Source organism: Pseudocitrobacter vendiensis (genome assembly GCF_943590815.1).
Lineage (GTDB): Bacteria > Pseudomonadota > Gammaproteobacteria > Enterobacterales > Enterobacteriaceae > Pseudocitrobacter > Pseudocitrobacter vendiensis.
Genome location: NZ_CALSBS010000022.1, coordinates 1 through 57,671, shown reverse-complemented (window position 1 = coordinate 57,671; position 57,671 = coordinate 1). Strand labels below are relative to the sequence as shown.

Below are 57,671 nucleotides of genomic sequence, written 5' to 3'. Positions count from 1 at the left end.
CCAGTTTTCGCCACAGCCAGCGTGTAGCCAGGTCGATATGCTCGCGCAGGCCGCCGTTATCAACATTCAACAGATGCGGATATTCATCTCGCAGCGTAAACGTGCAGGTTGAGGACGTCGCGATAACGGGCAGCGATTTATCCTCAATGGCCTCGCGCAGTGACGCGACGTTGCTTTGCGCCTGCTTGCGCGCCTTATCGGTGAAACCGTTCGCAATCAACGGTACGCCGCAACATTTCTCTTTACTCAACAACTGAACGCCCGTTCCCAGCGCATTCAGCACCTTAATTAAATCTTTGCCCAATTGCGGATGGTTGTAGTTGACGTAGCAGCCGTGGAAAAAGGCTACCTGCTCGGCAAACTGCGCCTGCTGTTTTGCGACGCTGCGATACCAGCGGCGGAAGGTGCCGAAGGAGTATTTCGGCAGCGTGCGGCGATGATCAATTTTTAGCGCCGCATCAAGCAGATGACGCACGGGTTTCAGCCCCGTCGCCGCATTCACCAGCGGTGCAAACGGCGTGGACATCTGCCCCATCAGGTCCGTATGGCTGAGTATGCGGTTACGCAGCGATGGGGTGGTGACGTCATAGCGCGCTCGGGCGCGCTGGATGATATCGCCAATTTTGACATCAGACGGGCACGCCACTTCGCAGCGTTTGCAGTTGATACAATATTTCAGCGCCTCATCATACAGTGCGCCGTCTTTCAGGCGGAGCCGTTCGCCGTCCGGGCCCGCTTGTTTCGGCCCAGGATAGCGAGGATTCACCCGACTGATTGGGCAAGCTGTCGTACAGGCGGTACATTTGATGCAATTCTCGAACTGGCCGCTACTCATGCTTCACCTCCTGTCAACAGGGTGATTTGCTGCGCGGCATGAAGCGCCGTCACTGCACACACACCGCCGCCGCAGCCCTGAGCGATGGCATCGCAGCCGCCCAGTACTGAACCAATCACAAACACATTTTCCAGTTGCTGGCCGGCAATAGCCGGGCGCAGCATCGCATCGGTCGCGACGCCAAACTGTTGCCATGGCTGAGAGTCAAAGACATCAGGGCGATACCATAATGCGCGGGTGGCCATCTGCATCACGTCAAGATTAAGCACCGGTTCGCGAATCGTATCTCGACTTGCGACTAACCCATTACTGAAGAAACTGCCACTCGCCAGCACCACGTAGCGTGCACGTAGGGGAATGTCGGCGTGGTTGCGCGTCCAGACGGTGGTAGCGTGTTGATTCTCCAGCGTTACCTTTTGCACTTCGTCGCCTGGCATCCAGACGCCGCCTGCGCGGATAAACTGCCGTTGAAGCTGTGCCTGCAAACGCATGCCGGGCACGGAGGGTGGCAGCGTAGGCAACAGATGTAGCGCACAGCTGAGCTTTGCGCAGAGCCAGTCGTACAGCTGGCTATCACTGGCGCCGAAACAGGCCGGAAGCCACAGGGCATCGTAACCCTCCGCCAGCGGAGCGAGCGCATCGTACAACGGTTGCCACTGTTCCGGCTGGTCCAGCAGGCGAGCGATGTTTGCCGCGCGGAATTCGCTGGCGTTTTCGCGCAGCACATCCAGCTGTGGCAGGTCGATTTCAGTCGTGTCGACCTCCAGGCCCTTTTTACGTAATGACTCAGCGGCAAGCGGAGCCTGAAAATCGAGAAACCCGGTTATTCCCACAACGCGGACTTTACTGGCTGCTGGCGGGAAGAGTGGTGTCTCGCGAGGACTGAGCCAGGCGCTGCGCAATAAACCCAGCGGGGTCACACGTTGATGTGTTTGCCCTGCGTCGCCCTGAAAGTCGATACCGCAATCGTTGAAAAGCGCTTGCGCCTGACGGGCGTACGACAGGACGTTTTCGCAACCCACTTTGTTGTAAGGATGCTCAGGGGCTAGCCGTGTTAATGCCTGCAAGCCGAGATGAATATCCTCGACCGGCTGCCCGTCGGGCAACATGCTAAGGAGATCCAGCGAACCCGAGGCGAAGTTCAGCGCACTTTGCCCGCGGCTGACAATGGCACAGCGCAAACCTTGTGACTGCAGCGTTAACCCGCACAGTAACCCGGCCAGACCGCCGCCGATGATAACCGTATCAAATTTCATCCTGATGCTCCTTTTGCAGCCCACACAGTCCCTGATAGACCCAGCGAGTCAGTTCGCTTTCGCGCAGCGCATCACCCCAGGCGATAGGCTGCACGCCTTTCCAGCGCTCATTGAGGAAATCTGAGAGCTGTTTTAGCGACTGGCTGGCATTGGTGGCGTGAAAACGGGGCAGCAGCCCCGCCGCGCGGCAGGCGCACAGTTCGCCCTGACAGGTACCCATGCCGACGCGGGTTCGGCGACGCAGATCGAGCAAATTGCGGACATTCAGGTTTTCTACTGCGTACTGTACTTCGCCTGCCGTCACGGCTTCGCATTCGCATACCAGGCTGCGATGCAGACGGTTGTCGCCGATCCAGCCTGGCGTGCGGTCACCGTGGCGATAAATCACGGAACCGCGCAGCGGCGCAGGCAACGAGATGATGCGCTGGAGTGTTTTCTCCTGGCTTTCACGCGAGCCGGGGAGTGGGGTAGTGGCGGTGGTACACGATGTCGTGTTGCCCACTTTGCGACATACCGCATCGGTGGCCCATTCGGCCATCAGGCGATAGGTCATCAGTTTGCCGCCGGTGATGGTTATGAAACCTTCCATGCCGTCGCGCTGCGCGTGATCGAACAAGACTATGCCACGGCTGACGTTGCGCCCGGTCGGGTCATCATCGCAGGCAACTAACGGGCGTACGCCCGAGTATGCGCGCAGAATACGTGTGCTGCCCATGCGCGGCGCCAGTTTTTCGCCTTCGCGAATCAATGTATCGACTTCCTGCGCGGTAACGCGGTTGTTGTCAATTTCGTCGTAATCGATGTGCATGGAGGTGGTGCCAATCAGCGAAATGGTATCGCCTGGTACCAGAATGTCGGCATCCGCAGGCTTGCGGCAGCGGTTAATTACGTGCTGGTTGATGCGGTGATCGAGAATGAGCAGCGACCCTTTGGCCGGGAACATACGGATGCTCAGATCGGCATATTCGGCGATGCGTTGCCCCCAGATCCCGGCTGCGTTGACCACCACCTGGGCGTGGAGCTCACGCGTCTCCTGCGTTTGACGATTGTGCAACCGCACGCCGCGCACGTTCGCGCCATCGCGAATAAGCCCGATGACTTCATGCCCGGTGAGAATGTCCGCACCGTGTTCGCGCGCATCCAGCATATTGGCTGCGGTAAGCCGGAAGGGATCAACGGTACCATCCGGGACTTTTACCGCGCCTGTCAGCGCCGGGTTAACGCCCGGTTCGATGCGTCGCGCTTCCTGCGGGTCAATCGCCTGCGCGTCAATACCGGCGATGGCGCAGGCTTGTAAAAAGGTGGACTGAAAGTCGAGGTTGTCTTCCGGCAGGGTGATAAACAGCCCGCCGGTGGGTTCGATACAGTGGCGGGCAATATGTTTCAGGATGCGGTTTTCGCTGATGCATTCCCGGGCCGATTCGCTATCGGTGACGGCATAGCGTGCGCCGCTGTGCAGCAGACCGTGGTTACGCCCGGTTGCGCCGGTGGCGATGTCATGACGTTCAACCAGCACGACCCTGAGACCACGTAGCGCGCAGTCGCGGGCAATTCCCGCGCCGGTTGCGCCACCGCCGATGATGATCGCATCGTACTCCCCTGATTGCTGCATTCTCCTGCCCCTACATAACAATATCCTTGTCTTCAGTAAGCCATAATTGACAGAGAATTTGTTTGACGCTGCGCACATTCGAACTTATTGCTTTCGTTTTCGCGCATTTCGCCTGTGAAAATGAGATGAACGGATAAACGCTAAGAGCTTTGACAAAGCTATTATATGATTAACTTTTGGTAATCTTTAAGCGTTAGCGGGCGAGGCAAGTAATGGCTGTATCAAATGGACTGGATGAATTTAATCAGTGGTGGGCAACAGAAGGCGACTGGGTTGAGGAGCCAAACTACCGCCGCAACGGGATGAGCGGCGTCCAGTGTGTTGAGCGTGATGGTAAAAAACTGTACGTGAAGCGCATGACGCAGCATCTGTTCCGTTCGGTTCGCTATCCGTTTGGTCGCCCAACCATTGTGCGTGAAATCGCGGTGATTAAAGATCTGGAAAAAGCGGGCGTTATCGTGCCGAAGATCGTTTACGGCAAAGCGATGAAAATTGATGGTGAGTGGCGCGCGTTGTTGGTCACCGAGGATATGAAAGGCTTTATCAGCATTGGTGACTGGTATCACCAGCATGCCGTTACGCCCTTCCCGGACGACGTGCGCGAAGCCATGCTGAAAGCCGTTGCCGTGGCCTTCAAAAAGATGCACAGCGTGAATCGTCAGCACGGTTGCTGCTATGTGCGTCATATCTATGTGAAAACCGAAGGGACGGTGGAAGCGGGTTTCCTCGACCTGGAGAAAAGCCGTCGTCGTCTGAGCCGCGAAAAAGCGATTAAACACGACTTTTCACAACTGGAAAAATATCTCGACCCGATTCCGAAAGCGGACTGGGAAAAGGTGAAAGCGTACTATTACGCGCTGTAATAAAATGGCCGCCCAGCGGGCGGCCATTTACATTTCAATCTCAATATCACCCTTCGCCCGGCAACAGCAGGGCAAAATTTCCCCTGGCTGGATGAACGCCAGCGGTTCCGTTAGCCAGTCGACCTGGCCGGCAACCAGACGCGTGCGGCATGAACCGCAGTAGCCTTCACGGCACTGATACTCAACTTCAACGTTATGGGATTCCAGCGCGGCCAGCAGGGAAGGGTGTTCATCCTGGCACAGCAACTGTGTGCCAGAGATGCGAAGGATAACGCGGCTCATCAGAGCTGGAAATCACTCAGGTCGTCGGTGTTGACTTCAGAATCTATCTGACCGACCAGGTAAGAACTGACTTCCACTTCCTGCGGTGCAACCTGTACGTTATCGGATACCAGCCAGGTGTTGATCCACGGGATTGGGTTAGAGCGCGTCTGGAATGGCAAATCTAAACCTACCGCCTGCATGCGGATGTTGGTGATGTATTCCACGTACTGGCAAAGAATGTCTTTGTTCAGGCCAATCATCGAACCGTCGCGGAACAGGTAATCTGCCCACTCTTTTTCCTGAAGGGCTGCTTGTACGAACAGGTCATAGCACTCCTGTTTGCACTCTTCGGCGATTTCAGCCATTTCCGGATCATCGACGCCGCTGCGCAGCAAATTCAGCATATGCTGAGTGCCGGTCAGGTGCAGCGCTTCATCGCGGGCGATCAGGCGAATGATTTTGGCGTTGCCTTCCATTAGCTCACGTTCTGCGAACGCGAAGGAGCAGGCGAAGCTGACGTAGAAGCGAATGGCTTCCAGCGCGTTAACGCTCATCAGGCACAGGTAGAGCTTTTTCTTCAGTTCGCGCAGGCTGACGGTGACGGTTTTACCGTTCACGGAATGCGTGCCTTCGCCCAGTAGATGCCAGTAGCTGGTCATCTCGATCAGTTCGTCGTAATAGCTGGAAATGCCTTCCGCGCGTTTCTGAATCTGCTCGTTGGTCACAATATCATCAAACACAATCGCCGGGTCGTTGACGATATTACGGATGATATGAGTGTAAGAGCGGGAGTGGATGGTTTCAGAAAACGCCCAGGTTTCTACCCAGGTTTCCAGTTCCGGAATGGAAATCAGCGGCAGCAGGGCAACGTTCGGGCTACGGCCCTGAATGGAGTCGAGCAGGGTCTGATATTTCAGGTTACTGATGAAGATGTGTTTTTCGTGTTCCGGCAGCGCCTGGTAATCGATACGGTCGCGAGAAACGTCAACTTCTTCCGGACGCCAGAAGAAGGAGAGCTGCTTTTCAATCAGCTTTTCGAAGATGTCGTATTTTTGCTGATCGTAGCGGGCCACGTTGACCGGTTGGCCGAAGAACATCGGCTCTTTGAGTTGGTCATTTTTCGTCTGTGAAAAGGTGGTATATGCCATGAATGTGTCCTGTGGTTTTAATGCCCCCTCACCCTAACCCTCTCCCGGGGGGAGAGGGAATGGCTCGGTGCGCTTTTCACCCTCTCCCTCAGGGAGAGGGCCGGGGTGAGGGGAATATCATTATCAGATCTTGCACGCGCCGCTTTCGCAGCCATCGTCCTGAATAGACGGCACCAGGTCATCCTGTGCATCTTCAGCCCCGTCGCGGGTGTTCTGATAGTACAGGGTTTTCACGCCAAATTTATAGGCGGTGAGCAGGTCTTTCAGTAACTGCTGCATCGGCACTTTTCCTGACGGGAAGCGTGACGGGTCGTAGTTGGTGTTGGCAGAAATCGACTGATCGATAAATTTCTGCATGATGCCCACCAGTTGCAGATAGCCGTCGTTGTTCGGCATATCCCACAGCAGTTCATACGCGTCGTGCAGGTGTTCGTAGTCCGGCACAACCTGACGCAGGATACCGTCTTTCGACGCTTTAATGCTGACGTAGCCACGCGGCGGCTCGATACCGTTGGTCGCGTTGGAGATCTGCGACGATGTCTCGGATGGCATCAGGGCCGATAGCGTAGAGTTACGCAGGCCATGCGTCTTAATCGACTCACGAAGCGCTTCCCAGTTCAGGTGCAGCGGCTCGCTGGTGATTGCATCCAGGTCTTTCTTATAGGTATCGATCGGCAGAATACCTTTGGCGTAAGTGGTTTCGTTGAACCACGGGCACGCGCCCTGTTCGATAGCCAGCTCATTAGAGGCTTTCAACAGGTAGTACTGAATGGCTTCGAAGGTTTCGTGCGTCAGGTTATTGGCGCTGCCGTCGGAGTAACGTTTACCGTTTTTCGCCAGCCAGTATGCAAAGTTGATGACGCCAATACCCAGCGTACGACGTCCCATCGCGCCGCGTTTGGCAGCCAGAATCGGGTAGTCCTGATAATCAAGCAGCGCATCCAGCGCACGCACCGCCAGTACGGCAAGTTCTTCCAGCTCGCTCAGATCCTTAATCGCACCCAGGTTGAATGCAGAAAGCGTACAGAGAGCGATTTCACCGTTTTCGTCGTTAACGTCGTTCAGCGGTTTGGTCGGCAGCGCGATTTCCAGGCACAGGTTAGACTGGCGCACCGGTGCAATCGCCGGGTCAAACGGGCTGTGGGTGTTGCAGTGGTCAACGTTCTGAATATAGATACGGCCGGTAGAAGCACGTTCCTGCATCATCAGCGAGAACAGCTCAACCGCTTTCACGCGTTGTTTGCGGATGCTGTCGTCGTTTTCATACTGCACGTACAGGCGCTCGAACTCGTCCTGATCGGCGAAGAACGCATCATAGAGGCCTGGGACGTCAGACGGGCTGAACAGCGTGATATCGCCGCCTTTCAGCAGACGGGTGTACATCAGTTTGTTGATCTGTACGCCGTAGTCCATATGACGCACGCGGTTGCCTTCGACGCCACGGTTGTTTTTCAACACCAGCAGGCTTTCAACTTCCAGATGCCACATCGGGTAGAACAGCGTCGCCGCACCGCCGCGCACGCCGCCCTGAGAGCAGGATTTTACTGCGGTCTGGAAATGTTTGTAGAACGGGATACAGCCAGTGTGGAAGGCCTCGCCGCCGCGAATCGGGCTACCCAGCGCACGGATACGACCGGCGTTGATACCGATACCGGCACGTTGGGAAACGTATTTCACAATCGCGCTGGAGGTGGCGTTGATGGAATCCAGGCTGTCGCCGCACTCGATCAGTACGCAGGAGCTGAACTGGCGAGTCGGGGTACGCACGCCGGACATAATCGGTGTCGGCAGCGAGATTTTGAACGTGGAGACCGCATCATAGAAGCGTTTCACATAGCTCAAGCGGGTGTCGCGCGGATAGTTTGAGAACAGGCACGCGGCAACCAGAATATAAAGGAACTGCGCACTCTCGTAGATTTCGCCGGTAACGCGGTTCTGTACCAGGTATTTGCCTTCCAGCTGTTTGACGGCAGCGTAAGAGAAGGTCATGTCACGGTCGTGAACAATGAACGAGTCCATCTGCTTGAACTCTTCTTCCGTATAGTCTTCCAGCAGATGATTGTCGTATTTACCCAGTTCAACCATTTTCAGTACGTGGTCGAACAGCTTCGGCGGCTCAAACTGGCCGTAGGCTTTTTTACGCAGGTGGAAAATGGCCAGACGCGCGGCCAGGTACTGGTAATCCGGTGCGTCGCGGGAGATCAGATCGGCTGCGGCTTTAATGATGGTTTCATGGATGTCGGAGGTTTTGATCCCGTCATAGAACTGGATGTGAGAACGCAGTTCAACCTGAGAGATAGAGACGTTTTCCAGACCTTCAGCCGCCCAGTCCAACACTCGATGGATTTTATCGAGATTGATGCGTTCAGTGCGGCCGTCACGCTTAGTCACCAGCAGACTCTGATTCATGTGCTTTTTACCTGTCCGTGAAAAGGAAATATCCCCCCACTTATCCACAAACGTTGCTTGTGGCTAAGTCTGTGGATAAATACTATATATGGGGGGTCTTTAATAAGTGAAACGCTATATGGTGAGTATTCTAGTCTGCTTTCTTTCTCATACAAGAGTTGATTTTGAGGTTAAATTGAGGTTTAGAAAGCGTAAAAAAGGCTAAGTCCGCATGCAGTAAGGGCTGTAAGGGATGTCAACAATTTGCAAAAAAAAATGAAAATTTGATCGAGTGCCGATTTCTTCATCGACCGGGTTGATTGCGCTGCTTGATGCAGCGCAAATCTATATAAGAATATCTTCTGACGTTAGCGATTTTTGGCTGTCGTGTGCAACATATAATTCACATCTACGCCCGGAGCCAGCTTAAAGGTGTTGGTCAGCGGGTTGTAATGCAGACCAATCATATGCTGCTCGCGCAGAGTGGTTTCGTCGACCCAGCTCAGCAGTTCGGCAGGCTTGATAAACTTCTTAATGTCGTGCGTGCCTTTCGGCACCATTTTCAGAATGTATTCCGCGCCGATCACCGCCATCAGCCAGGATTTGCTGTTGCGGTTCAGGGTGGAGAAGAAAACATGTCCGCCCGGCTTCACCAGTTGCGCACAGGCTTTTACGACCGACTGCGGGTCCGGCACGTGTTCCAGCATTTCCATACAGGTGACGACGTCATACTGCTGTGCATGTTTCGCCGCGTGTTCTTCTACGGTCTCCTGCACGTAATCGACGTGAATCCCTGACTCCAGCGAGTGCAAACGCGCCACTTGTAACGGTTCGAAGCCCATATCCAGCCCGGTGACTTCCGCGCCTTCTCGCGCCATGCTCTCTGCGAGTATGCCGCCACCGCAGCCGACATCAAGCACTTTCTTGCCGAAAAGGCCGTCAGCGCGTTCGGCGATATAGCCCAGACGCAGCGGGTTGATCCGATGCAGCGGTTTAAACTCGCCTTCCAGATCCCACCAGCGCGAAGCCACGGCTTCAAATTTGGCGATCTCGTCATGGTCAACGTTGGGCGCTAACGTGTTTTTTTCGGCATTCATGGGCACTCCTGGTCCTTATTTCATTATTACCGCGAGTATATCAGCACAACGACGCGAATAAAGCTCTGGCAGAACGCTATAGGTTTACCTGTCTTTACGCGGTTGTGTTATAATTTGCGACCTTTGAATCCGGGATACAGTAGAGGGATAGCGGTTAGATGAGCGACCTTGCGAGAGAAATTACACCGGTCAACATTGAGGAAGAGCTGAAGAGCTCCTATCTGGATTACGCGATGTCGGTCATTGTTGGCCGTGCGCTGCCGGATGTCCGAGATGGCCTGAAGCCGGTACACCGTCGCGTACTTTACGCCATGAACGTATTGGGCAATGACTGGAACAAAGCCTACAAAAAATCTGCCCGTGTCGTTGGTGACGTAATCGGTAAATACCATCCCCATGGTGATTCCGCGGTGTATGACACCATCGTCCGTATGGCGCAGCCATTTTCACTGCGTTACATGCTGGTTGACGGTCAGGGTAACTTCGGTTCTATCGACGGTGACTCCGCGGCGGCAATGCGTTATACGGAAATCCGTCTGGCGAAAATTGCCCATGAGCTGATGGCCGATCTCGAAAAAGAGACGGTAGACTTCGTGGATAACTATGACGGCACGGAAAAAATTCCGGACGTCATGCCAACTAAAATCCCTAACCTGCTGGTGAACGGTTCTTCCGGTATCGCAGTCGGTATGGCGACGAACATTCCGCCGCACAACCTGACGGAAGTGATCAACGGCTGTCTGGCCTATATCGATGATGAAGACATCAGCATTGAAGGGCTGATGGAACACATCCCGGGGCCGGACTTCCCTACAGCGGCCATCATTAATGGTCGCCGTGGTATTGAAGAAGCCTATCGTACCGGTCGTGGCAAAATTTACATTCGCGCCCGCGCGGAAGTTGAAACGGACGCGAAGTCTGGCCGCGAAACCATCATCGTGCATGAAATTCCGTATCAGGTGAACAAAGCGCGCCTGATCGAGAAAATCGCCGAGCTGGTGAAAGATAAACGCGTGGAAGGCATCAGCGCGCTGCGTGACGAGTCTGATAAAGACGGCATGCGCATCGTGATTGAAGTGAAACGCGATGCGGTGGGCGAAGTGGTTCTCAACAACCTCTACTCCCAGACCCAGCTACAGGTTTCCTTCGGTATCAACATGGTGGCACTGCACCATGGCCAGCCGAAGATCATGAACCTGAAAGATATTCTTTCCGCGTTCGTACGTCACCGTCGTGAAGTCGTGACCCGTCGTACCATTTTTGAACTGCGTAAAGCGCGTGACCGTGCGCACATCCTCGAAGCGCTGGCTGTTGCGCTGGCGAACATCGACCCGATCATTGAACTGATCCGTCGTGCGCCGACGCCTGCTGAAGCAAAAGCAGGCCTGGTCGCACAGCCGTGGGCTCTGGGCAACGTTGCCGCCATGCTGGAACGTGCGGGTGATGACGCGGCGCGTCCTGAGTGGCTGGAGCCGGAATTCGGTGTTCGTGACGGTAAATACTACCTGACCGAACAGCAGGCGCAGGCTATTCTGGATCTGCGTCTGCAGAAACTGACCGGCCTGGAGCATGAAAAACTGCTCGACGAATACAAAGAGTTGCTGGAACAGATCGCCGAACTGCTGCACATTTTGGGCAGCGCCGACCGTTTGATGGAAGTGATCCGCGAAGAGCTGGAGCTGGTGCGTGAGCAGTTTGGCGACAACCGCCGTACTGAAATCACCGCTAACACCGCAGACATCAACATCGAAGATCTGATCAGCCAGGAAGATGTTGTCGTCACCCTGTCTCACCAGGGTTACGTAAAATATCAGCCACTTACCGATTACGAAGCGCAGCGTCGTGGCGGTAAAGGCAAATCAGCAGCCCGTATTAAAGAAGAAGACTTTATCGACCGCCTGCTGGTGGCCAACACCCATGACACGATCCTCTGCTTCTCCAGCCGTGGTCGTCTGTACTGGATGAAGGTTTATCAGCTACCGGAAGCCAGCCGTGGCGCGCGTGGCCGTCCGATCGTCAACCTGCTGCCGCTGGAAGCCGACGAACGTATCACCGCCATTCTGCCGGTACGCGAGTACGAAGAGGGCGTAAACGTCTTTATGGCGACCGCCAGCGGTACCGTGAAGAAAACGGCGCTGACCGAATTCAGCCGTCCGCGTTCTGCCGGTATCATCGCCGTGAACCTGAACGAAGGCGATGAGCTGATTGGCGTTGACCTGACGTCCGGTTCTGATGAAGTTATGTTGTTCTCCGCTGCTGGTAAAGTGGTGCGCTTCAAAGAAGACGCCGTTCGCGCCATGGGTCGTACGGCGACTGGTGTACGCGGTATTAAACTGGCAGGTGAGGACAAAGTTGTTTCCCTGATCATTCCACGTGGCGAAGGCGCAATCCTGACCGTCACCCAGAACGGTTACGGTAAACGTACTGCGGCGGAAGAGTATCCGACTAAGTCACGTGCGACACAGGGCGTTATCTCGATCAAAGTGACCGAGCGTAATGGTTCCGTTGTGGGCGCGGTGCAGGTTGACGATTGCGATCAGATCATGATGATCACCGATGCCGGTACGCTGGTGCGTACGCGTGTTTCCGAAGTGAGCATCGTCGGTCGTAACACTCAGGGCGTTATCCTCATCCGTACCGCGGAGGATGAAAACGTTGTGGGTCTGCAACGTGTGGCTGAACCGGTTGATGACGAAGAACTCGACGCCATCGACGGCAGCGCTGCAGAAGGTGACGATGAAATCGCACCGGAAACGGACACCGATGACGACGTAGCGGATGACGCTGACGAGTAAATCGTGAGACGTAACAATAAAGGCCGGTTATAAACCGGCCTTTTTTCTGCGTTGCGGCAAATGGGTTTTCCCGTTACCTTAACCACATCCTGTTAGCCTTTGATGGCGGAGTTTCGCCCCTTTGAAATATCTTGTCTCCTTTCGCACGACGCTTAAAGTCTCACGCTACCTGTTCCGGGCCCTGGCGCTGCTACTCTGGTTGCTGATTGCCCTCGCGTCGGTTTTCTATATCGTGAATGCCTTGCATCAGAAAGAGTCAGAGATACGTCAGGAATTTAACCTGAGTTCCGATCAGGCGCAGCGCTATATCCAGCGTACGTCGGATGTCATCAAAGAGCTGAAGTACATTGCCGAGAACCGTCTTACGGCAACGAACGGCGTGCTGCCTCCCGCGTCGATAAAAGAGAATACTGAAGTCCCGGACTTCGAGCCTCTGTTTGCCGATTCCGATTGTTCCGCGCTGGACGATGCGTGGCGCGGCTCGCTGGAGTCGCTTGCCTGGTTCCTGCGTTACTGGCGTGACAATTTCTCCGCTGCCTACGACCTCAACCGCGTCTTTTTAATTGGCAGTGAAAACCTGTGCATGGCGAACTTTGGCCTTCGGGATATGCCGATTGAACGTAATCAGGCGCTGAAAACCCTGCACGATCGCATCGTGAAGTATCGTAGTGCGCCGCAGGATGAGAGCGGCAGCAACCTGTTCTGGATAAGCCAGGGCCCGCGGCCGGGCGTCGGCTATTTCTATGCCTTAACGCCGGTGTATCTGGCAAACCGTTTGCAGGCGCTGCTGGGCGTTGAACAAACCATCCGCATGGAAAACTTCTTCACGCCGGGAAGTTTACCGATTGGCGTGACTATTCTTGATGAAAACGGCGATTCGCTGATTTCGCTCACCGGGCCGGACAGCAAACTGCGCATCGATCAGCGCTGGATGCAGGAGCGCGCGTGGTTTGGTTACAGCAGCGGCTTTCGCGAGCTGGTGCTGAAAAAGAATCTGCCACCATCGTCGCTCAGCATTGTTTATTCCGTACCGGTTGATTTAGTGCTTGAGCGCATCCGCATGCTGATCCTCAACGCCGTACTGCTCAACATCCTGACCGGGGTAGGGCTGTTCACGATGGCGAGAATGTACGAGCGGCGGATATTTATTCCTGCCGAGTCAGACGCCCAGCGTCTGGAAGAGCATGAGCAGTTCAACCGTAAAATCGTCGCCTCTGCGCCGGTCGGGATTTGTATTCTGCGTACTCAGGATGGCACTAATATTCTGAGTAACGAACTGGCGCATAACTATTTGAATATGCTGACGCACGAAGACCGGCAGCGCTTAACACAGATTATCTGCGGTCAGCAGGTTAACTTTGTCGATGTGCTCACCAGTAACAATACCAACCTGCAAATCAGTTTTGTGCATTCGCGATATCGCAATGAAAACGTGGCGATTTGTGTGCTGGTAGATGTCAGCTCGCGCGTTAAAATGGAAGAGTCATTACAGGAAATGGCGCAGGCGGCAGAACAGGCCAGCCAGTCGAAATCGATGTTCCTCGCCACCGTCAGCCACGAACTGCGCACGCCGCTGTACGGCATCATCGGTAACCTTGATTTGTTGCAAACCAAAGAGTTGCCGAAAGGCGTCGGGCGTCTGGTGACGGCGATGAACAACTCCTCTGGCCTGTTGCTGAAAATCATCAGCGACATTCTCGACTTCTCGAAAATTGAATCTGAACAGCTGAAAATCGAGCCGCGCGAGTTCTCGCCGAAAGAGGTGATGAATCACATTACCGCCAACTATCTGCCGCTGGTCGTGCGTAAACGGGTCGGAATGTACTGCTTTATCGAGCCCAACGTGCCGCCGCAGATGCTGGGCGATCCGATGCGCTTGCAGCAGGTTATCTCCAATATCCTGAGCAATGCTATTAAGTTCACCGATATTGGCTGCATTATTTTGCATCTTAAGCGAGAAGGCGATTACCTGAGTATCAGTATCCGTGATACCGGCGTGGGTATTCCGGCGAAAGAGGTGGTACGCCTGTTCGACCCGTTCTTCCAGGTAGGCACTGGCGTGCAGCGCAACTTCCAGGGCACCGGGCTGGGGCTGGCGATTTGTGAGAAGCTCATCAACATGATGGACGGTGATATTGCCGTTGATACTGAACCGGGCATGGGGAGTCAGTTTACGGTACGTATACCGTTGTATGGCGCGCAGGCTGCCACGCCGCTGGTGATTGACGCGCTGGCGCAAAAACGCTGTTGGCTGGCGATTCGCAACGAATCTCTGTATCAGTTTATTGAAACGCTGCTGACCTGGCACGGCGTGGACGTTCAGCGCTACGAGGGCGAGGAACCGACGCCGGATGATTTGCTGATAACAGACGATGACCTGGAAAAACCGTGGACGGGCAGGGCGGTAGTAATCTTCTGCCGTCGCCATATCGGTATTCCTCTCGAACGAGCACCGGGTGAATGGGTGCACAGCATTGTTTCGCCGCACGAGTTAATGACCCTGCTGGGGCGTATTTATCGCATTAAAGTGGGTAATGCGGATCACGCAGAGTTGTCATCGGCGCATGATGTGCCTGCCGACAGTAACGACGATATGATGATCCTCGTGGTGGACGATCACCCGATCAACCGTCGTCTGTTGGCGGATCAACTGGGTACGCTGGGTTATCAGTGTATGACAGCGAATGACGGTGTTGATGCGCTCAATGTGCTGAGCAAAAATCATATTGATATTGTGCTGAGCGACGTCAACATGCCAAATATGGATGGCTATCGTTTAACGCAGCGTATCCGTCAGCTTGGGCTGACGCTACCGGTTGTCGGCGTGACTGCCAACGCGCTGGCGGAAGAGAAGCAGCGCTGTCTGGAGTCAGGGATGGATAGCTGCCTGTCAAAACCGGTGACGCTGGATGTGCTGAAGCAAACACTGGCGGTCTATGCGGCGCGGGTGAGAAAAACGCGGGAATCATAAGATAAAAAAATCCCCCGGCGGGCCGGGGGATTCATTCTTAGAGCATTACTCTTTATCTGTCGGGGAAAGCGTGACAGAAGAGAGATAGTTCAACAGCGCAATATCGTTTTCCACACCCAGTTTCATCATCGCTGATTTCTTCTGGCTACTGATGGTTTTGATACTGCGGTTCAGTTTCTTGGCAATCTCGGTTACCAGGAAGCCTTCTGCAAACAGGCGCAATACTTCGCTCTCTTTGGGTGACAAACGTTTGTCGCCATAACCGCCCGCACTGATTTTCTCCAGCAGGCGAGAGACGCTTTCCGGGGTGAATTTCTTCCCTTTTTGCAACGCGGCCAGCGCTTTTGGCAGGTCGGTCGGCGCACCCTGTTTCAGGACAATACCTTCGATATCCAGATCCAGCACGGCGCTCAGAATCGCCGGGTTGTTATTCATGGTCAGGACGATAATGGAAATACCCGGGAAATGACGCTTAATGTATTTGATAAGCGTGATCCCATCGCCATATTTGTCGCCCGGCATGGAAAGGTCGGTGATCAGGACGTGTGCATCCAGTTTCGGTAAATTGTTAATCAGCGCGGTGGAGTCTTCAAATTCGCCGACAACATTGACCCATTCGATTTGTTCCAGTGATTTACGAATACCAAACAGAACTATCGGATGATCATCGGCAATAATTACGTTCATATTGTTCATAATAAAGGCTACCTTGCTACAGCAAGCTCTTGACGTAGGCGTCAATGTCGCTGACATATTTTTCTATGGCCGGAGCATCTTTCTCACGAATTAAATGCTCAAGCGTTTCACACAACTGCTTGCCAGGAACCAGGTTAAGCATAGCAAACACCCCCTTCAGGCGGTGGGCTGTCTGTGCCAACGCGGCAAAATCACGCGCGTCGCATTCAGTATACAGCCTGCTAACATCTTCCGGTACCGTATCAACAAACAGCGCATAATAGCCGCTGGCCTGAAGCTCGGCGTTTTCATCGCCGCCAAGAGGTGATTCCGTGACCTCTTCCTGTGCCAGTTGCTCTTCAATAAGCTGAAGGACCGCGTCCTGCATAGCATTACTGATATTGAAGTTAACACGCAATTGGCCGGGGCCAATTTTGCGTATCCCAGCCTCATCATCGCTTAAAAGCAAGCCCGAAGCAGTAAGATTAGACGGATTATCTGTTAAAAAGATATCAAATTCTTGACTCGTCGCCCTTTCGTCCGGCGTGATGCACGTCGCCCCCCAGCTCTCTAACTGGCGAGTCACAATGGAACGAATCTCGTTAGAGGTGATATCCACCATCGCAACGACATCATCCAGCAGACGCTCTTCCTGTTCGCCGTCCTCCTCCCGCGCGGCCATTTTAACGTGCAGCGAGTAACGGGTACCTAACGATTCGCGCGCTTTTATATTCAAATGCCCGCCCAGCTTGCGTGCCAGTTGGTCACACAGCCAGAAGGTGAGAGCGTTCGCTTTACCGTAACGGTCGGACTGGGTGTCGTTCAGGTAAGGGAAATGCAGATTATCGATTTCACCGTGCGACACGCCGTTGCCAGTGTCCAGAATGCGGAAGGTCAGACGCTCGCCCGCAGACTCATCGGCATTCACTTCCAGCGTGATTTTGCCAATCTGAGTCGTAGTTACCGCGTACTGAATCAGCAGCAACAGAATACGGCGCAAGGCATCGCGATCGCCATGGCGCTGCTCTTTGGCTGGAAGCTGGTTGTTGATCAACAGTTGCAGGCCTTTACGCTTGATGGCGGGCAGGACTTCAGGCACCACTTCATCAATCAAATCCTGTAGCGAGAAGAGTGTGGATGCGCCTTTCCAGCTGTCATTTTCCAGCATATTGGCAAGCTGAATTTCATCAACCAGACGCACCAGCAGATCGGCGTTGTTCGCCAGCTTCTGGCTTTCAGTGGTATCTATCGCGGCGGCCTCGGCGGCCAGCGTCTTGATCGGCTGCTTTAAGGTATCGCTGATATTTTGCATAAAGGCCGCGCGGCCCTGCTGGTTCTTCTCATACAGACGCTGCGCTTGCTTAAGTTTCTTATTCACCAGTACTTCGCGGTCTTGATCGCGAATGATAAAGATCTGCATCCGTGGCGAAACCTGGCTGCGGAACTGGCGAATTTCGTACAGCTCATTATTAATGGTGGCCTGAATCACGCCCTGATGCTGATCCGCCATGCTGGTGATGTTTTGCAGGTTCAGGTGCGGCAAGAGGTGATCGGCGATTTTGTTGCTAATTAAGGTACGATTTGATTCCTGATCGTGCACCAGCAGCCCCAGTGGCAGCAGCGAGACTATCTCTTCATTGATTGCGCGCAGTAAACGCAATTCGTTGTTGGCACCCGACACCGGCGCGGTAGCGGCGCTTTTGCGGCCCGTCTGATGACGGAACGTGGAGTAACCGAACAGCGCCAGCGCCAGCAGGCTAATATTCAGCAGCAGCGGTAGCATGATGTTCTGGAAGGTATCCAGCAACAGCGTGCCAAACGGGACCTGCCACACCAGACGCATGCCGGTTGAATTTAGCGATGAAGAGATCTCTATACGCGAGCTGTTGAAGTTAATTGCGACGCTATCACTGGGCTCTTTATCCTGACTGCGCAGGGCGTTCTGCGACGGGTCCTGTTCGAGGCGGAAACTGTCCAGAGACATCGCCGGCGGCACCAGATCGTTAATCGGCAGGTCGAACGCTACTACCGTCGCAAGATGCCCCGGCTGGTTAAAAGTGGTGCGTAAAGTGAAGTAATGACCGTTTTGCCAGGCCAGACGCCGCAAAGAGGAGAAGGTTTCACGTTCGTCCAGCGTATTCGCTTGCTGGAGCATCTCGGCGCGACGCGAATCGACAATGCTCCCGACCGTAGATTCTTTGAATCCGGAGGAGAGATCTTTTAACGGCAGCGTAGAAATCAGGATCAGGCTGTTATCCTGACCGTTCAGGTAATACATCGACCACGGGATGGTTTCTGCGCCCCACAGCGTATCAAGATAGGTGGACATGCGCTGGGTAATTTCCAGCGTCGAGCTGTCGTGGGAGCCGAAAATTAGCGCCTCGGTTTTACGTCGCGGCTTTTCCAGATAGTAGACGTCCTGTTTAAGACGCGTTTCCTGTAACCCTTCGCTGGACGTTGCTGTAGAGGGGGCGGCGGCAATGTTGTCGTAGATCTGCCAGGTTGCATAACGCCAGGTATCAATGCGCTTATGCACGGCATGGGTCATGTCGACTATCTGATAGCTCTTGTCCTTCAGCCACGCGTTAACCGCGCTCTGAATCATCACGCCCATCGTTACCAGCAACACGATGATCATTAACAGGAAGAAGCGGGTGATGCTGCCCGGCAGCAGGGAAAATTTACCGGACGTTTTCTTGTCAGACTGACTCATTGGCGTGTGTAACCCATCATAACGGCATCTGAATGAGAATATGCTCAGACATAGGTGAGCGTGGGACGTCTTAACCTGTTTTGCGTGGCGAACCCACGTCAAATTCTCTGTAACAGGTGACAGTACAGCAGGCAGTATAAAGGGAACTGTGCCAATTGCCACACTTCAGCGGTTTTCAGCCCCTGAAAGGGGGGAGAAATAGGGGAAATAAAGAGGTGATGGAGAGGCAACATCGCGTTTGCGCCAGGTAATGCCAGCAGGAATTAACCCGAAATTATTACGTGAAAATTATGTTATTAATTTGTTATTGATTTTGTTGGTGATTAATTAATGACCGTTATAATTCCCGAGGGTTAGCATACAGGGATTAAAGTTACGTAAAGAAAGGTAAAAAAAACCGGATGCGATGCATCCGGTGGAAATAGGGGTAAACAGACATTCAGAACTGAATGACGGTAATAAATAAAGTTAATGATGATAGCGATATCTATTTTAGTTGCGGGTGAAACTTTTGTTTTACCATTCAGTGCTAAACCCGTAACCAATTTTAATGCATTGATTATCAACAACTATTTCAAAATTCTTTGTTTATCTGTGCTATTTATCTTACCCATTTGTGCGAAAAAAAGTTCCGCGATTTTTACATTTTGAAACATCTATGTGAATAAATGAAACACCTTTAAGGTTTTAGTATCATTTTGGTGTTGGATTATTCTGCATTTTGCAGCACAATGGGTTTGCCGACTGGTTAATGAGGGTTGACCAGTAAGCAGTGGCATATAAAAAGGCATATAACAGAGGGTTATTAACATGAAAGTTAAAGTACTGTCCCTCCTGGTACCAGCACTGCTGGTAGCGGGCGCAGCAAATGCGGCTGAAATTTATAACAAAGACGGCAACAAATTAGATCTGTACGGTAAAATCGTTGGTCTGCACTACTTCTCCGATGATAACAGCGCTGACGGCGACCAGACCTACATGCGTGTTGGCATTAAAGGTGAGACTCAAATCCAGGACCAACTGACCGGTTACGGCCAGTGGGAATACAACGTTCAGGCGAACAACACTGAAGACTCCGGCAATCAGGCATGGACTCGTCTGGCATTCGCCGGTCTGCGCTTCGGTGATGCAGGTTCCTTCGACTACGGTCGTAACTACGGCGTTGTTTACGACATCACTTCCTGGACCGACGTTCTGCCGGAATTCGGCGGCGACACCTACGGTTCTGACAACTTCCTGCAGCAGCGTGCTAACGGCGTTGCTACCTACCGTAACTCTGACTTCTTCGGTCTGGTTGATGGCCTGAACTTTGCTCTGCAGTATCAGGGTAAAAACGGCAGCCAATCTGGCGAAGGTCAGACCAACAACGGTCGTAAAGAACTGAAACAGAACGGTGACGGCTTCGGTGGCTCCCTGTCTTATGACATCGGCGAAGGCTTCAGCGTCGGTGGTGCGATTGCCAGCTCTAAACGTACTGACGATCAAAACACCAACCTGGCATTTGGCCGTGGCGACAAAGCGACGACCTACACCGGTGGTCTGAAATATGATGCGAACAACATCTACCTGGCCGCACAGTACACCCAGACTTACAACGCGACTCGTTTCGGTGACGTTAACTTCGGTGGCTACGCTGATAAAGCGCAGAACTTCGAAGTTGTTGCACAGTACCAGTTCGACTTCGGTCTGCGTCCGTCCGTTGCTTACCTGCAGTCTAAAGGCAAAGACCTCGTAACTGCTGGTGGTCGTGACTTCGGCGACCAGGATCTGGTTAAATATGTTGATGTTGGCGCGACCTACTACTTCAACAAAAACATGTCTACCTATGTTGATTACAAAATCAACCTGCTGGATGACAACACCTTCACCCGCGCTGCTGGCATCTCTACCGATGACATCGTAGCACTGGGTCTGGTTTACCAGTTCTAATCGACTGTTAACCTGTAGAAAAGGAGCCGAAAGGCTCCTTTTTTTATGCCTTGTTTAAGTTAATTGGTGTACTCTTGCGCGCATTGCAGGAGAAATAATACCGGATGGAAATGAATATCTTACGTGCGGCTCTGGTGAGCGCCGCGTTACTGCTTGCTGGCTGCGATAACGCCAGTACCACCGCGCCGTTAAACGAAACCGCAACGGTGCTCGAAGGCAAGACCATGGGCACCTTCTGGCGTGTGAGCGTGGTGGATATCGATAAAAAACGCGCTGATGAACTGCGTGAAAAAATCCAGACGCAGCTTGATGGTGATGACCAGCTACTCTCGACATGGAAAAACGACTCCGCGCTGATGCGCTTTAACATCTCCTCCAGCACCGTGCCGTGGCCGGTCACTGAAGCCATGGCGGATATCGTCACCGAATCTCTGCGCATCGGGCAAAAAACCCGGGGCGCGATGGACATTACTGTAGGCCCACTGGTGAATCTGTGGGGCTTTGGTCCGGATAAACAGCCGGTCAGCACGCCAACACAGGAACAAATCGATACGGCAAAAGCCAAAACCGGCTTGCAGCATCTGACGGTGATTAACACCGCAGGTCGCCAGTATCTGCAAAAAGATCTCCCGGAACTCTATGTTGATCTTTCGACCGTTGGCGAAGGGTATGCAGCGGATCATCTTGCGCGCCTGATGGGCATGGAGGGGATCTCGCGTTACCTGGTCTCCGTTGGCGGCGCGCTGTCGAGTCGGGGCATGAACGCGGAAGGTCGCCCGTGGCGCGTGGCGATTCAAAAACCGACGGATAAAGAGAACGCCGTACAGGCTATTGTCGATATCAACGGTCACGGGATCAGCACATCCGGCAGCTACCGTAACTATTATGAGCTGGACGGGCAGCGAATCTCTCATGTCATCGATCCTCAAACCGGCCGACCCATTACCCACAAACTGGTTTCTGTGACGGTGATTGCACCGACGGCGCTGGAAGCCGATGCCTGGGACACCGGCCTGATGGTTCTCGGCCCGGAAAAAGCCAAAGAAGTGGTGCGCGAGCAGGGGCTGGCGGTGTATATGATCATGAAAGAGGGTGATAACTTCACCACCTGGATGTCGCCGCAGTTCAAAGCATTTTTGGTAAACGGTAAAAATTAAAAAGCAAGATTGCTGGTTTTTTTGCTGTCTCCTCCAGGGCAAAGTCGTCGTACACTTACTGGAGGAGCCTGATATGACATCTCACACTTTCCATACTGATGAGCGCCGCTGGCAGGCGGTGCTTGAGCGCGATGCCTGTGCCGACGGGCAGTTTGTCTTTGCGGTCCGCACCACCGGTATTTTTTGTCGTCCCTCCTGCAAAGCGCGCCATGCGTTGCGCCAGAATGTGCAATTTTATCCTGATGCTGATGCGGCGCTACAGGCGGGTTTTCGCCCCTGCAAACGCTGTCAGCCGAATACGCTCGATCCCCAGTTGCAAAAAGTGAACAAAGTGGCGATAGCCTGCCGGATGCTCGAACAGGATGCGCCCGTTACCCTGGACACGCTAGCCGAAGCGGTCGCTGTCAGTCCCTACCATTTCCACCGTCTGTTTAAGTCGGTCACCGGCGTCACGCCAAAAGCGTGGCAGCAGGCGTGGCGCGCCCGACGTTTGCGTGAAGCGCTGGCGGAAGGCGAGGCGGTGACGAACGCCGTGCTCAACGCGGGCTTCCCGGACAGCAGCAGCTACTATCGCCATGCCGACCAGCTTCTGGGTATGACGGCAAAACAGTATCGGAGCGGTGGTGAAGAGGCCGTTATTCATTATGCGCTGGAAGAGTGCCGTTTCGGTCGCTGCCTCGTGGCGTTGAGCGCACGTGGTATCTGCGCCGTGCTGCTGGGCGATAGCGATGCGCAACTGACGGCAGAGCTTCAGCAACTTTTCCCCTCGGCGCAATCGCAGCAGGGGAGCCCGGTTTTTCATCAGCAAATTCATGAGGTGGTGAGGCGTCTGGATTTTCAACAGTTGCCGCTGAATTTGCCGCTGGATATTCGCGGCACCGCCTTTCAACAGCAGGTCTGGCAGGCGCTACGCGCGATTCCGCTGGGTGAAACGCGCAGCTATCAGCAAATTGCCACGGCCATTGGCAATCCGAAGGCCGTTCGCGCGGTGGCCGGTGCTTGCGCGGCGAACAAACTGGCGATTATTATTCCGTGCCATCGCGTGGTACGTGAAGATGGCAGCCTGTCGGGATACCGCTGGGGCGTGGGGCGAAAAGCCTCGCTGCTGGCGGATGAGAAAAATGCCGGAGGAAAATAATGCTCGATCTCTTTGCTGATGAAGCCCCCTGGCAGGAACCGCTGGCGGCAGGCGCAGTCATCCTTCGTCGTCAGGCGCTAAGCCAGGCCGGTGAACTGCTGGCGGCGATTGAACAGATCGCCGCGTTGTCACCGTTTCGCCAGATGGTAACGCCCGGCGGCTATACCATGTCGGTGGCGATGACCAACTGCGGCCCGCTGGGCTGGAGCACCGACCTCCACGGTTACTGCTACACGCCGCGCGATCCGCTGACGGGTAAATCCTGGCCGTCCATGCCGGATGTTTTCCGCAGGCTGGCGCTGGAGGCGGCGACGCAGGCGGGCTATGCTGATTTTTCGCCGGACGCCTGCCTGATTAACCGCTATCTTCCGGGTGCGAAACTGTCGCTGCATCAGGATAAAGACGAAGCCACGCTGAGCGCGCCGATTGTGTCGGTTTCGCTGGGCTTGCCCGCTGTGTTCCAGTTTGGCGGCCTGAAGCGTAACGATCCGCTCCAGCGCGTGTTGCTGGAACATGGCGATGTGGTGGTGTGGGGCGGCGAATCGCGCCTCTTTTATCATGGCATTCAGCCGCTCAAACCGGGCCACCATCCACAGGTTGGCCCACTGCGCTATAACCTCACCTTTCGCCATGCGGGTAATAAAGAATAAAAATAAGAATTATTCTTGATGTACTCGCGCGGCAGTTTACACTGCACGCTGTTTTTCTTTTCCGGGTTGCTGTTTTATGGAACTTCTCCTGCTTGTCTGGCGCCAGTACCGCTGGCCATTTATTGCCGTTATGGCACTGAGTTTGCTGAGTGCGGCGTTAGGGATTGGGCTGATTGCCTTCATTAACCTGCGTTTAATCACGACGGTCGATATGTCGCTGACGGTGCTGCCAGAGTTTCTCGGGCTGCTGCTATTGCTGATGGCGGTTACGCTGGGTTCGCAACTGGCGCTGACCACCCTCGGACATCACTTTGTTTACCGTCTGCGCAGCGAATTCATTAAACGTATTCTGGACACCCAGGTCGAACGCATCGAAAAACTCGGCAGCGCGGCGCTGCTGGCGGGCCTGACCAGCGATGTGCGTGCGATCACCATCGCTTTCGTCCGCCTGCCGGAACTGGTGCAGGGGATCATCCTGACCTTTGGCTCCGCCGCTTACCTGGCATTTCTGTCGACGAAAATGCTGCTGGTGACCGCACTGTGGATGGCGCTGACCATCTGGGGCGGTTTTGTGCTGGTGGCGCGGGTCTACAAACATATGGCGATTCTGCGTGAGACGGAAGATGCGCTGTATCAGGATTATCAAACCGTGCTGGAAGGGCGCAAAGAGCTCACGCTCAACCGGGAACGCGCAGAGTATGTCTTTAATCAGCTCTATATTCCGGACGCGAAAAGTTACCGTCACCATATTGTGCGTGCCGACACCTTCCACCTGAGCGCCGTGAACTGGTCGAACATAATGATGCTGGGCGCCATCGGCCTGGTCTTCTGGATGGCGAACAGTCTGGGCTGGGCGGATACCGCCGTGGCGGCGACGTACTCGCTAACGCTGCTGTTCCTGCGCACACCGTTGTTATCGGCCGTTGGCGCGCTGCCGACGTTGCTCAGCGCGCAGGTGGCGTTCAAAAAGCTCAACACCTTCTCGCTTGCACCTTACCAGGCGGAATTCCCGGTGCCAAAAGCGTATCCAAACTGGCAAACGCTCGAACTGCGCGATGTGGAGTTTCACTATGAAGACAACACCTTCGCCGTGGGCCCAATTAATCTGACGCTCCATCGCGGCGAACTGGTATTCCTGATTGGCGGCAACGGCAGCGGTAAATCGACGCTGGCGATGCTGCTTACCGGGCTCTATCAACCGGTTAAAGGGCAGATTCTGCTGGATGGCAAACCGCTGGCGGCGGACAAACCGGAAGATTACCGTAAGCTATTCTCAGCGGTCTTCACCGACGTCTGGCTGTTTGACCAGTTGCTGGGGCCGGAAGGAAAACAGGCCGACCCGGCGCTGGTGGATAAGTGGCTGGAACAGCTGAAAATGGGGCATAAGGTGAAGCTGGAAAACGGCAAAATCCTTGACCTTAAACTCTCGAAAGGGCAAAAGAAGCGTGTGGCGCTACTGCTGGCATTAGCGGAAGAGCGAGACATCATTATGCTGGATGAGTGGGCCGCCGATCAGGATCCGCACTTCCGCCGCGAGTTCTACCAAATATTGCTCCCGCTGATGCAACAGATGGGCAAAACTGTTTTCGCTATCAGCCACGACGACCACTACTTCATCCATGCCGATCGTCTGCTGGAGATGCGCAATGGTCAATTGAGTGAGTTGACCGGCGAGGAGCGCGACGCCGCCTCGCGCGATGCGGTCGCCCGAACGGCATAACCTGATGAAAAAAGCGGCATTCGCCGCTTTTTTTATGGGTTTTAAAATGCTGTTTATTATTATTTACATTACTCCACGCTATGCTTAATGCTCCCGGCTGACCTGCCGGGCATTCACATGACCGAAAGGATGACCGGCAATGTCCGCAATAATGAAAAACAGCGCAAAGCTGCGTGATGAAGAGCGTGCGCGCCTTATCTGGCTCTTAACCACCGATAAAGCCATTACTTCTGTTCTGCTGGGTAAACTGACGCTCGCCGAGCAGTATGATGAAAGTACGCTTATCGACGATCTTGCGGAAGTGAGCGCGCTGGTGGCGCATCTTCCTGGCCCGGACCTGGCGGACGTTCTGGAGGCATTGCCCTCCGATGAGCGTCACGCGTTATGGAACGTGGTGGAAGATGACAAGCGCGGTAAAGTGTTGCTTGAAGCATCGGAGAACGTCTGGGACGACCTCATTGACGATATGAGCGACCGGGCGTTGCTCGATGCATTGCAAACGCTGGACATCGATGAACAGATTTACCTGGTTCAGCATCTGCCACGCGATTTAACCGGACGCCTGCTGGCAACGCTCCCGCCGTCCGAGCGCGCACGCGTGCGTCAGGTGATGAACTACGCCCACGATCGCGTCGGCTCGATCATGGAGTTCGAAGTCATTACCGTGCGCCCGGAAGTGACGCTGGCGACCGTTCAGCGCTACCTGCGGCGGCTCGGAAAAATGCCGGAAAACACCGATAAACTGTTCGTCACCCGGCGCGATATGACGCTGGTAGGCGAGCTTGAACTGACCACCATTTTGCTCAGCCCGGCACAAAGCACCGTTGAAGCGGTAATGGAATCTGAACCGGTGGCTTTCCACCCGGAAGAAGAGTCGGAAAAGGTGGCCCGTACCTTCGAACGTGACAACCTGGTCAGCGCCGCGGTTATCGATCAGCAGGGCAAACTGATGGGACGTTTGACCATCGATGAGATCGTTGACGTGGTTTATGAAGAAACGGATAGCGATCTGCGTCGCATGGGTGGCCTGAGTGCCGAAGAGGACGTGTTTGCGCCAGTGACCAAAGCGGTGAAAACCCGTTGGGCGTGGCTGGCCATCAACCTCTGCACCGCCTTTATTGCTTCGCGCGTCATCGATGGCTTCGAACATACCATCTCACAACTGGTGGCGCTGGCGTCGTTGATGCCGATCGTCGCAGGCATTGGCGGTAACACCGGAAACCAGACGATTACCATGATCGTGCGCGCGCTGGCGCTACAGCAGATCCAGCCGGGCAACTTCTCATTTCTGATCCTGCGTGAAATGGGCGTGGCGTTGATTAATGGCCTGGTGTGGGGCGGGATCATGGGCTGCGTCACCTGGCTGCTCTACAGCGACCCGCACCTGGGTGCGGTGATGACGCTGGCGATGGTGCTGAATCTGCTGGTCGCGGCGCTAATGGGCGTACTGATCCCGATGATCATGGTGAAGTTTGGCCGCGACCCGGCGGTAGGCTCCAGCGTGATGATCACCGCGATCACCGACACCGGCGGCTTCTTTATTTTCCTTGGGCTGGCGACGATTTTTCTGCTTTAGCAGCCAGTTTCGCTTTCAGGCGGGCAGGGATTAGCACCATGCAGACCACGCCCGCCAGCACGCCAATCGCCAGATTGCCGGTGCTGACGGTTGCCGCGACCGTGACTACCATCACCACGGTTTCTGGCCATGGGGCGCGTTTCAGTGTTGCAGGCTGGATGCTGTGCCAGCTAAAGGTTTTGAACGCCACAATCACCATAATACCGGCCAGTACCGACATCGGAATATCAGCCATCACCTTGCTTAATGCCGTCACTAACAACAGTAATACCAGGCCTGCCATGATTGTTGAAACGCGGCTACGGCCTTTTCCCATCTCCACGTTGACGATCGTCTGACCAATCATCGCACAACCCGCGATGCCACCGTAAAAACCGGCCAGGATGTTGGCGATGCCAAGCCCGGCGCTTTCGCGTGCTTTATTTGACGGCGTCGCGGTCAAATCATCAACCAGCTTTGCCGTCAGCAACGACTCCATTAAGCCGACAAACGCAATGCTCAGCGCGCAGGGCCAGATGATGTTCAGGGTGTCGAGATTTAGCGGCACCAGTAATTGCGTCAGGCCGGGCAGGCCGCCGCTCATCGAACCTTCATCGCCTACGGTGGGCAGTAGCTGACCGCTTGTGACGGTGAAAAGGGTTAACAGCACGATGGCAATCAGCGGTGATGGCACGCTCTTAATCACCCGCGGCACCCACAGGACAATCAGCAGGGTCGCGACGAACAGCGCGATAATTAGCGGATTACGGCTCCAGAAATGCGGCACTTGCGCGAAGAAGATCAGCACGCCTAGCGCGTTGACAAAACCGGTCATCACCGGATGAGGAATAAAACGCATCAACCGTGCCATACCGCACAGGCCGAACAGAATTTGAATCACGCCAGCCATCACCACTGCGGGCAAGATGTATCCCACGCCGTGTTGATGCACCATTGGCCCGATGACCAGCGCCACAGAACCGGCGGCGGCAGTCACCATCGCCGGACGCCCGCCGAGAAAGGACATCGCCAGGCACAGCACGACCGAGGCGATCAAACTGACTTTGGGGTCAACGCCAGCAATCACGGAAAAAGAGATGACTTCGGGGATCAATGCCAGCGCGGTAATGACGCCAGCCAGCGTTTCACGTAGCAGCAGTTTGGGCGAGCGCATTACGGAAAGGAGGCGACCATCCTGGGGAGCAAAAGGGGTGTCTGACATAGGATCTTCATTGGTTATCGATAGCCGGTTTTCTATAAGCCGTGCTTTCGTGCTATTTATCACAAAACGGAGCAGTTTACCGCTCTATGTCACAGAATGCCAATACAAAAATTTAATTGACGTATACATTTATTAAACATTTTGATAACAGGTCTCAAAACACAACTTAAAATTTAAACAATATTTAATTTTTTTGTTGCTGGTGATACCGTATACCCACGAATTGTTTTTACCTGCGTGTAACAAATCGCATTTCAAGTAAGGCCTCCCTACAATGAAGAAAAAGACAGCTGTACCCAATGCACAGAAAGCGGGTTCCGATACTGCTTCTGATGTGGCCAAAACCAACTCCCGCGTTATACACGAGACGGATGTTTTGTTGATCGGTGGTGGTATTATGAGCGCTACGCTGGGTACCTGGCTGCAAGAGCTGGAACCGAACTGGTCGATCACCATGGTCGAGCAAATGGAAAGCGTCGCGGAAGAGAGTTCCAACGGCTGGAACAACGCAGGCACCGGCCACTCGGCGCTGATGGAACTGAACTACACGCCACAGAAAGCGGACGGTTCTGTCAGCATCGAAAAAGCGATTGATATAAACGAAGCATTCCAGGTTTCTCGTCAGTTCTGGGCGCATCAGGTGAAGCGCGGCGTCCTCACGCAGCCGAAATCCTTTATTAACACCGTTCCGCATATGAGCTTTGTCTGGGGCGATGCGAACGTCAACTTCCTGCGCGCGCGCTACCGTGCGCTGCAGCAGAACCCACTGTTCCGCGGTATGCGCTACTCCGAAGATCATCAACAGATTAAAGAGTGGGCGCCGCTGGTGATGGAAGGGCGCGATCCGCAGCAAAAAATTGCCGCGACACGTACCGAAGCCGGTACCGATGTGAACTATGGCGAAATTACCCGCCAGCTGATTTCCTCGTTGCAGGCGCATAAAAACTTCAGCCTGCAGCTCAATACGGTGGTGCGTCGTTTCCGTCAGAATGCGGACAAGAGCTGGACCATCACCGTATCCGATGCCAATAACAGCCACGCGAAACGCACGATTAAAGCCAAATTTATCTTTATCGGCGCGGGTGGCGCGGCGTTGAAACTGCTGCAACAGACCAAAATTCCTCAAGCGAAAGAGTATGCCGGCTTCCCGGTTGGCGGCCAGTTCCTGGTGTGTGAAAACCCCGAGGTGGTGAATCATCATCTGGCGAAAGTATATGGTCAGGCCGATGTTGGCGCGCCACCGATGTCGGTGCCGCACATTGATACCCGCGTGATTGATGGCAAACGCGTCATTCTGTTCGGACCATTCGCGACCTTCTCAACGCGCTTCCTGAAAAACGGATCGCTGTGGGATCTGCTGGCGTCGATCAACAAATCGAACATCATGCCGATGATCAACGTCGGAATGGACAACTTCGATCTGGTGAAATATCTGGTTAGCCAGGTGCTGCAGAAAGATAAGGATCGTCACGCCGCGCTGCGTGAATACTATCCGATGGCGCAGAAAGGCGACTGGCGCTTGTGGCAGGCGGGGCAGCGCGTGCAGATTATCAAGCGCGATGCGCAGAAAGGCGGCGTTCTGCGTCTGGGCACAGAAGTGGTGAGCGACGATGAAGGTACTGTGGCAGCCCTGCTCGGTGCGTCGCCGGGTGCTTCTACTGCTGCGCCAATTATGCTGCAACTGCTGGAAAAAGTGTTCCACGAGAAAATGCAGACCGCAGCCTGGCAGGCGAAAATCAAAGCCGTAGTGCCGACTTACGGCTCGCGCCTGAACGAACATCCGCAGGCGATTGAAGAGACTCTGGCGCACACCAGTGAAGTGCTGGAACTGAGCTACGTGCCGGTTCGTGATGCCGATCCTACCCCGCAACCGCAGACAAAATCACAGCCGGTGGTGGTGAATGAGATGGCGGATATTGCGCTGTAAATGATAAAAAGCCCCGAATACGGGGCTTCTTGCAGATTGCCAATGCCTGATGCGCTATGCTTATCAGGCCTACATAAAACTGCAATATATTGAATTTGCATGATTTTGTAGGCCGGATAAGGCGTTCACGCCGCATCCGGCATAAACATGGACACGTTATTAACGCTCTACAGCGTTATGAACTTCTTCTTCGGCTTTCCAGACGCGGTATTTAACTTCCACGTTATCCGGGGTGTAGACCACGATCGGCAGTTTGCTGTTGTAACGCAACATGCCGTCGTCACCGAGATACGCCGCAACGAACTGTTTGGTCTTCGTTTTGTCCGGGCAGGCCATCATGGTGGAGACCGGCTCGCCAACTTTATCAAAGACATAGTAGTCGTAACCCCAACCTTCCAGCGTTTTGCTTTCCAGCTTGCCACCCAGGCGGTGACGGTTGCAGTCGACTTCCAGCGTTTTACCAATCATCAGCTCAACTTTCAGCGCTGATTCGTCCTGCTGCGCAGGTAACTGAATCACCTGGCGCTTCATGCCTTTTTCCGCTTGCGGATAAGGCGCAACTTTTTCCAGCGGTTGCTCTGCCGCCGTGGCAGAAAGCGAAACTGCGGTCAGTAGTAAAGCAGCGAGCGTAAATGTGTTTTTCACTGTGAATCCTTTTTATCAGTAGTTCATCGGCAAGATTATCATCATTGTCGTGAATGTTAAGTGCCATTTACTGATTTTTGCATTAATAGTAGTGAACTGTTTTGCGTAGTAATCCGAAAACGAAGTTTCTCGCTGTCAGGATTAAAGCAGTTCTATCTGCTGTTTTGCACAGGCTTCGCGTAAAGCGGCATCGGGCTCCCCATCGATGATAATCGCGCTGGCAAGGGAAAGCGGGCCGATGGCAAAAGCGGAAGCGGCATTCATCTTTTCAGCCGAGGCCATGACCACTGTTTCTGCCGCGCGCTGCGACAGGGCGCGTTTCACACAGGCTTCCTCGTAATCACCCGTGGTAAAGCCTGCGCTGGCATGAATGCCCGTCACGCCCATAAAAAAGAGGTCGGCATTGATATGACTGATGGCATCGATCATTGCCGATCCCACTGTCACAACAGAATGTTTAAACAATCTCCCGCCGATGACGATCACCTCCACCAGTGGGTGATCGATCAGACTGACGGCAATCCCTGGGCTGTGAGTGACGACGGTAAAGGCGATATCCCGTGGTAGGCGCGCCACCAGTTCATGGGCGGTGGTTCCGCCATCAATCATCACCACCTGACCTGGTTGTATCAGTTTTACCGCTTTTTCTGCCACTATCTGCTTTGAACGGTTTTGCACGTTTTTGCGTGTTTCGATTGGCGCTATTGCGGCTGATGCGGGCAGTGCACCACCATGAACGCGCTGCAACAGACCTTCAGCCGCTAGTTCCCGTAAATCACGCCGGATAGAGTCCTCTGAAATCAGGAACCTTTGGCTCAGTTCGCTGGATAAAACTTGCTTATGTTGCGCGAGCAGTTCGAGAATTGCTTTTTTACGTTGGCTGGCGAGCATGAATATTTCTCTTCACGTTTTTTCTTGATATTGCACGATTGTGCATGACATTATCGTTTTTGTCATTCACCTGAGGAATAAAAATGCACAATAACACACCACGCCTTCGCAACGTTCAGGAACAGCTTCTATCTGATAACTGGTACGTACTGAAAAAATATACCTTCGATGTACAGCGCCGTGACGGAAGCTGGCAGACGCAGAGCCGCGAGGTCTATGACCGGGGCAATGGCGCAACGATCCTGCTCTATAACCGCGAGAAAAAAAGTGTGGTACTGACCCGACAGTTTCGCTTCCCGGTTTCGGTGAACGGCCACTCAGGTCTGTTGATTGAGGCGGCGGCGGGGCTGCTGGATCAAGCGTCGCCGGAAGCGCGGATTCTGGCGGAGGCTGAAGAAGAAACCGGCTTTAAAGTGAGCCACCTGGAAAAAGTTTTTGAAGCCTATATGAGCCCCGGTTCGGTCACGGAGAAACTCTACTTTTTCATCGCGGAATACAGCGAGCGCGACCGTACCGGTGACGGTGGTGGGCTGGCGGAAGAGGGCGAAGACATTGAAGTGCTGGAGTGGCCCTTTGAGCAAGCGCTGGCGGCGATTACGCGCGGTGAAATTGTGGACGGGAAAACCATCATGTTGTTGCAGCATCTGGCGCTGAAGGATGTCTTTCACGAAAACGGGGCTGAATCGAGGTTTTAAACACTCAGGCAGGCGGGATGCGGAAATCCTGCCTATAAAAGAGTCTTTTATACAAACTTCCGGGTGACCTATGTTAATTGACTGGCCGCGTCGTCGTGCGCTACCTAACTACGCGCTTTATGGTGCGGAACCCGGACAGTCGTCGCTGGATATGGTGCATTATGAGCGCATTCCCTCGCGCGCCAGCCGCTTTGGTTTTGATATCGAGCCCCACTTCCACGATGTTCTGATTCAGACACTGTATGTTACGCGCGGCAGCGGCGAAGCGACCATTGACGGCGAAGTCTGGGCTTTTAACGCACCGTGCCTGGTCGTCGTTCCCGCTCGCGCAGTACACGGATTTCGTTTTAGCGACGATGTTGATGGTCACGTTATTACCACGGCGCAATCGGCAATCGAATCGGTCGCGCTGACCGCCGCCCCGGATTTACTGGACTTTGTGCGTACGCCCGCGATGCTGACGGTAGATACCGCCCATCGGCGCGGGGTGCGTCTTGAAACGCTCTTTGACGCGATTGGCCGGGAAGCGGAGAACAGCGAGCGCTGGCAATACACCGCCGGGCTGGCGCTGACCATTGCGCTGTTTGTGCAGATCGCGCGTTTAAGTGAAAAAGCGGAGCTGGCGGGCAACCCTGCAAGGGCGGCGCTGGTCGCCAGGATTGAACGTTTTCGTGCCTTACTGGATGAACGTTGTCGACAGCGACAACCCGTGGCTCATTATGCGGCGGCAATGGGAATTTCCACCGGGCAACTGACGCGAATCTGTCGGGAAGCATTCGGTATTTCGGCGATTGAAGCCATCGATCGGCGTGCGGTGCACGAAGCGCGGCGTCTGCTGGTCTACTCCTCGTTTAGCGTCAAGCAAATCTCGGCGGAATTAGGATTTCGCGATGAAGCCTATTTTGGCCGCTTCTTTCGCAAGCAAACTGGCCTGCGGCCTACGGAATATCGCCTGCGAGAGCAGGGGCGGTTATCGCAGAGAAAACCGGCTTCCATAAAGAAAGCCGGTCTGGCTGATTAACGCAGCTTCACAAACAAATGCGCGGGCCCTGAGTTGGTCAGATTATTGCCGCGAACGTACTCGATAGGCTGAGCGGGATCGAGCGCAATTTCTGATATTTTACGCGCCACCAGTCGCGTGGCGATCAGCGTTTCAAGCTTCGCCAGCGGCTGGCCGAGACATTTATGCATCCCGTTGCCAAAACCCAAATGACCGGAAGTATCACGGTCGATATTAAAGGTATCGCCGTCCGCGAACTTACGGCTGTCGCGATTGGCGGACGAGAGCAACAACCGCACCACCGCGCCTTTGGGCAACTCAACGCCTGCCACAGTGGTGGCTTCGGTGGTCATGCGGCTGACGCGCTGCACCGTCCCGCGATAGCGCGCCACCTCCTCAACAAATTTATCCGCATCCGCTTCATTATCGCGAATACGCGCCACCAGATGCGGGTGTTCTGCGAACATGCGGAACGCATTCGCAACCAGAATGGTGGTGGTGTCGTGCCCGGCGATAAAGACGAAGGCGCACAGCTCTTTGGCCTCTTTTTCGCTGAGCAGACCCTCCTTCCACATGCGGGCGATATGGCCACCGATTGACTGGCTGTTGCTCAGGTGCAGCCGCTCCATGGCCTCTTTCAGATAGGCAAAGAAGGCCATGGCGCTTTGTTCATCGGTGCCGGTGCCGGGGGCGTTACGCGCCAGGCGTCCGAAGTAGCTGAAGGTTTCGTCCGACCAGAACTTCATCTTTTCTTCGTCTTCATTCGGCACATCGATCATCGCCGAGATGGTGGCGATGCTGAGCGGAATGGCGAACTCTTCCACCACATCGCCGCCGCCCTTGGCGATCATCGCGTCGATTAACACTTCCGCGCGGCGCTCGATCTCGGTGGCAAACGGTTCGATGGCCAGCGGCATGAAAGAAGGCTGTGCAATCTTACGCAGACGCGTGTGATCGGGGGCATCATACAGCGTCAGAAAAGTGAGCGGCGGCGGGCTGACTACTTCTGATGAGAAGAGTTTTGGATTACGAATGGCCTGCCAGACATCATCGTAACGCGACAGGAACCAGACGTCCGAGGTGGCTGACTGGCAGCGCAATACCGGGGCGTGCTCACGCATCCAGCGATAATGTTCGTATGGATCGCCCTGCGAACCGTCGTCCACCACTTTGAAAGGTTGCAGTTCTTGTGGCCAGCTCAGCTCATGAGAGTAGGGCGGCTGTTTAGCCATTGCCGCGAACGGGCAACGAGCGGGCTCCGGTTGCGGCACGTGCGCTAAGGCAGCAGGCGCAGTTTTTTTGCCCAACGCACGGCTCATGGTCGCTTTGGAATGAAGGGCATGTTGTGCAATGACTTCGCGCGCGGCATTGATGTCGCCATACTCAAATGCGCTAACCAGATCCCGGTGTTGCTGAACGATATCGCCCACGATCTCAATGTCATCCCGCAGTGCCCGACCAATGTAGTCCTGTACCGCGAGTTGCTTATAGAGGGCAATCAACGGGGCGTTGTTTGATGCTTCAATCAGGAACAGGTGAAACGCATGATTGGCCTGCGCGTAGCGCGTGACATCGCTAAAACGCTTACCGACAACAAACGGCGCGGTAGCGTCGGCCAGCCGGCGGAATTCATGCAATTGTGCGCCTGATAAGCGCCCCAGGGTGAGCTGTACCGCACCCAGCTCCAGCGCCAGACGCAGATCAAACGTGTCATCGACGTCCTTCGGGGCAATATGTTCTTCCCCCGTCTGCACCACCTGTCCGGCTCCGGCAAACTTTTCATAATAGAAGTTACGCGGGCTAACGCCTTCCGCAGCCAGCCAGTCACGTACAGCTTCCACCATTGGCGGCGGCCCGCAGAGATAAATATCGACATCGCCGCCGTTAAGCTGCGAGGCCGTAATATGTTGCGTGACGTACCCTTTGTGCGGCGACGCACTTTCAGGGCTGGCGACCGTGCAGAGATAGCTAAAATTAGGCAGACGCCGGGCGTACTCCTCAAGCCGATCCAGCTCAACCCGATCCTCGTCGTGGGTGACGCCGAAGATCAGATGGACAGGCTGCGTTACATCACCTTCTTCATTGATCTTATCCAGCATGGACAAAAACGGCGCGAGCCCCGTGCCGCCCGCAAGGAATAACAGCGGGCGTTCGATGGGGCGCAAATAGAAACTCCCCATCGGCCCGCGAAAGGTAATGGCATCGCCGGGTTTGGCCTGCTCGCGGAGATAGCCGGACATTAAGCCCTGCGGAACATTGCGGATCAGAAAAGACACTTCGTTGGACGAAGGGCCTGAGCTAAATGAGTAGGAACGCGTTTGCGTGCTGCCAGGCACCTGGATATTGACGTACTGACCCGGCAGGAAGCGGAGCGCGCTGCGGTTTTCCAGTTCTGCCGAGAACGTGATTGCCGTGGGCGAGAGCGCTTCGCAGGCGGTGATACGCCCGGTAAACGCGGTGCTGTTGATTCCTGCCGCATCAGACGTAGCGGCAATCTGCACCACGCAGTCGCTTGACGGACGCATCTGGCACGTCAGCACGTGTCCGGCATTCACTTCATCGTCGGAGAGTGCGTCAGGCACATAATCGCCGAGCGCAAACTGACCTGATTCACAGGTCGCTTTGCAGGTGCCGCACACGCCGTCGCGGCAGTCGAGTGGAATAGCAATTTTTGCACGCAACGCTGCATCGGCGACGGACTCACCGGTAAGACATTGAATAAAATGCGTCGCGCCGTCTTCAAAACGTAGGGTGACCTGATGGCTCATTGTTTTTATCCTCGGGTTGCAGGTGGTTCCAGCCTCTGGCGGACTGGTATGAAACTCGAGGCTCCATATCATGCCGGAAGCCCTTTTCAGTCAACGGACAGAAATGACGTAAAACAGGACAAACCCTGCATTAGGCGAGGTTGGTGAGCGGGGACACATTTTGGGAAGAGAGGTGAAAAGCAGGCATTAAAAAACCCGCAAACTCAGAGAGAATGCGGGCTCTTAAGGGGTACTGTACGTTTAAAAACGTATCAGAAAATCTTTTTGGTCGGCACGAGAGGATTTGAACCTCCGACCCCCGACACCCCATGACGGTGCGCTACCAGGCTGCGCTACGTGCCGACACGTGGATGCAATAGTACCCTTTTCGTTGCTGATTGCAAGCCAGCGATCGCGCGATTGATGCATAAGTAATCAATCAGTTAGCGATGAATCGTTTTTCCTCAGTCAGCACCTGCAGCAGCAGGCTCAACTGCGGTTTTTGCTCGCGCTCTTTCTCGCCGTCGCTGTTCCATGTCTGGTAGTGACCATTATGGTCGAGCACCACGGTAAAGCCCGGGGTCGTAATCGCCAGCGTGTTGTTATCTGCAGCAGTTACCCAAACGTGGCGACGCGTGGCGCTGAAGAGATCCTGCCCTTGCGAATACTCATTTGCTGGCGTGCTGACGTGCAACAAACGTTGCATCAGGGTGGTCATCACGTCTTTATGCTCGGTCAGGGCGTCGATACGCTGCGCCGGGGTGCCTGGCCAGTGAACGACCAGCGGTACCTGGAGGCGCGCGCGTGACCAGTCGAACTGCTCACGTTCATCGCCCAACGGCACGCCGTGACCTGCGGTAATAATCACCACGGTGCTATCCAGCTTGCCGGAATCACGCAGCGCGCTCAGCACGCGGTTTATTTGTGTATCGACATCGGCGGCGGCGGCAGCATAGCGGCGGGTGAAGCCTTGCTGCTGACTGTCGTCGAGGTTGGTGCCGTTAAAGGATACCCACGAGAACCAACGGTTTTCTTCCTGAGCGTAGCGGCCCAGCCAGTTAATCCACTGGTTTGCTGTCTGCGCGTCGTTTTGCGATTTACTTGGCGGCAGCGAGAAGTCCGACAGCAGCGCCTGACGGTAAACCGGGCTGTTGAAGCCATCGGATGAGAACAGGCCTAACTGATAACCCTGTTGGTTCAGCGCGGTGATCAGCGCTGCCGGAATACGCGCCGAGAGCACGCCATCCATATAGGCGGGTGAAATGCCATAGAACAGACCGAAGGTGCCGTTGTCTGCGCTATTGCCCGAGCTCATATGCTGGGTAAAGTTGACGTTTTCACTGGCGAACTGGGCCAGAGAAGGCATCTGTTTTTCGTAACGTGAATAGTTCAGACCATCGACGGTGATCAGCAGGACGTTTTGCCCCGCGCCCATATCACGGTAGTGCAGTTCACTCAGCGGATATTGCACCGATACCGCTTCCGGATCGCCTTGCTCAACCAGACGACGCTGGTAATCCTGCGCATCCAGCAAGCCGTGTTTCTCCAGGAAGCGGCGCGCGGTCATCGGATAAGAGAGCGGCAGATTCGCTTTCTGCATGGTAATCGGGCGATAAAAGTTGGCATCCGCCCAGATATACATCACATGCGAGCTGATAAACGCCACAAAAAAGAGCCAGGCGACGGGGCGGAAGTAGCGGCGTCGGCGCATCAGGCTGCGCAGCTTTTGCCAGCTCCAGGTAGCGAACAGCATTTCGATAAGCAATATCACCGGCACGCTGATAAACATCAGCTGCCAGTCGCGGGCCATTTCGTTTTGGTCCGGGTTGATAACCAGCTCCCACACCACCGGGTTAAGGTGCAGGTGGAAGCGGGTGAAAACTTCGGTATCGATAAGCAGCAGCGTCATTCCGGCGGTCGCCAGAATCGCGGACAGGAACCGCATTAAGCGCTGCGAGCCGACGATAAACGTCAGCGGAAAAAGAATCAGCAGATAGGCGGCGAACACCAGAAAGCTGAAATGCCCGACAAGGCTCAGGTACGAGTAGACGCGACCGGTAAGCGTTGTCGGCCAGTCGGCAACAAAAAGATAGCGGCTGCCGAGCACCATGGCCAACAACATGTTGAACATAGCAAACCAGTGCCCCCAGCTAACCATCTGGGAGACTTTTTCTCGGTAGGGCTGACGATGAGTCACCATAAACTGTTGTGTGTATCCCTTAGTGCGCCGGGTCGTCGTTAATAGAAGACTGTAACGCCTGAGCAAACGAGCGGGCGATAGCCTGGCGCTGAGCCGGGGCGACGCTGCTGTTAATCAGGTTCGTCACCATGTTCCCCAGAACCATCAAAGAGAGGTCTGTTGGAGTCTTGTGTTGTTCCAGTACGTTGACCAGTTCACTGAGCAGTCGTTCAACGTGTTCATCACTGTAGCGGGAATGTTGTGGCATAAATCAAATCTGTCTATATATGGAAGGGCAATATATTACCGTAGCACCAGCATTTTTTCCGCATTTTTTCGCCTTAAACGTCATCCTTTCCTCATGGGCGAAAGGATCAGGCGTTGGAAGAAAGAGCAAGTTGCACAGCAGCCTAAGGGGTGGTTGAATACACCCTTCCTAAAAGGAGAGTTTAACATGAGTCTGGATATCGACCAGATTGCGTTGCACCAGCTTATCAAACGCGATGAGCAGACGCTTGAACTGGTACTGCGTGATTCGCTGCTGGAGCCCACTGCGCCCGTCGAAGAGATGATGGCGGAACTGCACCGGGTCTACAGCGCTAAAAATAAGGCCTACGGGCTGTTTAACGAAGAAAGCGAGCTGGCGCAGGCGTTGCGCCTTCAGCGTCAGGGCGAAGAAGATTTTCTGGCATTCAGCCGGGCGGCGACCGGTCGTTTGCGCGATGAGCTGGCAAAATATCCGTTTGCGGACGGCGGCATTGTGCTGTTTTGTCATTATCGCTATCTGGCGGTGGAATACCTGCTGGTGGCGGTGCTGAATAATCTCAGCAGCATGCGCGTCAACGAACAGCTGGATATCAGCTCCACGCATTATCTCGATATCAATCATGCGGATATTGTGGCCCGTATCGATTTAACCGAGTGGGAAACTAACCCGGAATCGACCCGTTACCTGACGTTCCTGAAAGGGCGAGTTGGGCGTAAAGTCGCGGATTTCTTTATGGATTTCCTCGGCGCCAGCGAAGGGTTGAATGCCAAAGTGCAAAACCGTGGTCTGTTGCAGGCGCTGGATGATTTCTCGGCCGAAGCACAGCTCGATAAAAACGAGCGTCAGACCGTGCGCAAGCAGGTTTACGACTACTGCAATGAGCAGTTGCAGGCGGGCGAAGAGATTGAACTGGAATCACTTTCCAAAGAGATTTCCGGCGTTAGCGAAGTGAGCTTTAGCGAGTTTACGGCTGAAAAAGGCTATGAACTGGAAGAGAGCTTCCCGGCGGACCGCAGTACTTTGCGTCAGTTGACGAAGTTTGCCGGTAGCGGTGGCGGCTTGACGATTAACTTTGACTCTCTGCTGCTGGGCGAGCGTATTTTCTGGGACCCGGCTACCGACACGCTGACCATTAAAGGCACGCCGCCGAACCTGCGCGATCAGCTTCAGCGTCGCGTGGGCGGCAAATAAGCACCGCCCACAAAAAAGCCCCGCAATGCGGGGCTTCTTCACAACTTGTCAGCGATTACGCGCGAACGAAGTCGATGTGAGTCAGTTTCGGTTTGTAAGCGTGACGCTGTACAGCCTGAACTTTCACTTTTTCTTCTTTGCCATCGATTACGATGGTAACAACTTCTGCGTAAAACTCAGCTTTGTCCTGCATGTTCCACAGTTTGTCGTGATCCAGTTCGATTGCAACCGGAGCAGCTTCGCCACCATAGATGATAGCCGGGAACTTGTTAGCTGCGCGCAGGCGGCGGCTCGCACCCTTACCCTGCTCTTTACGTGCTTCTGCATTGATAGTAAACATTTAAATCTCTCTTAATTGTTCCTGCTACAGGCGACCCAGCAGCAGGCAAATGATCTGCTTCACGGATGTGAAAGCGGGCGGCATTTTATACTTAAATGCGCGCCACATCAATCAAAAGCGCGCTTATCCGCGTAATTCATTGGCGCGACGGAAGCGGCCTTCGTAGTCGAAAACCTTTTCGCGCACCTGCCAGAACTGTCCCTTTTGACGGGCGACGACAAAATCGGGGTGACGTAATAACGCCTGTTGGGCAATGATGTCGGAAGGAGTTATCCAGCTTAGCGGCACGCCCGGTATGCGGGTATGCGGGCGCATAAACAATTGCTCAAAGGCGGTACGTTGCGCCGGTGTGTGCAGACGGAAGCGCTCACTTACATCGGCACCGTCTTCATCGTAGTAGGTGATTTTTAGCCACGCGCCTTTGTCATCCGCGCCGTCCTGAAGCACCATGCCGCTACAGCGCAGCACCAGCGCATCTTTCAGCTTTAACGCCGCTTTCAACATATCGTCCGGGTCGACCAGTATGGTGTCACACTCCCGACAGCGGCGGGCGGCGATATCATTTTCCGCATTACACTGCGGGCAATTTTTGAAGCGGAAGCGGTAGTCGCACTGCTCCCGGTGCCCTTCGTCATCTTCCAGCCAACCCTGACAGCGGCGGCCAAAGTGTTCAATCAACGTGCCGTCAGCGGTGGTTTTGCCCCAGAAGGTATTGGCAAAGCCGCAGCCGGGGCAGAAAACCTGGACTGGCACGTTGTCACTTTTGCCTTTTGGCGCGCCAACTTCCGGGGCGTAAAGGTCATGAGGATTTCCGGCGTAGTCCAGAATGAGGCAGTCCGTTTTTCCCGGCGACAGGCGCAGGCCGCGACCGACAATTTGTTGGTAAAGACTCACTGATTCGGTTGGCCGCAGGATAGCGATGAGATCAACATGCGGGGCGTCAAAGCCGGTGGTTAATACCGACACGTTCACCAGATAACGAAACGTCTGCGCTTTGAAGGCTTCAATCAGTTCATCACGCATCGGGCCGGGCGTTTCACCGGTAATCAGCGCCGCATCGTTCGCGGGCAGCAGCCCGGTGATTTCGCGCGCGTGTTCAACGGTGGCGGCGAAAATCATCACCCCTTTGCGGTCCTGGGCAAACTCTTCAATCTGGCTGATAATGTGCGGCGTAATGCGTTTTTGCTGCTTCAGCTCGCGATTGAGATCCGTTTCGCTGAACAGGCCGTTGCTGTTCGCCTGCAGGCGGCTGAAATCGTATTGTACCACCGGCATATCAAGCTGCTCGGGCGGCGTCAGATAGCCGTGTTTAATCATATAGCGCAGCGGTAGCTCATAGATGCAATCACGGAAAAGGGCTTTTTCGTCGCCGCGTACCATACCGTGATAGTGGAACTGATAAATCCAGCCTTTTCCCAGGCGGAAGGGCGTGGCGGTCAGCCCTAGCAGGCGTACCGTTGGGTTTACGCTCTTCAGGTGGGCAAGGATTTGTTGATACTGGCTGTCGTCGTCATCGCTGATACGGTGGCACTCGTCGACGATCAACAGCGAAAATTCACTCCTGAAATGGTCGAGATTGCGCGCGACGGACTGTACGCTACCAAACACCACTTTGCCGTGGCTCTCTTTCTTCTTCAGGCCCGCCGCGTAGATATCGGCGTCAAGGCCCAGCGCGCAATATTTGGCGTGGTTCTGCGCGACCAACTCCTTAACATGTGCAAGTACTAACACACGTCCACGCGCCAGTCTGGCCAGTTCGGCAATCACCAGGCTTTTGCCCGCACCGGTAGGCAGCACAATCACGGCAGGGTGCTGATGGTGGCGAAAGTGGTTAAGAGTGGCGTCGACGGCTTCCTGTTGATAGGGGCGAAGTGTAAAAGTCATGGGGCTCGTTTATTGGTTTTGCTCGCGATTAGTATGCCACGAATCTTTTCGCTTGAGTGGTATAACAACCCCGTTATACTTGATTGTTGTTAAAACTCCATTTTTCGGGCGCGTCGCCCGACACCCGGCATCATACAGGCTAAAAATTTTCATGCGACTTGATAAGTTTATCGCTCAGCAACTCGGCGTCAGCCGTGCTATTGCCGGGCGTCAAATCCGCGGCAACCACATTACCGTGGATGGCGAAATTGTGCGAGATACGGCGTTTAAACTGCTTCCTGAACATGAGGTGGCTTACGAGGGGAACCCTCTGGCCCAGCAGCACGGCCCGCGCTACTTTATGCTCAACAAACCGGAAGGGTATGTCTGCTCAACCGACGATCCGGATCATCCTACTGTGCTCTATTTCCTTGATGAACCCGTGGCGCACAAACTGCATGCTGCCGGGCGCCTGGATATCGACACCACCGGCCTGGTACTGATGACCGATGACGGCCAGTGGTCGCACCGTATCACTTCACCGCGCCACCATTGTGAAAAAACCTATCTCGTGACCCTGGAAAACCCGGTCAGCGACGATACCGCAGCGCAGTTCGCCAAAGGCGTTCAACTGCACAACGAGAAAGATCTCACCAAACCGGCGGTGCTGGAAGTGATTACCCCGACGCAGGTGCGACTGACCATCAGCGAAGGCCGCTATCACCAGGTGAAACGTATGTTCGCCGCCGTGGGCAACCATGTGGTGGGTCTGCATCGTGAACGTATCGGTGAGATTGCACTCGACGACGACCTTGAGCCGGGCGAATACCGTCCGTTAACTGAAGAAGAAATCGCAAGCGTCGGCCTACCGCCACGCTAACATTGAGGTAACTTGTGACATCCAGGCAGCCTTCATCATTCAATATCGTGTTTATCCTTGGCCTGTTGGCCATGCTGATGCCGCTTTCTATTGATATGTATCTCCCGGCGCTGCCGGTTATTTCACAACAGTTTGGCGTACCGGCCGGAAGCGCACAAATGACCCTCAGCACCTATATTCTGGGGTTTGCTGTCGGACAACTGCTGTACGGCCCGATGGCCGATAGCCTTGGGCGTAAGCCGGTTATCCTTGGCGGGACGCTGATTTTTGCGGTTGCCGCCATGGCCTGCGCGCTGTCAAAAAGCATCGATCAGCTCATTGTGATGCGCTTCTTCCACGGCCTGGCGGCAGCGGCGGCAAGCGTAGTGATTAACGCCCTGATGCGCGATATCTACCCGAAAGAAGAGTTCTCAAGGATGATGTCGTTTGTCATGCTGGTCACGACGATTGCGCCGCTGTTGGCACCAATGGTCGGTGGGGCAGTGCTGGTTTGGTTTAGCTGGCGGGCGATCTTCTGGATACTGGCGGCGGCTGCACTGTTGGCGTCGCTGGCTATCTGGTTCTTTATCGCGGAAACGCTGCCCGTTGAGAAGCGGCAGAAGTTTCATTTGCGCACGGTGCTGGGCAACTTCGCCTCACTGTTCCGTCACAAACGCGTACTCTCGTATATGCTGGCGAGCGGTTTTAGCTTTGCCGCGATGTTCTCGTTTCTGAGTGCCGGGCCGTTTGTTTATATTGAGCTTAACCATGTTTCGCCTCAGCATTTTGGCTACTACTTCGCGCTGAATATCGTCTTCCTGTTCATCATGACCACCATCAACAGCCGTATTGTGCGCCGGGTCGGGGCATTAAATATGTTTCGCGCCGGGTTGTTTGTACAGTTTGCCATGGCGGTGTGGATGGTGGCGTGCGCATTGCTGGACGTCGGATTCTGGTCGCTGGTGTTAGGGATTGCGGTATTTGTCGGTTGCGTATCGATGGTCTCCTCAAATGCGATGGCCGTTATTCTCGACGAGTTCCCGCATATGGCAGGCACGGCGTCGTCGCTTGCCGGAACCTTCCGCTTCGGTATTGGCGCTATCATTGGCGCGCTGCTGTCGCTGGCAACCTTCAACTCCGCCTGGCCGATGATTCTCTCCATTGGGCTGTGTGCAAGCTGTTCGCTCTTTTTCCTGCTTTACGCCAGCCGTCGGCGAAAATGTGCGTAGTACAAACATTTTGATAAAGGGGCGATTTTTCGCCCCTTTTTTTTGATGCATATCAACCGAAGTACTATTCATGGTACTTATGTATGTTTCTTTTATGTAAAATCTAATAATGTAAAAAGTCACATTGTTGTAGATAAAAAGGTTGTGTTGGATCACAGAAACGGGTACATATAGCGCCGAAAAGCATGACCCAATTCGCTTGTCGCGACAAAAATAATCACTCAGTCAATGAATAAGCCGTAGTTACAGGCGTTTTTTTCTGGATGCAGGACGATTTGTCAACAATGTGTTAATATGGATGTAAAATAATTGTGAAGTAAATTGCTTCCGGGGAAAAAAACGTGACCACATTACAGCTTTCAATAGTACATCGACTGCCTCAGGATTATCGCTGGGCAGCGGGTTTCGCAGGTTCAAGAGTTGAACCGATTCCGCAAAGTGGCGATAGCAACGAAAATGCCCTAGTGGCCCTTAAGCTGCTGAGCCCGGATGGTGATAATGCCTGGCCGGTGATGCATACCTTAAGCCAGGCGCTGTCGGATATCTCGCTGGAAAGCTCCGTTCTGGAGTGTGAAGGGGAGCCATGCCTGTTTGTTAAACGTCAGGACGAATGTGCCGCAACTTGTCGGTTGAAAAATTTTGGCGTGGCGATTGCCGAAACGTTCTCTGGCAATAATCCATTTTAATCGTCAGCTCAGCGTAATGAGCTGGCGGGTGTAATCCTGCTCTGGTGCAGCGAAAACGCGCTGGCACTCACCCTGTTCGACCACTTTTCCCTGTCGCAGCACAATCACCTGATGGCACAGCGACCGTACCACGTGCAGGTCGTGGCTGATAAAGATATACGCCAGCCGGTACTTCTTCTGCAATTCCTTCAATAATGCCAGTATCTGCGCCTGAACGGTGCGATCGAGCGATGACGTGGGTTCATCGAGGATGATCAATTCCGGTTTCAGGATCAGCGCCCGCGCGATGGCGATACGCTGACGTTGACCGCCGGAAAATTCCGCCGGATAGCGTTGACGCGTGTCGGGATCTAACCCCACTTCCTGCATGGCCTGAATCACGCGCTGCTCGCGATCCGCTGCCGACAATGCCGGGTGGTGTACCCGTAAACCTTCTTCAATGATTTGCAGTGCGTTCAAACGCGGGTTAAGCGACGAGTTCGGGTCCTGAAAGACCACCTGAATGCGATGGCGCAGCGGCAGGAGCTGCTTACGGCTGCGGCCCTGCAACATTTCCCCGGCAAACTGGATTTCGCCTTTTGAGGCAATAAGCCGCAGCAGCGCCAGCCCCGTGGTACTTTTACCGGAACCCGATTCTCCAACCAGCCCCAGCGTTTCGCCCGTGCGCAGGGTAAAGCTTACGTTGTTCACCACGCGATTGTTATCGACAATGCGGCGCAGGACGCCTTTACGAATCGGAAATTCGACGCTGAGATCGTTCACCGTCAGCAACGTGGCGGCATCCGCCGGTAAAGGAACCGGAGAGCCTGACGGCTCGCTGTCGAGCAGCTTGCGGGTGTATGGATGAACGGGCGCGGCAAACAGCGCCTGAGCGCCATTCTGCTCAGCGCAGCGGCCCTGCTGCATGACCGCCACCCGGTCAGCCAGTTGGCGAACAATACTCAGGTTATGGGTGATAAACAGCAGCCCCATATTTAACTCATGCTTTAGCTCGCGCAGCAGGGCGAGAATTTGTGCCTGTACCGACACATCCAGCGCGGTGGTGGGTTCATCAGCAATCAACAGGTCAGGGCGCGTCAGCAATGCCATCGCAATCATCACGCGTTGACGTTCGCCGCCGGAAAGCTGATGCGGATAATCCGCCAGTCGTTTAGCGGCATGACGGATGCCAACCCTGTCCAGACAATCTAACATTTCCGCCCGCGCGGGCTCTTTGCGCATACCCCGGTGCAGGGAGAGCACTTCGTAGAGCTGTTTTTCCAGCGTATGTAGCGGGTTCAGTGAAACCATCGGCTCCTGAAAAATCATCGCAATGCGGTTGCCGCGCACACCACGCAGCGTCTGTTCGCTGGCATGAAGAAGAGATTGCCCCTGAAAACGGATATCGCCGCCAGGGTAGCTCACCGGCGGCTGCGGCAGCAGGCGCAAAACGGAGAGCGCGCTGACGCTTTTTCCAGAGCCCGATTCCCCAACCAGCGCCAGCGTTTCGCCCGCGTCTATCTGTAAAGAGAGATCGCTGACCACCGTGCGCGTGACGCCCTGATTGCGAAAGGCGATGGAAAGATTGTCTATTTCAAGGAGGGGATGACTCATCTTAAACCGCCTTATTCGGATCGAAAGCATCGCGCACCGCTTCGCCGATAAAAATCAGCAGCGACAACAGCACAGCAACGGAAAGAAACGCCGTGATGCCGAGCCACGGGGCCTGAAGGTTATTCTTGCCCTGCAACAGCAATTCACCCAATGACGGCGACCCCAGCGGCAGGCCGAAGCCAAGAAAATCCAGCGAAGTTAGCGTGGTAATCGAGCTGCATAAAATAAACGGCAGGAAGGTGAGGGTGGCGACCATCGCATTGGGCAGCATATGGCGGGTAATAATGCTGCGATCGCTCACACCCAGCGCCTGTGCCGCGCGAATATAGTCATAGTTTCGCGTGCGTAAAAATTCCGCGCGTACTACGCCGACCAGCGCCATCCAGCCAAACAGGACGGTGATTGCCAGCAGCCACCAGAAACCCGGTTGCACGACGCTCGAGAGCAAAATTATCAAGAACAGCGTCGGCATGCCGGACCATACCTCAATAAAGCGTTGCCCCCACAGGTCAATCTTACCACCGTAATAGCCCTGAATCGCGCCGGCCGCGACGCCCATTACGCTTGAACAAATCGTTAGCATCAGGCCAAACAGAATTGAGATGCGTGTGCCGTAGAGAATACGCGCCAGCACATCGCCGCCGTTGGCGTCGGTGCCCAGCCAGTTTTGCGAAGAAGGTGGCGAAGGGAAGGGGAGATCCGTATTAAAGTCGATGGTAGTTGCACCGTAGCGAACGGGCGCCCACAGCACCCAGCCATTTTCGCTCAACTGCTTACGCAGCCACGGGTCCTGGTAATCGGCGGCGGTGGCGAACTGGCCGCCGAAGGTTTGCTCGCTATAATCCTTAAACAGCGGAACATAGAGGCTGCCCTTATACTGCACCAGTAGCGGACGATCGTTGGCGATGAGTTCGGAACACATGCTGCATACGAAGACGATCAAAAAGATCCATAACGACCAGTAGCCACGACGGTTATGGCGAAAGCGCGCCCAGCGGGCCTGATTAATTGGGTTTAACGGCATCATCCCCGGCCCTCAAAATCGATGCGCGGATCGACCAGCGTATAAGTGATATCACTGACAATATTCAGCAACAGGCCGATTAGCGTGAAAATATAGAGCGTGCCGAACATCACCGGGTAGTCGCGCGAGACGGTCGCCTCATAGCCCAGAAGCCCCAGCCCGTTCAGAGAAAACATCACTTCAATCAACAGCGAACCGGTAAAGAACATGCTGATAAAGGTGGCTGGAAAACCGGCAATGACCAGCAGCATGGCGTTACGAAAAATATGCTTCCACAGGATATTGTGCTCGCTGACGCCTTTGGCGCGGGCGGTGACCACGTATTGTTTGCGAATTTCGTCAAGAAACGAGTTTTTGGTCAGCATGGTGAGCGCCGCAAAGCCGCCAATTACCGTCGCCAGCACCGGCAGCGTGATGTGCCAGAGGTAGTCGGTGATTTTCTGATACCAGGGAAGCGTATCGAAATTAGCCGATACCAGCCCGCGTAGCGGGAACAGGTCGTAATAACTACCGCCAGCGAAGAACACAATCAACAAGATAGCGAACAGAAACGCCGGAATGGCATAGCCGATAATAATCAGTGCGCTGCTCCAGGTGTCGAAACGGCTGCCGTTTTGCACCGCTTTGCGAATACCCAGCGGTATCGACACCAGGTAAATAATCAGCGTGCTCCACAGGCCGAGCGTGATTGATACGGGCAGGCTGTCCTTCATCAACTGTAAAACGGAGGCGTTACGAAACAGGCTGTTGCCGAAGTCAAAGCGGATGTAATCCCACAGCATTTTAAAGTAGCGTTCGTGCAGCGGTTTATCAAAGCCGTAGCGCTGGGTGATTTCGGCGATCACTTCCGGGTCAAGGCCACGCCCGCCGCGATACTGGCTGTCGGCGATATTACCCACGCCCGCGCGTGCATGACCGCCGCCGGAGCCGCCTCCGCTCGTACCGGGCAAGCCACCCGGGTTACCGAATTCTACGGCTGCAATGGCCTGATCGACCGGGCCGCCGGGAGCAATCTGGACAATAAAAAAGTTAAGCGTGATGATTGCCCACAGCGTCGGGATAATCAGCAATAAGCGGCGGAGCAAATAGGCGCTCATCTCTTCTCCTTAGCGCCGGGCTTCCGGCAGTTTTGCCGCTTTATTGACATCATACCACCAGTTATCAAAGCCGCTGGCATAGAGGGGGCGAACCGGTGGATGCGAGAATTTATCCCAGTATGCGACGTGATCTTCCGCCATATACCACATTGGCAGCATGTAGAAGTTCCAGGTTAAGACGCGATCCAGCGCGCGACCCAGCGGCAGCAATTTTTTCTCGTCACCTTTCGCCTGGATTATCTGATTGATCAACGCATCAACGACCGGGCTGGCAACGCCGGGCGCGTTGTAGGTTGAGTTGATGTACTCGGAAGACCAGGAGATTTGCAGGTCGGAGCTGGGCCACGGCGTGGCGCGCCACAGGCTTGGCATCATGTCGTAATCGCGTTTACGTAAGCGGCTGAGTAGCTGAGAGTTATCCACCTGGCGAATAGACATATCGACGCCGAGGCGCTTCAGATTGCGCTGGAACGGCAGTACCCACTGATTATTACCGCCAGAGGCGACCAGCAGTTCGAAGTGCAGCGGCTGACCGGTCTTTTCATTTACGCGCTGTTGGTCTTTCAGCACCCAACCCGCGTGGGTGAGCAGATCGCCCGCTTTGAGCAGGTTTTGGCGGTTTGCCCCATCACCGTTTGAGACTGGCGGCTGATATATGGTGGTGAAGACTTCAGCTGGAAGGTCCTTTTTCATCGGCGCCAGTAGCGTGAGTTCCTCGGCGTTCGGATAGTGGCGTGCCGCGTACTCTGTATTCTGAAAATAGCTGGCAGGGCGACTGTAGACGTTATAAAAAAGCGCTTTGTTCATCCATTCAAAATCAAAGGCCATGCTGATGGCTTGGCGTACCAGGCGATCGGCAAAGACGGGGCGCTGGATATTGAACGCCAGCCAGCGCGTGTCCTGGGCGGCCTCATTTTTTTGCGCTTCTTTAACGATATAACCGCTGGCGAAATTCTTGCCGATGTAGCGCGTGGCCCAGTTTTTGGCGCTGCTTTCATTACGCATATCGAACGCGCCCGCCTTAAATGCTTCGAAGGCGACGTTGTCATCAAGGTAATAGTCGTAGCGCAACGTATCGAAATTCCAGCGGCCACGGTTGACGGGGAGATTCGCGCCCCAGTAATTTTTCTCTCGCGAATAGACAATATATTGCCCTAATCGCCAGTCGATAATGCGATAGGGACCGCTGGCGAGCGGTGGGGTAGAGAGTGGATCGCTAAGCTTGTGGTCGCGCCAGAATTTCTCTGGCATTACCGGCAGAGAGAAGAGACTTAACATATCCTCTTTACCCGGCTTGCCCAGTTCGAAACGTACCGTGAGCGGCGCAATAGCTTTGACCGTCGTACCTTTGTAGACCAAACGGAATTGCGGCACCCCTTCGGTCATAAACTTGTGAAAGGTGAACTCGACATCGCGGGCGGTAATGGGCGAGCCATCATGAAAGCGGGCCTGCGGGTTCATGCTGACTTCCACCCATGAGTAATCGTCTGCATAGCGGGCGCTTTCGGCAATCAGTGGGTAGTAGCTGCCCGGTTCATCGTCGGAGGTGGTGAAGAGGGCATCGTAGAGCGATTCCGTACGCACCCCAGGATTGCCGCGTAGTGCATAACGGTTAAAGTTATCGAAGGTACCAATGGATGAGAGCGTGATCGTGCCGCCTTTTGGGGCTGCCGGGTTAACGTAATCGAAGTGACTAAAGTTAATGGCATACTTCGGTTCGCCGATTACAGCAAACGCGTAACTCTCTTTAATCGTCTGTGCGCCGAGGGAAAAACTGCTCAGCGCCAACAGCACGAGACACATGCGCACAAATATCACCGGGCTACCTTCCCTTTATGATCCGTTCCTGATGTCCTTGAATCATAATTGACCCTTAGCGGCTTGTGAAATATTTCGCAGGCTCATTATGTGCTTCAACAAGCTGAGTGAGCGTGAGCGGGCGGCTTATCCAGTAGCCCTGCAGGAAATCCACGCCGTGGTTGCGCAGCCAGTTTGCCTGTTCCTGCGTCTCTACGCCTTCTGCGACGGTCACCAGATTCAACCGATGCGTGAGCGTCAACACCGTATCCAGTACCGGCGAGGTGACCGTTTCGGTGCCAATGGCGTTGACAAATCCGCGGTCAATTTTCAGATAATCCAGCGTAAAGCGCTCAAGATAAATCAGCGCGCTATGGCCGGTGCCGAAATCATCAATAGCAATCTCAATGCCTTCGCTATGCAGCCATTCAAACAGTTTTACAGCCTGCTTCTCGTTGAGCATGTCGCGTTCGGTGAGTTCCAGCACCACCTGGAAATAGTTTTCAGGCAGGCTGGCAAGCAGATGACGAATATCCTGCCTGAAGCTCTCTGCGTGCAGATGGTTTGGTGAGATGTTTATCCCAAGCTTTGCACCTGGCGGCAGAACTTTTTGCAGGGCAGGCGCATCTTTGGCGATCAATTCAAAAAGATGGCGGGTGAGAGGCACTATCAGGTTTTGCCCCTCAGCGAAGCTGATGAAGGCATCCGGCGGAATGTTGCCTGCAACCGGATGCGTCCAGCGCATCAGCACCTCTACGCCGCCAATATGCAAATCGCTGGCATGCACCACCGGCTGGTAGACCACATGAAACTGGTTTCGGGTGATAGCCGTGAGAATTTCACGGCCAGGCCGCATTCTTATGGTCATGATATAAGCGCACAGAATGCCTGTCAGCAGGCCGCACATTGCGCCAAGCAGCAGAGAATAGAGAAGGTTGTCCGTGGCGATTTCGTTGCCATACAGGTAAATCTCCAGCGGAACGCCGTTGATTTTGGCCTGACGAATGGGCGTTTTTTCAATGCTGGTCAGCGCCATGGGCTGGTGGCTAAAGGTTGAGATCGCCGTATTGCCATTAATCACCAGCGCGACGCCACTGTATTGGCTCTGCTTCGACGAATTCAGTATCCATGGCATCAGATTGGCATTGATAGACGTAAATACGCCCCGGTCAGCCAACAGTGGGCTTCGGTCCCACAAAATAAACGCAGGGCGATGGGGCATCATGGGCGTGCCGGGTAAAATGGCCATCGCCTGGTTTTGTGAAAGGTCGAGAGAGGGAACGAGATCTTTAATCGCGATATCCAGCGGACCCGTGGCCGATGAACAAAACGCATGGCCATCTTTCACCAGCAGAAAGGCGCGAATATTAAGGCTAAAAGCGGCGCGCGAGGTGAGTTCAGAAGAGACATTCTCACACGAACTCATGGTCAAGGGTTGCAGGGTATCGATAGTACTGAGGACTTCGCCAAAGTAGCTATTGAGGTAGGTCTTCAGCTCGGTGATGGTGTTGTCAAACTGCTCAGTACGTTGGTGGTAAGAGACAAGAAACTGGGTACCGCCTGCCAACAGGGCAAAAAAGACGCCAACCATCAGGCTGGTGATGGCGATTCTGCGGCTTAACAGCGTTTTACGGCTTAGCATAAAGGTTGCGTGTCTCGATTAATTAAATAGGCTTCGCCAAATCATTAGAAAAAAAAAGCACTGCCAGAGCAGTGCTTTCTTATGCTTGCGGTCAATCAAGGGATACTGACAGCAAGTGATATTAAGAGCGGCTTAAAACTCGGCGCGCTTCATTATAGCGCTTCTTCCAGTATGGCTCATTCATGCTGGAGATCGTTACACCGCTGCTGGTAGACGCGTGAACGAACTGATTGTTGCCGATGTAGATGCCGACATGGCGACCGGTGGACCCTGCACGGAACAGGACTAAATCGCCGGTGCGAAGCTGGCTACGAGAAACGGATTTACCGGTTTCCTGCTGTTCCCACGTTGAACGCGGCAGCTCTAAACCAAATTGTTCGCGGAAGGTGCGCTGTACAAAGCTGGAGCAATCAACGCCGCGTTTGGTGTCACCGCCTAAACGATAACGAACGCCTTTCCAGCCTGCGTATTGATCCATCAAACGTGATTTCACGTCGAGGTTGCGGACCATTGATTCAAATTCATCCTGAGAGGCTTGCAGTGACGAGGCATCGTTGGTGCCCACAGCATGCGTCTCAGAATGCATATTCCTGGCGGTGTCTTTTGTTGTGCTACAGGCAGAAAGCAGAACCGCAACTGCTACTGCTGGAATCGCTCGCAAGATATATCTCAAGATTGGTTGAGATTTGACCATTTTATGTGTTTTCCCTTGAAGTCCTTAACGACAATGTCGTTATAAAAAATGCCAAACGCGTCTGAGACTAAATACACGCTAACAATGAGACAATTCTTTAAAGTCAGATCTGTGGACTAGCGCACAAAATTATTCACTATGAAAATAATTGCTCATTATTGGCAAACGCGATTGAGATTACCCGATTGACAAGGGCATTGCGAGTGGTTTTACAGGATTTCTTATAAGAAATTGTGATACAGAAAGTTAAAATTTGTGAATGCGTAAAATAGTGTCAATTTAGTCCGAAAAATAGGCAACTCACTCATTCATAAGGCGAATATTTGTGAGGCGAAATGTCATTCAGAATGATTCATCGGCAGAAATAAATCAGGGATCTAAAACGATCCCTGATGACAATTTTATAACGTCCGTTATTTATTTTCGGAACGCGCCATATTGAAACGCGGAAGATAGCGCTCAAACAGCGATATTGCTTTGTCACTGAGCGGCGTCATCAATACCCACGGAATGCCAATCAACACCGCAGTCAGAGAACCGACGGCAATATCGGTAAACCAGTGTGCGCCAATCATTACGCGCGGGAAGGCGAAAATCACGAAAATAGTCAGCGCAATAGCGAACGCTTTTTTGCCGAAATAACGCCACATAAATGTTGAAAAAATGAGCAGCATCATGCCATGGTCGCCCGGGAAACTATCCCGCGAGGCATCCTTGGTTGAAATGTGCAAATAATCGCTCACCCGATGCGTATCCGGGAAAAATAGCGTGGGGCTGGCGCGCTTAACCGGCATCAAATTCTGCGCCAGCTGGTTAATAATCACCGCGGTAAGCAGCATGACCAGACCAATGATAATAATCCGGCGACGGCCAGCGGCATCCTCTTTCAGCCAGAAGCTAAGCATCAGGCAGCCCATCGCCAGCAGCGAGCAGCCATCGAAGGCGCGATTGTTGGTAATCGCGAGAAACCACTGATAAGCCCGGCTCTCATCAAGACCGTGATTAAAGAAGTGGAAAATCGCGGAATCAACATTAAACCAGACGCCATGGTTGGGCGGCAGGAACCAGCATAAAAAGAGCGCTATGCCCGCAGCGTTCAGCAGCAGGATTAACGGATATCGCGTTTTCATTTTTTATCACCTTAATTCAACAACGACCGCAACCTTAGCCCTTTCACGCTAAACGGAGCTTCAACAGAGTCGTTTGCAGCGCATTCCAGTCGGCGTCCGCATCATTAATCAGTTCGATGCGGCTGTCCGGCGGCGCGACGCTCTGCGTTTCGATGTGCAGATCTGCGCCCTGGCGGTTGATTCGCACCAGCCCCTCAGGAATACGCATGACCGCTTTGACGCGTTGCACGGGAGCCAGGCGCGCCCATTCGAGAATGCCTACCGTGTCGAATAGGGTGTCGGCGTCAAAAATCCAGCCGCAGGATTGATAGCCCTGACCGCTGTTCAGGCTGCGACGCCAGCGTTGATGTTCCGGCAGACTGAGCGCTGCAAGCCCTTTTTTCTCCGGGTGCGCGTGTGAGTGCGCGTCGCTGGTGGGAAGTTCCGTGAGGTTGCTGCGCGGCTGGTCGAGCAGGGCAATATCAATATTACCCTGTGTGGCTTTCACACGCTGGCGCGCGCCACCGTACTGTAGCCACCAGCTTTCCATCGCCCGCTCGCTTTCCTCTGTCGCGCGATCGCCTTTATTGGCAATGATAATATCGGCGGCGGCGAGCTGGTCTCGGAAGTTCTCGTTCAGCACCACTTTTTCATCCAGCAACTGACGCGGGTCAAGCACACAAAGCGTCGCCCGTAGGTCAATCCATGGCTCATAGACGGCGGCGGTGAGAATATCGAGGATCTGTTTGGGGTGACCCAGCCCGGTGGGCTCAATGAGCAGGCGGTCAGGCTTTCCCTGACGTAGCAGCGTATTCAGGCCCACCTGCATCGGCAAACCATTCACACAACACATGCAACCGCCGGGGATCTCTTTGAGCAGCGCACCGCTATCAGCCATCAGTGCGCCATCAATGCCCACTTCACCGAACTCATTTACCAGCACCGCCCACTTCTCATCGGCGGGCTTATTGGCCAGCAGATGAAGGATGGAGGTGGTTTTGCCACTACCGAGAAAGCCGGTTATCAGGTTGGTCTTTGTCACGAAAACTCCAGAATCAAAATCTGCAACGTTGCTACGGGTTGCGTTAATCCTGGCGAAAAGGCGATGAAAAGAGAAGTGATTCGCGAAGAGAAATGATTTCTCTTCGCATAAAAGCAGAAATTGTTAACTATTCAGGGTGGTGATGAGCGCCTGACGCGCACCGGTTTGCACCAGGTGCTGCCATGCCTGCTGGACGTTTTCGACAAATGTCGCGTTGCCCGGCAGGTCAGTGCCAAAGATTTCACTGAGCGTGAGCAGAGCGACAACGCGCTCTTCATCACGACTGTTGGTAACGATCCGGGCGATTTTCTCCGATAACGGGTCGCGAATATCAATTTTTTCACCTGCATCATCAATGCCGCTGACGTAGCGCATCCAGCCCGCGACGCCTAATGCCAGCAGCGGCCACGCGGTGCCCTGCGCCAGATGTACGCGAATGCCATCCAGCAGGCGTTGTGGCAGCTTCTGGCTACCGTCCATCGCGATTTGCCAGGTGCGATGCTTCAGTGCGGGATTGCTAAATCGGGTCATCAGGCTGTCGGCATAAGCGCCTAAGTCCACATCGGTTATCTTCAGCGTGGGGGCTTGCTCCGTCATCATTAAACGATGCGCCGCGAGGCGGAAATCGGCGTCCTGCATGCAGTCGCTGATATGCTGATAGCCCGCCAGATACCCCAGATACGCCAGGAACGAGTGGCTGCCGTTGAGCATGCGCAGCTTCATCTCTTCCCATGGCAATACATCATCGACCAGTTGCGCTCCGGCGATTTCCCACGCCGGGCGGCCCGCCACAAAGTTATCTTCAATAACCCACTGAATAAATGGCTCGCAGCTTATCGCACAGGGATCGTTCACGCCGCCCAGCTCATCGGTGATTTCCGCAAGCGACGCATCGGTGGCCGCCGGAACGATGCGATCAACCATGGTGCCGGGGAAGGTGACATGCGTAGCTATCCACGCTGCCAATGCCGGATCGCGCTGTTGTGCCATGCCCAGTACGGCGTTTTTCACCACGTGACCGTTGTCCGGAATATTGTCGCAGGAGAGCACCGTAAAAGCGGAAAGCCCGCGTTCGCGGCGGCGATGCAGGGCTTCGACCAGAATGCCCGGCGCAGAGTGCGGCTCCTGCGGATGGACGAGATCGTGTGCGATGCGGGGCTGATTCACATCCAGTTGCCCGGTCGCGGGATCTATGCAGTAGCCTTTTTCTGTGATCGTCAGCGAAACAATCGCCACCTGCGGCTCGCAGAATTTCTCAATAATCGCCGCCAGCGAATCCAGTTTGGCGTTCAGACATTCATTCACTGCGCCAATCACAATCGGTTGATTACCGTCACCGCTTTTTTCCAGCACCGTGAACAGATGATCCTGCGCGCGAAGCTGGCTCATTAACTGGTCGCCGCTAAACAGGCTGATCTCGCAGATCCCCCAATCGCCGCCTTCGGCATTAAGCACCCGGTCAGTCAGCAGCGCCTGATGCGCGCGATGGAAGGCTCCAAAACCAAAATGCACGATCCGCGAGCGCAAAGCTTTTCTATCATAATGAGGCAGTTGCACATTCTCAGGGAGCGTACTGTTGGCGATTGTTTTCATTGTTTACACGTCCGATTAACCAGAAATTAACAATGCCAGTGTAAAGTTGTATGACAGCAAATTAAACTGGTGTGCCGAATTTATCCGGGGAATGTGAGCCAGATCAATCATTGCGGGGGAGATATTTGACCAGTACGAATAAACATGTATGGTAGTCGTCATTAACGAACATTTTATTGGTATAACAAGTTGAGAGGTTGAGGCGATGGAACAAACATGGCGTTGGTATGGCCCAAATGATCCGGTTTCCCTTGATGATGTGCGTCAGGCTGGCGCAACGGGTGTTGTGACGGCGCTGCACCACATCCCGAATGGTTTGGTTTGGCCGGTCGAAGAAATTCAAAAACGTCAGGCGATGCTGGCGGAAAAAGGGCTCACCTGGTCTGTTGTTGAAAGTATTCCGGTTCACGAAGATATCAAAACACAATCCGGCGAATACAAAACCTGGATTGCTAATTACCAGCAGAGTATTCGCAACCTGGCGACCTGCGGCATTGATACCGTGTGCTACAACTTTATGCCGATCCTTGACTGGACGCGTACGGACCTTGAATACACGCTGGAAGATGGTTCCAAAGCGCTGCGTTTCGATCAAATCGCGTTTGCTGCTTTTGAACTGCACATTCTGAAGCGTGAAGGCGCGCAAGCCGATTACACTGCCGAAGAACAGCAGCAGGCGAAAGCCTATTTTGACGCGATGACCGACGCGGACATTGAAAAACTGACCCGCAACATCATTGCTGGCCTACCGGGTGCGGAAGAGGGATATACCCTTGATCAGTTCCGTGCGCGTCTGGCTGAGTACGATCACATCAGCAAAGATCAGCTACGTGAAAACATGGCTGTCTTCCTGCGTGCGATTGTGCCGGTTGCGGAAGAAGTCGGCGTGCGCCTTGCGGTTCACCCGGACGATCCGCCGCGTCCGATCCTTGGCCTGCCGCGTATCGTTTCGACCATCGAAGATATGCAGTGGCTGAAAGAGACCGTCGACAGTATCAATAACGGTTTCACCATGTGTACCGGTTCTTATGGCGTGCGCGCCGATAACGACCTGGTGAAAATGATTGAAACCTTTGGCGATCGTATTCACTTCACCCACCTGCGCTCTACCTGCCGTGAAGACAACCCGAAAACCTTCCATGAAGCAGCGCATTTGCAGGGCGATGTGAACATGGTTGCGGTGGTTGATGCGATTCTGACTGAAGAGCAGCGTCGTAAGAAAGCTGGCGATCTGCGCCCGATTCCGATGCGTCCGGACCACGGTCATCAGATGCTTGACGATCTGAAAAAGAAAACCAACCCAGGTTATTCCGCAATTGGTCGCCTGAAAGGGCTGGCGGAAGTGCGCGGCGTTGAGATGGCGCTGAAAGCGACTAAATTCCGCGATCTACTGTAATCCGGTTTCAGAATATGAAAAGCCAGCTCATATTGAGCTGGCTTTTTTACGTTAATGCGGGTGCCTGCATAATTGCCGGGGGCGCTGCGCTTGCCCGGCCTACAAGTGAAAACAACTTGATAAATTGCACCGACGTTGTAGGCCTGATAAGCGAAGCGCATCAGGCATTTTCGCCG

At 54.2% G+C, this 57,671-nt stretch carries 43 protein-coding genes, 1 tRNA gene and 1 pseudogene (1 of these 45 running past the window's edge); 17 read left to right on the top strand and 28 right to left on the bottom strand.

Going from position 1 to position 57,671, the window contains the following annotated elements; genetic code table 11:
* The 3 genes in view from glpC to glpA are tightly spaced (each overlapping or abutting the next) and all read right to left on the bottom strand, a layout consistent with a single transcriptional unit that may run on beyond the window.
* Positions 1 to 835, bottom strand: the 5' portion of a protein-coding gene (gene glpC / locus NMC31_RS19340) for an anaerobic glycerol-3-phosphate dehydrogenase subunit GlpC (protein ID WP_253898886.1). It extends 359 nt beyond the left edge of the window; 835 of the gene's 1,194 nt are visible here — the first part of the coding sequence; its start codon is at positions 833 to 835; the stop codon falls past the left edge of the window.
* Entirely contained in the window at positions 832 to 2,091 is a 1,260-nt protein-coding gene (gene glpB, locus NMC31_RS19335) for a glycerol-3-phosphate dehydrogenase subunit GlpB (RefSeq protein ID WP_253898885.1), read from the bottom strand. The genes glpC and glpB overlap by 4 nt, the downstream gene beginning before the upstream one ends.
* Positions 2,081 to 3,703 (bottom strand): anaerobic glycerol-3-phosphate dehydrogenase subunit A, encoded by a 1,623-nt coding sequence (gene glpA / locus NMC31_RS19330; RefSeq protein ID WP_253898884.1) that lies wholly within the window; start codon positions 3,701 to 3,703, stop codon positions 2,081 to 2,083. Before glpA ends, glpB begins: the two co-directional genes overlap by 11 nt.
* A 212-nt stretch (positions 3,704 to 3,915) precedes the next feature.
* Here glpA and inaA point away from each other — a divergent pair, with 212 nt between their 5' ends.
* The gene (gene inaA, locus NMC31_RS19325; RefSeq protein ID WP_149462035.1) at positions 3,916 to 4,566 is read left to right on the top strand and encodes a lipopolysaccharide kinase InaA; all 651 of its coding nucleotides are present in this window, start codon (positions 3,916 to 3,918) and stop codon (positions 4,564 to 4,566) included.
* Between the two features lie 27 nt (positions 4,567 to 4,593).
* On the opposite strand, the gene yfaE is transcribed toward inaA, so the two are convergent.
* The 4 genes from yfaE to ubiG form a co-directional block, all read right to left on the bottom strand.
* On the bottom strand, positions 4,594 to 4,848 hold the full coding sequence (gene yfaE, locus NMC31_RS19320; RefSeq protein WP_015963680.1) for a class I ribonucleotide reductase maintenance protein YfaE: 255 nt from the start codon (positions 4,846 to 4,848) through the stop codon (positions 4,594 to 4,596).
* Positions 4,848 to 5,978, bottom strand: coding sequence for a class Ia ribonucleoside-diphosphate reductase subunit beta (gene nrdB, locus NMC31_RS19315; RefSeq protein WP_015963681.1), 1,131 nt, complete (start codon positions 5,976 to 5,978; stop codon positions 4,848 to 4,850). The genes yfaE and nrdB overlap by 1 nt, the downstream gene beginning before the upstream one ends.
* A 123-nt stretch (positions 5,979 to 6,101) precedes the next feature.
* Positions 6,102 to 8,387, bottom strand: a complete 2,286-nt coding sequence (gene nrdA / locus NMC31_RS19310; protein WP_253898883.1) for a class 1a ribonucleoside-diphosphate reductase subunit alpha — start codon at positions 8,385 to 8,387, stop codon at positions 6,102 to 6,104.
* A 347-nt stretch (positions 8,388 to 8,734) separates the two neighbouring features.
* Positions 8,735 to 9,463 (bottom strand): bifunctional 2-polyprenyl-6-hydroxyphenol methylase/3-demethylubiquinol 3-O-methyltransferase UbiG, encoded by a 729-nt coding sequence (gene ubiG, locus NMC31_RS19305; protein WP_253898882.1) that lies wholly within the window; start codon positions 9,461 to 9,463, stop codon positions 8,735 to 8,737.
* Between the two features lie 158 nt (positions 9,464 to 9,621).
* On the opposite strand from ubiG, the gene gyrA reads away from it, so the two are divergent.
* Together gyrA and rcsC are read left to right on the top strand one after the other, a co-directional pair.
* Positions 9,622 to 12,258 carry a DNA topoisomerase (ATP-hydrolyzing) subunit A gene (gene gyrA, locus NMC31_RS19300; protein WP_253898881.1) on the top strand — a complete coding sequence of 879 codons (2,637 nt, stop codon included), beginning with the start codon at positions 9,622 to 9,624 and terminating at the stop codon, positions 12,256 to 12,258.
* 121 nt (positions 12,259 to 12,379) lie between these two features.
* Complete coding sequence (gene rcsC, locus NMC31_RS19295) at positions 12,380 to 15,229, top strand: two-component system sensor histidine kinase RcsC (RefSeq protein ID WP_253898880.1); 2,850 nt, start codon at positions 12,380 to 12,382, stop codon at positions 15,227 to 15,229.
* A 45-nt stretch (positions 15,230 to 15,274) separates the two neighbouring features.
* On the opposite strand, the gene rcsB is transcribed toward rcsC, so the two are convergent.
* Both rcsB and rcsD read right to left on the bottom strand, forming a co-directional pair.
* On the bottom strand, positions 15,275 to 15,925 hold the full coding sequence (gene rcsB, locus NMC31_RS19290; RefSeq protein WP_015963687.1) for a response regulator transcription factor RcsB: 651 nt from the start codon (positions 15,923 to 15,925) through the stop codon (positions 15,275 to 15,277).
* A 16-nt stretch (positions 15,926 to 15,941) separates the two neighbouring features.
* The gene (gene rcsD / locus NMC31_RS19285) at positions 15,942 to 18,617 is read right to left on the bottom strand and encodes a phosphotransferase RcsD (RefSeq protein ID WP_149462041.1); all 2,676 of its coding nucleotides are present in this window, start codon (positions 18,615 to 18,617) and stop codon (positions 15,942 to 15,944) included.
* Between the two features lie 810 nt (positions 18,618 to 19,427).
* Between rcsD and NMC31_RS19280 the strand changes: the two genes are divergently transcribed.
* From NMC31_RS19280 to mgtE, 6 genes are all read left to right on the top strand, one after another.
* Positions 19,428 to 20,546 (top strand): porin OmpC, encoded by a 1,119-nt coding sequence (locus NMC31_RS19280; RefSeq protein WP_253898879.1) that lies wholly within the window; start codon positions 19,428 to 19,430, stop codon positions 20,544 to 20,546.
* Between the two features lie 104 nt (positions 20,547 to 20,650).
* Positions 20,651 to 21,703, top strand: a complete 1,053-nt coding sequence (gene apbE / locus NMC31_RS19275; protein WP_253898878.1) for an FAD:protein FMN transferase ApbE — start codon at positions 20,651 to 20,653, stop codon at positions 21,701 to 21,703.
* Positions 21,704 to 21,776: 73 nt separating this feature from the next.
* Positions 21,777 to 22,841 (top strand): bifunctional DNA-binding transcriptional regulator/O6-methylguanine-DNA methyltransferase Ada, encoded by a 1,065-nt coding sequence (gene ada, locus NMC31_RS19270; RefSeq protein ID WP_253898877.1) that lies wholly within the window; start codon positions 21,777 to 21,779, stop codon positions 22,839 to 22,841.
* Positions 22,841 to 23,491: a DNA oxidative demethylase AlkB gene (gene alkB, locus NMC31_RS19265; RefSeq protein ID WP_253898876.1), complete on the top strand. Its 651-nt coding sequence runs from the start codon at positions 22,841 to 22,843 to the stop codon at positions 23,489 to 23,491. The genes ada and alkB overlap by 1 nt, the downstream gene beginning before the upstream one ends.
* A 76-nt stretch (positions 23,492 to 23,567) precedes the next feature.
* Positions 23,568 to 25,211: a multidrug ABC transporter permease/ATP-binding protein gene (locus NMC31_RS19260; protein WP_149462047.1), complete on the top strand. Its 1,644-nt coding sequence runs from the start codon at positions 23,568 to 23,570 to the stop codon at positions 25,209 to 25,211.
* 139 nt (positions 25,212 to 25,350) lie between these two features.
* The gene (gene mgtE / locus NMC31_RS19255) at positions 25,351 to 26,787 is read left to right on the top strand and encodes a magnesium transporter (RefSeq protein WP_108473624.1); all 1,437 of its coding nucleotides are present in this window, start codon (positions 25,351 to 25,353) and stop codon (positions 26,785 to 26,787) included.
* On the opposite strand, the gene NMC31_RS19250 is transcribed toward mgtE, so the two are convergent.
* Positions 26,750 to 27,988: a SulP family inorganic anion transporter gene (locus NMC31_RS19250; RefSeq protein ID WP_253898875.1), complete on the bottom strand. Its 1,239-nt coding sequence runs from the start codon at positions 27,986 to 27,988 to the stop codon at positions 26,750 to 26,752. The two genes, mgtE and NMC31_RS19250, sit on opposite strands and share 38 nt — an antisense overlap.
* Before the next feature lie 274 nt (positions 27,989 to 28,262).
* On the opposite strand from NMC31_RS19250, the gene mqo reads away from it, so the two are divergent.
* Entirely contained in the window at positions 28,263 to 29,915 is a 1,653-nt protein-coding gene (gene mqo / locus NMC31_RS19245) for a malate dehydrogenase (quinone) (protein WP_253898874.1), read from the top strand.
* Positions 29,916 to 30,074: 159 nt separating this feature from the next.
* Here mqo and eco read toward each other — a convergent pair whose 3' ends face one another.
* Both eco and NMC31_RS19235 read right to left on the bottom strand, forming a co-directional pair.
* Entirely contained in the window at positions 30,075 to 30,560 is a 486-nt protein-coding gene (gene eco, locus NMC31_RS19240) for a serine protease inhibitor ecotin (protein ID WP_015963697.1), read from the bottom strand.
* A 141-nt stretch (positions 30,561 to 30,701) separates the two neighbouring features.
* Entirely contained in the window at positions 30,702 to 31,451 is a 750-nt protein-coding gene (locus tag NMC31_RS19235) for a DeoR/GlpR family DNA-binding transcription regulator (protein WP_253898873.1), read from the bottom strand.
* A gap of 83 nt (positions 31,452 to 31,534) precedes the next feature.
* Between NMC31_RS19235 and NMC31_RS19230 the strand changes: the two genes are divergently transcribed.
* Both NMC31_RS19230 and NMC31_RS19225 read left to right on the top strand, forming a co-directional pair.
* The gene (locus NMC31_RS19230; RefSeq protein ID WP_253898872.1) at positions 31,535 to 32,146 is read left to right on the top strand and encodes an NUDIX domain-containing protein; all 612 of its coding nucleotides are present in this window, start codon (positions 31,535 to 31,537) and stop codon (positions 32,144 to 32,146) included.
* Between the two features lie 70 nt (positions 32,147 to 32,216).
* Positions 32,217 to 33,167 carry a helix-turn-helix domain-containing protein gene (locus tag NMC31_RS19225; RefSeq protein WP_149462052.1) on the top strand — a complete coding sequence of 317 codons (951 nt, stop codon included), beginning with the start codon at positions 32,217 to 32,219 and terminating at the stop codon, positions 33,165 to 33,167.
* Here the strand turns inward: NMC31_RS19225 and NMC31_RS26315 are convergent.
* From NMC31_RS26315 to NMC31_RS19200, 5 genes and pseudogenes are all read right to left on the bottom strand, one after another.
* On the bottom strand, positions 33,164 to 34,900 hold the full coding sequence (locus NMC31_RS26315) for a cytochrome P450 (protein ID WP_253898903.1): 1,737 nt from the start codon (positions 34,898 to 34,900) through the stop codon (positions 33,164 to 33,166). The genes NMC31_RS19225 and NMC31_RS26315 overlap by 4 nt on opposite strands.
* 18 nt (positions 34,901 to 34,918) lie before the next feature.
* Positions 34,919 to 35,914: pseudogene (gene benC / locus NMC31_RS26310) on the bottom strand (benzoate 1,2-dioxygenase electron transfer component BenC); the annotation flags it as partial.
* A 265-nt stretch (positions 35,915 to 36,179) separates the two neighbouring features.
* A tRNA-Pro gene (locus NMC31_RS19210) sits at positions 36,180 to 36,256 on the bottom strand.
* Between the two features lie 76 nt (positions 36,257 to 36,332).
* Positions 36,333 to 38,093 (bottom strand): LPS biosynthesis-modulating metalloenzyme YejM, encoded by a 1,761-nt coding sequence (gene yejM, locus NMC31_RS19205; protein WP_253898871.1) that lies wholly within the window; start codon positions 38,091 to 38,093, stop codon positions 36,333 to 36,335.
* 19 nt (positions 38,094 to 38,112) lie between these two features.
* Complete coding sequence (locus NMC31_RS19200) at positions 38,113 to 38,340, bottom strand: YejL family protein (RefSeq protein ID WP_015963703.1); 228 nt, start codon at positions 38,338 to 38,340, stop codon at positions 38,113 to 38,115.
* Between the two features lie 186 nt (positions 38,341 to 38,526).
* Here NMC31_RS19200 and yejK point away from each other — a divergent pair, with 186 nt between their 5' ends.
* Positions 38,527 to 39,531, top strand: coding sequence for a nucleoid-associated protein YejK (gene yejK, locus NMC31_RS19195; protein ID WP_015963704.1), 1,005 nt, complete (start codon positions 38,527 to 38,529; stop codon positions 39,529 to 39,531).
* 55 nt (positions 39,532 to 39,586) lie between these two features.
* On the opposite strand, the gene rplY is transcribed toward yejK, so the two are convergent.
* Positions 39,587 to 39,871: a 50S ribosomal protein L25 gene (gene rplY, locus NMC31_RS19190; RefSeq protein WP_149462055.1), complete on the bottom strand. Its 285-nt coding sequence runs from the start codon at positions 39,869 to 39,871 to the stop codon at positions 39,587 to 39,589.
* Between the two features lie 123 nt (positions 39,872 to 39,994).
* Positions 39,995 to 41,755 (bottom strand): DNA repair helicase RadD, encoded by a 1,761-nt coding sequence (radD, locus tag NMC31_RS19185; RefSeq protein ID WP_253898870.1) that lies wholly within the window; start codon positions 41,753 to 41,755, stop codon positions 39,995 to 39,997.
* A 151-nt stretch (positions 41,756 to 41,906) separates the two neighbouring features.
* Here radD and rsuA point away from each other — a divergent pair, with 151 nt between their 5' ends.
* The 3 genes from rsuA to NMC31_RS19170 all read left to right on the top strand — a co-directional run bounded on the left by rsuA (position 41,907) and on the right by NMC31_RS19170 (position 44,508).
* Complete coding sequence (gene rsuA, locus NMC31_RS19180; protein ID WP_108473635.1) at positions 41,907 to 42,614, top strand: 16S rRNA pseudouridine(516) synthase RsuA; 708 nt, start codon at positions 41,907 to 41,909, stop codon at positions 42,612 to 42,614.
* Positions 42,615 to 42,628: 14 nt separating this feature from the next.
* Entirely contained in the window at positions 42,629 to 43,822 is a 1,194-nt protein-coding gene (locus tag NMC31_RS19175; RefSeq protein WP_149462057.1) for a Bcr/CflA family multidrug efflux MFS transporter, read from the top strand.
* A 341-nt stretch (positions 43,823 to 44,163) separates the two neighbouring features.
* A complete protein-coding gene (locus NMC31_RS19170) occupies positions 44,164 to 44,508 on the top strand; it encodes a YejG family protein (protein ID WP_015963709.1) in 345 nt (114 codons plus the stop codon).
* A gap of 3 nt (positions 44,509 to 44,511) precedes the next feature.
* Here the strand turns inward: NMC31_RS19170 and yejF are convergent, their stop codons facing one another.
* The 9 genes from yejF to NMC31_RS19125 all read right to left on the bottom strand — a co-directional run bounded on the left by yejF (position 44,512) and on the right by NMC31_RS19125 (position 56,099).
* Entirely contained in the window at positions 44,512 to 46,101 is a 1,590-nt protein-coding gene (gene yejF, locus NMC31_RS19165) for a microcin C ABC transporter ATP-binding protein YejF (protein ID WP_253898869.1), read from the bottom strand.
* 1 nt (position 46,102) lies between these two features.
* A complete protein-coding gene (locus tag NMC31_RS19160) occupies positions 46,103 to 47,128 on the bottom strand; it encodes a microcin C ABC transporter permease (RefSeq protein WP_253898868.1) in 1,026 nt (341 codons plus the stop codon).
* Positions 47,125 to 48,222, bottom strand: coding sequence for a microcin C ABC transporter permease YejB (locus NMC31_RS19155; RefSeq protein ID WP_149462060.1), 1,098 nt, complete (start codon positions 48,220 to 48,222; stop codon positions 47,125 to 47,127). The genes NMC31_RS19160 and NMC31_RS19155 overlap by 4 nt, the downstream gene beginning before the upstream one ends.
* A gap of 9 nt (positions 48,223 to 48,231) precedes the next feature.
* The gene (locus NMC31_RS19150) at positions 48,232 to 50,025 is read right to left on the bottom strand and encodes an extracellular solute-binding protein (RefSeq protein WP_436650766.1); all 1,794 of its coding nucleotides are present in this window, start codon (positions 50,023 to 50,025) and stop codon (positions 48,232 to 48,234) included.
* A gap of 70 nt (positions 50,026 to 50,095) precedes the next feature.
* Positions 50,096 to 51,661, bottom strand: a complete 1,566-nt coding sequence (locus NMC31_RS19145) for a cyclic di-GMP phosphodiesterase (RefSeq protein ID WP_253898867.1) — start codon at positions 51,659 to 51,661, stop codon at positions 50,096 to 50,098.
* A 121-nt stretch (positions 51,662 to 51,782) separates the two neighbouring features.
* A complete protein-coding gene (mepS, locus tag NMC31_RS19140; RefSeq protein WP_108473642.1) occupies positions 51,783 to 52,355 on the bottom strand; it encodes a bifunctional murein DD-endopeptidase/murein LD-carboxypeptidase in 573 nt (190 codons plus the stop codon).
* Between the two features lie 413 nt (positions 52,356 to 52,768).
* The gene (locus NMC31_RS19135) at positions 52,769 to 53,485 is read right to left on the bottom strand and encodes a phosphatase PAP2 family protein (RefSeq protein WP_253898866.1); all 717 of its coding nucleotides are present in this window, start codon (positions 53,483 to 53,485) and stop codon (positions 52,769 to 52,771) included.
* A gap of 43 nt (positions 53,486 to 53,528) precedes the next feature.
* Positions 53,529 to 54,506 carry a CobW family GTP-binding protein gene (locus NMC31_RS19130; RefSeq protein WP_253898865.1) on the bottom strand — a complete coding sequence of 326 codons (978 nt, stop codon included), beginning with the start codon at positions 54,504 to 54,506 and terminating at the stop codon, positions 53,529 to 53,531.
* A gap of 123 nt (positions 54,507 to 54,629) precedes the next feature.
* Complete coding sequence (locus tag NMC31_RS19125) at positions 54,630 to 56,099, bottom strand: mannitol dehydrogenase family protein (protein ID WP_253898864.1); 1,470 nt, start codon at positions 56,097 to 56,099, stop codon at positions 54,630 to 54,632.
* Between the two features lie 205 nt (positions 56,100 to 56,304).
* On the opposite strand from NMC31_RS19125, the gene uxuA reads away from it, so the two are divergent.
* Complete coding sequence (uxuA, locus tag NMC31_RS19120) at positions 56,305 to 57,495, top strand: mannonate dehydratase (RefSeq protein WP_149462065.1); 1,191 nt, start codon at positions 56,305 to 56,307, stop codon at positions 57,493 to 57,495.
* Positions 57,496 to 57,671: the final 176 nt, after the last annotated feature.

Excerpts from the sequence above, each read along its gene's own strand:
- rplY (WP_149462055.1), bottom strand. The coding sequence starts at position 39,871 with ATGTTTACTATCAATGCAGAAGCACGTAAAGAGCAGGGTAAGGGTGCG.
- mqo (WP_253898874.1), top strand. The coding sequence starts at position 28,263 with ATGAAGAAAAAGACAGCTGTACCCAATGCACAGAAAGCGGGTTCCGAT.
- NMC31_RS19155 (WP_149462060.1), bottom strand. The coding sequence starts at position 48,222 with ATGAGCGCCTATTTGCTCCGCCGCTTATTGCTGATTATCCCGACGCTG.
- apbE (WP_253898878.1), top strand. The coding sequence starts at position 20,651 with ATGGAAATGAATATCTTACGTGCGGCTCTGGTGAGCGCCGCGTTACTG.
- yejM (WP_253898871.1), bottom strand. The coding sequence starts at position 38,093 with ATGGTGACTCATCGTCAGCCCTACCGAGAAAAAGTCTCCCAGATGGTT.
- nrdB (WP_015963681.1), bottom strand. The coding sequence starts at position 5,978 with ATGGCATATACCACCTTTTCACAGACGAAAAATGACCAACTCAAAGAG.
- ubiG (WP_253898882.1), bottom strand. The coding sequence starts at position 9,463 with ATGAATGCCGAAAAAAACACGTTAGCGCCCAACGTTGACCATGACGAG.
- rsuA (WP_108473635.1), top strand. The coding sequence starts at position 41,907 with ATGCGACTTGATAAGTTTATCGCTCAGCAACTCGGCGTCAGCCGTGCT.
- NMC31_RS19235 (WP_253898873.1), bottom strand. The coding sequence starts at position 31,451 with ATGCTCGCCAGCCAACGTAAAAAAGCAATTCTCGAACTGCTCGCGCAA.
- yejK (WP_015963704.1), top strand. The coding sequence starts at position 38,527 with ATGAGTCTGGATATCGACCAGATTGCGTTGCACCAGCTTATCAAACGC.
- glpA (WP_253898884.1), bottom strand. The coding sequence starts at position 3,703 with ATGCAGCAATCAGGGGAGTACGATGCGATCATCATCGGCGGTGGCGCA.
- uxuA (WP_149462065.1), top strand. The coding sequence starts at position 56,305 with ATGGAACAAACATGGCGTTGGTATGGCCCAAATGATCCGGTTTCCCTT.
- radD (WP_253898870.1), bottom strand. The coding sequence starts at position 41,755 with ATGACTTTTACACTTCGCCCCTATCAACAGGAAGCCGTCGACGCCACT.
- nrdA (WP_253898883.1), bottom strand. The coding sequence starts at position 8,387 with ATGAATCAGAGTCTGCTGGTGACTAAGCGTGACGGCCGCACTGAACGC.
- rcsD (WP_149462041.1), bottom strand. The coding sequence starts at position 18,617 with ATGAGTCAGTCTGACAAGAAAACGTCCGGTAAATTTTCCCTGCTGCCG.
- NMC31_RS19280 (WP_253898879.1), top strand. The coding sequence starts at position 19,428 with ATGAAAGTTAAAGTACTGTCCCTCCTGGTACCAGCACTGCTGGTAGCG.
- glpB (WP_253898885.1), bottom strand. The coding sequence starts at position 2,091 with ATGAAATTTGATACGGTTATCATCGGCGGCGGTCTGGCCGGGTTACTG.
- alkB (WP_253898876.1), top strand. The coding sequence starts at position 22,841 with ATGCTCGATCTCTTTGCTGATGAAGCCCCCTGGCAGGAACCGCTGGCG.
- NMC31_RS19160 (WP_253898868.1), bottom strand. The coding sequence starts at position 47,128 with ATGATGCCGTTAAACCCAATTAATCAGGCCCGCTGGGCGCGCTTTCGC.
- NMC31_RS19150 (WP_436650766.1), bottom strand. The coding sequence starts at position 50,025 with ATGTGTCTCGTGCTGTTGGCGCTGAGCAGTTTTTCCCTCGGCGCACAG.
- NMC31_RS19230 (WP_253898872.1), top strand. The coding sequence starts at position 31,535 with ATGCACAATAACACACCACGCCTTCGCAACGTTCAGGAACAGCTTCTA.
- yejF (WP_253898869.1), bottom strand. The coding sequence starts at position 46,101 with ATGAGTCATCCCCTCCTTGAAATAGACAATCTTTCCATCGCCTTTCGC.
- NMC31_RS19250 (WP_253898875.1), bottom strand. The coding sequence starts at position 27,988 with ATGTCAGACACCCCTTTTGCTCCCCAGGATGGTCGCCTCCTTTCCGTA.
- NMC31_RS19145 (WP_253898867.1), bottom strand. The coding sequence starts at position 51,661 with ATGCTAAGCCGTAAAACGCTGTTAAGCCGCAGAATCGCCATCACCAGC.
- ada (WP_253898877.1), top strand. The coding sequence starts at position 21,777 with ATGACATCTCACACTTTCCATACTGATGAGCGCCGCTGGCAGGCGGTG.
- yfaE (WP_015963680.1), bottom strand. The coding sequence starts at position 4,848 with ATGAGCCGCGTTATCCTTCGCATCTCTGGCACACAGTTGCTGTGCCAG.
- NMC31_RS19225 (WP_149462052.1), top strand. The coding sequence starts at position 32,217 with ATGTTAATTGACTGGCCGCGTCGTCGTGCGCTACCTAACTACGCGCTT.
- mepS (WP_108473642.1), bottom strand. The coding sequence starts at position 52,355 with ATGGTCAAATCTCAACCAATCTTGAGATATATCTTGCGAGCGATTCCA.
- NMC31_RS19135 (WP_253898866.1), bottom strand. The coding sequence starts at position 53,485 with ATGAAAACGCGATATCCGTTAATCCTGCTGCTGAACGCTGCGGGCATA.
- NMC31_RS19125 (WP_253898864.1), bottom strand. The coding sequence starts at position 56,099 with ATGAAAACAATCGCCAACAGTACGCTCCCTGAGAATGTGCAACTGCCT.
- gyrA (WP_253898881.1), top strand. The coding sequence starts at position 9,622 with ATGAGCGACCTTGCGAGAGAAATTACACCGGTCAACATTGAGGAAGAG.
- NMC31_RS19200 (WP_015963703.1), bottom strand. The coding sequence starts at position 38,340 with ATGCCACAACATTCCCGCTACAGTGATGAACACGTTGAACGACTGCTC.
- NMC31_RS19260 (WP_149462047.1), top strand. The coding sequence starts at position 23,568 with ATGGAACTTCTCCTGCTTGTCTGGCGCCAGTACCGCTGGCCATTTATT.
- rcsB (WP_015963687.1), bottom strand. The coding sequence starts at position 15,925 with ATGAACAATATGAACGTAATTATTGCCGATGATCATCCGATAGTTCTG.
- mgtE (WP_108473624.1), top strand. The coding sequence starts at position 25,351 with ATGTCCGCAATAATGAAAAACAGCGCAAAGCTGCGTGATGAAGAGCGT.
- inaA (WP_149462035.1), top strand. The coding sequence starts at position 3,916 with ATGGCTGTATCAAATGGACTGGATGAATTTAATCAGTGGTGGGCAACA.